This window comes from Anaerostipes butyraticus (genome assembly GCF_016586355.1).
Lineage (GTDB): Bacteria > Bacillota > Clostridia > Lachnospirales > Lachnospiraceae > Anaerostipes > Anaerostipes butyraticus.
The window spans coordinates 1-57,671 of the sequence record NZ_BLYI01000024.1 but is presented as its reverse complement, the minus strand read 5'-3'; the positions used below and the strand labels follow the sequence as shown (position 1 = coordinate 57,671).

52 protein-coding genes (1 of these 52 running past the window's edge) are annotated in these 57,671 nt (G+C 43.8%); 5 read left to right on the top strand and 47 right to left on the bottom strand.

The annotated features are described in order from the left end of the window. The 21 genes from JMF81_RS04755 to JMF81_RS04655 form a co-directional block, all read right to left on the bottom strand. Positions 1–350, bottom strand: partial view of a C39 family peptidase gene (locus JMF81_RS04755; protein WP_201310310.1) — the start only. Its footprint begins 364 nt before the window's first position; only the first 350 of its 714 coding nucleotides appear in the window; its start codon is at positions 348–350; the stop codon falls past the left edge of the window. A gap of 122 nt (positions 351–472) precedes the next feature. Then, positions 473–1,699: a DNA polymerase Y family protein gene (locus tag JMF81_RS04750; protein ID WP_201310309.1), complete on the bottom strand. Its 1,227-nt coding sequence runs from the start codon at positions 1,697–1,699 to the stop codon at positions 473–475. A gap of 25 nt (positions 1,700–1,724) precedes the next feature. Further along, on the bottom strand, positions 1,725–2,612 hold the full coding sequence (locus JMF81_RS04745; protein WP_201310308.1) for a phosphatidylserine decarboxylase: 888 nt from the start codon (positions 2,610–2,612) through the stop codon (positions 1,725–1,727). A gap of 14 nt (positions 2,613–2,626) precedes the next feature. Further along, positions 2,627–3,238 carry a CDP-alcohol phosphatidyltransferase family protein gene (locus tag JMF81_RS04740; protein WP_201310307.1) on the bottom strand — a complete coding sequence of 204 codons (612 nt, stop codon included), beginning with the start codon at positions 3,236–3,238 and terminating at the stop codon, positions 2,627–2,629. A gap of 13 nt (positions 3,239–3,251) precedes the next feature. Beyond that, positions 3,252–4,277 (bottom strand): lysylphosphatidylglycerol synthase transmembrane domain-containing protein, encoded by a 1,026-nt coding sequence (locus tag JMF81_RS04735; protein ID WP_201310306.1) that lies wholly within the window; start codon positions 4,275–4,277, stop codon positions 3,252–3,254. 6 nt (positions 4,278–4,283) lie between these two features. Continuing rightward, positions 4,284–5,009 (bottom strand): phosphatase PAP2 family protein, encoded by a 726-nt coding sequence (locus tag JMF81_RS04730; RefSeq protein WP_201310305.1) that lies wholly within the window; start codon positions 5,007–5,009, stop codon positions 4,284–4,286. Between the two features lie 154 nt (positions 5,010–5,163). Then, positions 5,164–6,615: an IMP dehydrogenase gene (gene guaB, locus JMF81_RS04725; RefSeq protein ID WP_201310304.1), complete on the bottom strand. Its 1,452-nt coding sequence runs from the start codon at positions 6,613–6,615 to the stop codon at positions 5,164–5,166. Between the two features lie 152 nt (positions 6,616–6,767). Then, a complete protein-coding gene (locus JMF81_RS04720; RefSeq protein ID WP_201310303.1) occupies positions 6,768–7,136 on the bottom strand; it encodes a PTS glucitol/sorbitol transporter subunit IIA in 369 nt (122 codons plus the stop codon). Positions 7,137–7,146: 10 nt separating this feature from the next. Next, positions 7,147–8,538, bottom strand: coding sequence for an NADPH-dependent glutamate synthase (gene gltA, locus JMF81_RS04715; protein WP_201310302.1), 1,392 nt, complete (start codon positions 8,536–8,538; stop codon positions 7,147–7,149). Positions 8,539–8,541: 3 nt separating this feature from the next. Then, the gene (locus JMF81_RS04710; RefSeq protein ID WP_201310301.1) at positions 8,542–9,363 is read right to left on the bottom strand and encodes a sulfide/dihydroorotate dehydrogenase-like FAD/NAD-binding protein; all 822 of its coding nucleotides are present in this window, start codon (positions 9,361–9,363) and stop codon (positions 8,542–8,544) included. Between the two features lie 105 nt (positions 9,364–9,468). After that, the gene (locus JMF81_RS04705) at positions 9,469–12,570 is read right to left on the bottom strand and encodes an AAA family ATPase (protein ID WP_201310300.1); all 3,102 of its coding nucleotides are present in this window, start codon (positions 12,568–12,570) and stop codon (positions 9,469–9,471) included. Further along, entirely contained in the window at positions 12,567–13,703 is a 1,137-nt protein-coding gene (locus JMF81_RS04700) for an exonuclease SbcCD subunit D (protein WP_201310299.1), read from the bottom strand. The genes JMF81_RS04705 and JMF81_RS04700 overlap by 4 nt, the downstream gene beginning before the upstream one ends. Positions 13,704–13,804: 101 nt before the next feature. Next, positions 13,805–14,155 (bottom strand): hypothetical protein, encoded by a 351-nt coding sequence (locus tag JMF81_RS04695; protein WP_201310298.1) that lies wholly within the window; start codon positions 14,153–14,155, stop codon positions 13,805–13,807. A gap of 259 nt (positions 14,156–14,414) precedes the next feature. Next, positions 14,415–14,624: a hypothetical protein gene (locus tag JMF81_RS04690; protein ID WP_201310297.1), complete on the bottom strand. Its 210-nt coding sequence runs from the start codon at positions 14,622–14,624 to the stop codon at positions 14,415–14,417. Positions 14,625–14,774: 150 nt separating this feature from the next. After that, positions 14,775–15,929 (bottom strand): iron-containing alcohol dehydrogenase, encoded by a 1,155-nt coding sequence (locus JMF81_RS04685; RefSeq protein ID WP_201310296.1) that lies wholly within the window; start codon positions 15,927–15,929, stop codon positions 14,775–14,777. A 14-nt stretch (positions 15,930–15,943) separates the two neighbouring features. Next, a complete protein-coding gene (locus tag JMF81_RS04680) occupies positions 15,944–17,452 on the bottom strand; it encodes a Na+/H+ antiporter NhaC family protein (protein WP_201310295.1) in 1,509 nt (502 codons plus the stop codon). A gap of 31 nt (positions 17,453–17,483) precedes the next feature. Next, positions 17,484–18,620, bottom strand: coding sequence for an NAD(P)/FAD-dependent oxidoreductase (locus JMF81_RS04675; protein WP_201310294.1), 1,137 nt, complete (start codon positions 18,618–18,620; stop codon positions 17,484–17,486). A gap of 1 nt (position 18,621) precedes the next feature. Further along, positions 18,622–18,948, bottom strand: a complete 327-nt coding sequence (locus JMF81_RS04670; protein ID WP_201310293.1) for a (2Fe-2S)-binding protein — start codon at positions 18,946–18,948, stop codon at positions 18,622–18,624. Positions 18,949–18,960: 12 nt separating this feature from the next. Next, a complete protein-coding gene (locus tag JMF81_RS04665) occupies positions 18,961–20,529 on the bottom strand; it encodes an FAD-dependent oxidoreductase (protein ID WP_201310292.1) in 1,569 nt (522 codons plus the stop codon). Further along, complete coding sequence (locus JMF81_RS04660; RefSeq protein WP_201310291.1) at positions 20,516–20,857, bottom strand: (2Fe-2S)-binding protein; 342 nt, start codon at positions 20,855–20,857, stop codon at positions 20,516–20,518. Before JMF81_RS04660 ends, JMF81_RS04665 begins: the two co-directional genes overlap by 14 nt. 22 nt (positions 20,858–20,879) lie before the next feature. Then, positions 20,880–22,028: a tyramine oxidase subunit B gene (locus JMF81_RS04655; protein WP_201310290.1), complete on the bottom strand. Its 1,149-nt coding sequence runs from the start codon at positions 22,026–22,028 to the stop codon at positions 20,880–20,882. Between the two features lie 194 nt (positions 22,029–22,222). Here JMF81_RS04655 and JMF81_RS04650 point away from each other — a divergent pair, with 194 nt between their 5' ends. Continuing rightward, on the top strand, positions 22,223–23,047 hold the full coding sequence (locus JMF81_RS04650) for a MerR family transcriptional regulator (protein ID WP_201310289.1): 825 nt from the start codon (positions 22,223–22,225) through the stop codon (positions 23,045–23,047). Positions 23,048–23,213: 166 nt separating this feature from the next. Here JMF81_RS04650 and groL read toward each other — a convergent pair whose 3' ends face one another. The 3 genes from groL to JMF81_RS04635 all read right to left on the bottom strand — a co-directional run bounded on the left by groL (position 23,214) and on the right by JMF81_RS04635 (position 26,127). Next, positions 23,214–24,839 (bottom strand): chaperonin GroEL, encoded by a 1,626-nt coding sequence (gene groL, locus JMF81_RS04645; protein WP_201310288.1) that lies wholly within the window; start codon positions 24,837–24,839, stop codon positions 23,214–23,216. A gap of 23 nt (positions 24,840–24,862) precedes the next feature. Continuing rightward, positions 24,863–25,135, bottom strand: a complete 273-nt coding sequence (locus tag JMF81_RS04640; protein WP_201310287.1) for a co-chaperone GroES — start codon at positions 25,133–25,135, stop codon at positions 24,863–24,865. A gap of 293 nt (positions 25,136–25,428) precedes the next feature. Next, the gene (locus JMF81_RS04635) at positions 25,429–26,127 is read right to left on the bottom strand and encodes a hypothetical protein (RefSeq protein WP_201310286.1); all 699 of its coding nucleotides are present in this window, start codon (positions 26,125–26,127) and stop codon (positions 25,429–25,431) included. Positions 26,128–26,415: 288 nt separating this feature from the next. Here JMF81_RS04635 and JMF81_RS04630 point away from each other — a divergent pair, with 288 nt between their 5' ends. The 3 genes from JMF81_RS04630 to JMF81_RS04620 all read left to right on the top strand — a co-directional run bounded on the left by JMF81_RS04630 (position 26,416) and on the right by JMF81_RS04620 (position 28,946). Then, positions 26,416–26,967, top strand: a complete 552-nt coding sequence (locus tag JMF81_RS04630; protein ID WP_243282544.1) for a VanZ family protein — start codon at positions 26,416–26,418, stop codon at positions 26,965–26,967. 167 nt (positions 26,968–27,134) lie between these two features. Beyond that, positions 27,135–27,617, top strand: a complete 483-nt coding sequence (locus JMF81_RS04625) for a pyridoxamine 5'-phosphate oxidase family protein (RefSeq protein WP_201310284.1) — start codon at positions 27,135–27,137, stop codon at positions 27,615–27,617. Between the two features lie 12 nt (positions 27,618–27,629). Further along, positions 27,630–28,946 carry an MATE family efflux transporter gene (locus JMF81_RS04620; protein WP_243282538.1) on the top strand — a complete coding sequence of 439 codons (1,317 nt, stop codon included), beginning with the start codon at positions 27,630–27,632 and terminating at the stop codon, positions 28,944–28,946. 263 nt (positions 28,947–29,209) lie between these two features. Here JMF81_RS04620 and JMF81_RS04615 read toward each other — a convergent pair whose 3' ends face one another. The 23 genes from JMF81_RS04615 to JMF81_RS04505 all read right to left on the bottom strand — a co-directional run bounded on the left by JMF81_RS04615 (position 29,210) and on the right by JMF81_RS04505 (position 56,985). Continuing rightward, complete coding sequence (locus JMF81_RS04615) at positions 29,210–30,868, bottom strand: glutamine--tRNA ligase/YqeY domain fusion protein (RefSeq protein ID WP_201310283.1); 1,659 nt, start codon at positions 30,866–30,868, stop codon at positions 29,210–29,212. Between the two features lie 92 nt (positions 30,869–30,960). Further along, a complete protein-coding gene (gene radA / locus JMF81_RS04610; protein WP_201310282.1) occupies positions 30,961–32,319 on the bottom strand; it encodes a DNA repair protein RadA in 1,359 nt (452 codons plus the stop codon). Positions 32,320–32,366: 47 nt separating this feature from the next. After that, positions 32,367–32,780, bottom strand: coding sequence for an endosialidase (locus JMF81_RS04605; RefSeq protein ID WP_201310281.1), 414 nt, complete (start codon positions 32,778–32,780; stop codon positions 32,367–32,369). Between the two features lie 73 nt (positions 32,781–32,853). Continuing rightward, positions 32,854–35,316, bottom strand: a complete 2,463-nt coding sequence (locus JMF81_RS04600; protein ID WP_201310280.1) for an ATP-dependent Clp protease ATP-binding subunit — start codon at positions 35,314–35,316, stop codon at positions 32,854–32,856. Further along, on the bottom strand, positions 35,313–35,702 hold the full coding sequence (locus JMF81_RS04595; RefSeq protein ID WP_201310279.1) for a GntR family transcriptional regulator: 390 nt from the start codon (positions 35,700–35,702) through the stop codon (positions 35,313–35,315). Before JMF81_RS04595 ends, JMF81_RS04600 begins: the two co-directional genes overlap by 4 nt. A 159-nt stretch (positions 35,703–35,861) precedes the next feature. After that, positions 35,862–37,265: an APC family permease gene (locus JMF81_RS04590; protein ID WP_201310278.1), complete on the bottom strand. Its 1,404-nt coding sequence runs from the start codon at positions 37,263–37,265 to the stop codon at positions 35,862–35,864. A 17-nt stretch (positions 37,266–37,282) separates the two neighbouring features. Next, complete coding sequence (locus tag JMF81_RS04585; protein WP_201310277.1) at positions 37,283–37,627, bottom strand: P-II family nitrogen regulator; 345 nt, start codon at positions 37,625–37,627, stop codon at positions 37,283–37,285. A gap of 22 nt (positions 37,628–37,649) precedes the next feature. After that, positions 37,650–38,780 carry a tyramine oxidase subunit B gene (locus JMF81_RS04580; protein WP_201310276.1) on the bottom strand — a complete coding sequence of 377 codons (1,131 nt, stop codon included), beginning with the start codon at positions 38,778–38,780 and terminating at the stop codon, positions 37,650–37,652. A 146-nt stretch (positions 38,781–38,926) separates the two neighbouring features. Continuing rightward, positions 38,927–39,820: a zinc ribbon domain-containing protein gene (locus JMF81_RS04575; RefSeq protein WP_201310275.1), complete on the bottom strand. Its 894-nt coding sequence runs from the start codon at positions 39,818–39,820 to the stop codon at positions 38,927–38,929. Between the two features lie 24 nt (positions 39,821–39,844). Next, positions 39,845–40,732, bottom strand: coding sequence for a zinc ribbon domain-containing protein (locus JMF81_RS04570; protein WP_201310274.1), 888 nt, complete (start codon positions 40,730–40,732; stop codon positions 39,845–39,847). A 388-nt stretch (positions 40,733–41,120) separates the two neighbouring features. After that, positions 41,121–41,450, bottom strand: a complete 330-nt coding sequence (locus JMF81_RS04565) for a hypothetical protein (RefSeq protein ID WP_201310273.1) — start codon at positions 41,448–41,450, stop codon at positions 41,121–41,123. 41 nt (positions 41,451–41,491) lie between these two features. Beyond that, entirely contained in the window at positions 41,492–43,480 is a 1,989-nt protein-coding gene (locus JMF81_RS04560) for a DUF5050 domain-containing protein (protein WP_201310272.1), read from the bottom strand. A gap of 12 nt (positions 43,481–43,492) precedes the next feature. Further along, positions 43,493–45,103: a DUF5050 domain-containing protein gene (locus tag JMF81_RS04555; protein WP_201310271.1), complete on the bottom strand. Its 1,611-nt coding sequence runs from the start codon at positions 45,101–45,103 to the stop codon at positions 43,493–43,495. 34 nt (positions 45,104–45,137) lie between these two features. Next, positions 45,138–45,974 (bottom strand): DUF4234 domain-containing protein, encoded by an 837-nt coding sequence (locus JMF81_RS04550; protein ID WP_201310270.1) that lies wholly within the window; start codon positions 45,972–45,974, stop codon positions 45,138–45,140. Positions 45,975–45,994: 20 nt separating this feature from the next. Continuing rightward, entirely contained in the window at positions 45,995–48,286 is a 2,292-nt protein-coding gene (locus JMF81_RS04545; protein ID WP_201310269.1) for an ATP-binding cassette domain-containing protein, read from the bottom strand. A gap of 15 nt (positions 48,287–48,301) precedes the next feature. Beyond that, the gene (locus tag JMF81_RS04540; protein WP_201310268.1) at positions 48,302–49,282 is read right to left on the bottom strand and encodes an FHA domain-containing protein; all 981 of its coding nucleotides are present in this window, start codon (positions 49,280–49,282) and stop codon (positions 48,302–48,304) included. After that, entirely contained in the window at positions 49,279–50,022 is a 744-nt protein-coding gene (locus JMF81_RS04535) for an FHA domain-containing protein (RefSeq protein ID WP_201310267.1), read from the bottom strand. The genes JMF81_RS04540 and JMF81_RS04535 overlap by 4 nt, the downstream gene beginning before the upstream one ends. Before the next feature lie 21 nt (positions 50,023–50,043). After that, on the bottom strand, positions 50,044–50,859 hold the full coding sequence (locus JMF81_RS04530) for a PP2C family protein-serine/threonine phosphatase (RefSeq protein ID WP_201310266.1): 816 nt from the start codon (positions 50,857–50,859) through the stop codon (positions 50,044–50,046). Beyond that, entirely contained in the window at positions 50,852–52,078 is a 1,227-nt protein-coding gene (locus tag JMF81_RS04525) for an FHA domain-containing serine/threonine-protein kinase (RefSeq protein ID WP_201310265.1), read from the bottom strand. The genes JMF81_RS04530 and JMF81_RS04525 overlap by 8 nt, the downstream gene beginning before the upstream one ends. Further along, complete coding sequence (locus tag JMF81_RS04520) at positions 52,075–53,802, bottom strand: VWA domain-containing protein (RefSeq protein WP_201310264.1); 1,728 nt, start codon at positions 53,800–53,802, stop codon at positions 52,075–52,077. Before JMF81_RS04520 ends, JMF81_RS04525 begins: the two co-directional genes overlap by 4 nt. Then, complete coding sequence (locus JMF81_RS04515; RefSeq protein WP_201310263.1) at positions 53,793–54,203, bottom strand: hypothetical protein; 411 nt, start codon at positions 54,201–54,203, stop codon at positions 53,793–53,795. The genes JMF81_RS04520 and JMF81_RS04515 overlap by 10 nt, the downstream gene beginning before the upstream one ends. Before the next feature lie 38 nt (positions 54,204–54,241). Next, on the bottom strand, positions 54,242–55,495 hold the full coding sequence (locus JMF81_RS04510; protein ID WP_201310262.1) for a helix-turn-helix domain-containing protein: 1,254 nt from the start codon (positions 55,493–55,495) through the stop codon (positions 54,242–54,244). Beyond that, positions 55,492–56,985: a helix-turn-helix domain-containing protein gene (locus JMF81_RS04505; RefSeq protein WP_201310261.1), complete on the bottom strand. Its 1,494-nt coding sequence runs from the start codon at positions 56,983–56,985 to the stop codon at positions 55,492–55,494. Before JMF81_RS04505 ends, JMF81_RS04510 begins: the two co-directional genes overlap by 4 nt. A 205-nt stretch (positions 56,986–57,190) precedes the next feature. On the opposite strand from JMF81_RS04505, the gene JMF81_RS16755 reads away from it, so the two are divergent. Further along, positions 57,191–57,671 (top strand): IS91 family transposase (locus JMF81_RS16755; RefSeq protein ID WP_201310260.1); only part of this gene is annotated, 481 nt, incomplete at its 3' end.

Sequence of the window (57,671 nt, the reverse complement as noted above, 5' to 3'; positions counted from 1 at the left end):
CAGTCCAGACCATACATATCACAAAGTCCCGGAATTACATTATGAGTACATCCTTGTCCTGTAAAATACCATCCGTTCTCATATGCCTGATCACACATTTTCGGTACATCAGCTTTCTTTCCAGTCAGAGAACTGTAACAGACTGCGACACATGTCGGTCCGCATCCGGCTGCCTGAATCGTGCTGCCCCCTATCTTCTCTCCTGGATAATCTGCCTGATTGTAATATACCACATTCAATTCCTTTGTCTTTGGTGTATTATCTGCTTTCGCTGCTGTCGGCTGTGCTGTCATCAGTATGCTGAAACAAATTGCGGCAAGATATCTGCCGGTTCTTTTTATGATTCTCATAATACCCTCCGGTAAAGTCCGTTTTCGACAATTCTCTTTTAATCGAGATTATACCAAGTTTTATTATGTTAATCAAGTGTTTCATTTGTTAATTTTTTATTAACAAATGATTTCATTCCTATTTATTCCCGGTGACCGCCTGTCATATGATCAATGTCTCCCTTTAAAAAACTGGCTCTCTGAATAGAATCCTTTCCGAATTTTTTACGGATTTTATCAATAGAAGCATCCAGTTTCCTGAGCTTTTCCTTTTTTTCCTGTTCAAAAAGATCCAGCTGCGCAAATTCTTCCCTGGTAATATCAGTTGCCCGGACTCCGATCAGACGGACCGGTCTGTCCGCATAGTTTTCCCGGTAAAGCTCCCTTGCGGTTCTGGAAATCTCGTCAGTAATATCGGTCGGCGTTCTCAGCTTTCGCTGATGCGTACTTCTCCTGAAATCCGTTCCTTTGATCTCTACACAGATACAGGAACATCTTACGTGATTTTTCCGCAGTCTGGAGGCAACCATTTCTGATAAGGAAATCAGCACATGATCTGCTTCTTCCAGAGAATCAATATCTTTCGCCAGCGTAATGCTGTTGCCATATCCTTTATTCAATGATTCTTCGGAATCTACCGGTGACAGATCGATTCCTCTGGCATAATGATACAGAGTCTGTCCATGTTTATTTCCTACATGTGCCTTCAGCATCTTAAGGTCCATCTGTGCCAGCTCCCCAATGGTTCGAATTCCCAGAAGGCTGAGCTTCTTCTGTGTCGCTTTTCCAACGAGAAACAGATCTTTCACCGGAAGCGGCCACATTTTCTCCGGTATTTCTTCCGGAAACAGAGTATGTACTTTATCAGGTTTTTCAAAATCCGATGCCATCTTAGCCAGGAGCTTATTCGGCGCAACTCCAATATTTACCGTAAACCCAAGCCGGTCTCTGATTCTATCCTTCAGCAGGACAGCAGCTTCATAAGGACTGCCATAGGAATGAATGGTTTCTGTCATATCCAGAAACACCTCATCGATGCTGTACTGCTCCAGGACCGGTGAAAACTTCAGAGCTTCCTCTACAAATGCCCTGGAATATTCCTGATACATGGAATACCTGGGACGGCATAAGGTCAGCTCCGGACATTTTGTCAAGGCTTCTCTGATCGTCTCTGCGGTACGGATTCCATACTTCTTCGCCGGAAGAGAAGCTGCCAGAACAATCCCATGCCTTCTGCTCTCATCTCCGCCGATGACTGCCGGTATATTCCGCAGATCCTGCGCATCCGGCGACTGTTTCAGACGGTATACTGCCTCCCAGCTTAAAAAAGCGGAATTTACATCAATATGGAATATGACTCTGTGATCCATAAATTTTCTCCTTTTCCTGATGATATCAGCTCTCTGCCAAAACAGCTCTTCCCAGCATTTCCCCCTGAAGAATCTTTATCTCACGCTGATTTTCTGTTTCTTCTATCAGATCTTCTCTTATGCTGACACGATCCTGCTGGAGCAGCAAAACAATCGTAGAGCCTCCGAATTCAAAATATCCCTTTTCTCCGCCCCGCTTCATGCTTCCTGCTTCCTGATGATTTTTAATCCGCCCGACCATCAGCGCCCCTACTTCCACCTGGACAACATTTCCAAAATGTTTCGTTTTCATCATGGTAAATTCTCTGGCATTTTCTTTATAAATTTTTACATAATCATTGGCAATGGGATTCACCGTATGATAAATACCGGGGATAAAAAAGTTATCGCTTTTTATCCCGTCATCAATATAACAGTAACGATGATAATCATCTACTGTCAGGCGAAGAACCACCGCGTATCCGTTTCGAAAATGTCCTGCGATTTTCTGACTCCTTAAAAGAGACGCCGCTGTGTATTCCGTATCTTTCACGACAAAAGTCCCTTCTTTATCCAGAAGATAAACACTGGCCTTGCAGTCACATGGACTGAACAAAATATTCGGATCTTCCGGAAGCGGCCGCATGCCGGGCCGGATCCTGCGGGTAAAGAACTCATTATAAGACCGATAACATACCGGCTCATACTGACTCATATCAATTTGATTTTCCCGAATGAACCTGCTGATCATACCAACCGAAAAAGGAGAACTCATAAAAGCTCCCCCTAATTTTGAAATCCAGGGTCTCGTAAGGACTTTAAGCCCCAGACGCCCGGCCGCAGTACAATACAGCAGATGCAAAAGACGATCCTGAGCAGCCTCTCCATCCGTTTTCTGCTCTGGTGTCTTTATGACTCTCTGTGTATCTTTCATATCAATCTCCTGCATTATAAACAAAACATTTTAATGGCAACAACTGCTCCAATGACGACAAAACCAAGCATGCATTTTTTCCCTGGTTTAAACACTTTAAAATCAATCACAAACAAAAGAGCTATGATAAAAATCGTCAAAACATAAATATACGGAAACTGTTCCGGATAAAATCTCCGGATCTGATAAACAATCGGAAGAATCAATGCCACCGATGTTACCGGCAGTCCCTGATAATGTTTCCGTCTTGCCGCCGTAGAGGCCTGACGCTGTTCTTCTGTTACATTAAAATATGCCAGTCGTATGACAGCGCCCAGGATATAAAGCATATACGCGATCCTGGCATACCAGTGGTCCATCCCGAGAGAAAATCCGATCACTACCGGAAATGCTCCGAAACATACCAGATCGCACAGAGAATCAATCTCGATTCCAAACTTCTTCGCATCATCACTTCTCTTAACTCTTTTTGCGATGGTTCCGTCATACATGTCTGTCAGTCCTGACAGCATCAGACAAAACATCGCTACCTTAAAGTTTCCATGAAAGGCCGCCGTCATGCCCCATACAGCACTGACAACCCCTAAATACGTTAAAATTACTGATACATTATAAAATCCTATCATACCAAAGTCCTCTTTATTCCTTCCGTTTTATCGTTACTTGAGCTACACAGGTCATAACCGCGCTGATCAGAAGCAGCGCATAATAGCTGATTCCACGGCTTAAAAGCATTGCCGGATACAGCAGTCCGCCGGTAAAAATTTTCCGGAAAATGCTTAGAAACAGACCTTCACTGATTCCCATTCCCCCCGGCAGAGGCAGCATATCAACCGCAATGGAAATCACACACTGAAGAGCTACAACATCCACAATCCCAAGCGCTGAAAGTCCCAGCCCCCGGTAAATCAGATATGTAATGGAAAAATGGATGAGCCTCTGCACCAGAGTTACCCCAAACATGCCGGCGATCAGTTTTTTATGTTCCTGTATCACCGCTGCCGCTTTGTGATACTCCATCATGGAGTCCTCCAGTTTCCGTATCCTCTCTTCCTTTCTCCTCAGAACATGAATTTTTTCCAGCCCTTTTACCAGGCCAATTATCATTCTGCTGGCAAGCGTCTGCTGAAATACCAGCAAAAACATGACGATTACACAGATTACGTTCAGCGCCATTCCAAGATAGAAGAAAAACGCCGCTCCCTGAATATACTCTGAGATCAGAGAATGCCGGAATATAAAAATCAAAGTTCCCAAAAACACAAGAACAAACTTGTAAAGAATCGTTACAATCAATAAAATGACCGCCCCTACTGACACATCCACTTTGTCCCGATTCATGTAATACAGCTGCGCCGGCTGGCCGCCTGATGCAGACGGCGTGATACAGCTGAAAAAGAATCCTACATAAGAATACTTGATACAGTTTCTTTTTGGCACCTGCTGGTACTGGAGAACCCGAAGCATCCGATAGATAATATAAGACTCGCACCACACAAACAGATTAATGAAAATAAACCCTGCAGCGTAGTATACCGGACGTACGGAATGCATCACACGAATCAGCTGAGATATTTCTTTTCCTTTTAGGACAGCATATGCGGTCAGCCCAAATAAAGCCAGAAAAAATACCGCATTGCCGATCATGCTTTTCCTGCTTTTCATAACATCCTAATCCTTTGCTTCTGATAATTTTCCAGTTCCCGTTTTTCTGTGTCCCTTTGCCGAAAACAGATGCTGGATCTTTTCAAAAAATTTCTCTACCATTTGATACCACTCTGTTCTCTGTCCAAGCTGAAAACATATCTCAGCCAGCAGGATACCGCCAAATACATCAATAATGTAATGCTGCTTTGTAACCTGTGTGGAAATACAGACAAGAACCGCAAAGATCAGAGAAAATCTCTGATACCATTTTGGAATCCCTTTCTGATTCCGGATTCCCACATAACAAAACCAGCTTACCAGGCAGTGAATAGACGGAAACAGGTTTGCCGACTGATCCACTGAATAGACCAGTTTCAGAGCCTGATCCCAGAATCCGTTTCCTGTGATTTCCGGGCGGACCAGTGTGGTCGGCAGAAATACAAAGAACAGGCCGCAGATGATCCTGGAGAGGTAATCCCCTGTCAGGAAACGGTACATATGTTCTTTTCCTATCCTTGCGATCATTATGTAATTGGCAACCCAGAAAATGTAACAGATCAGATAGATACTGGTAAATTCCGGTATCAGCGGAACTGCACGGTCGAACGCCGTTGTAAAGTCATGATGGTAGAATCCTCCGCAGAGCGCCATCGTCCCTGCGTAGACTGCCATATTAAGAACAAAAGCAGAAATCAAAGGAAGAACTGCATATTTTGGCACTACCTTTAGAACATAGTCTTTATGATTCATATCAGTCTTACCCTCCCTTAAGCTTTTTTGAGAAAATTTCTCCCTAAATGCGAATAAGAATCATGTCATACTACTGACATGATTCTTATTTATTATAACTTTCCCCTGCTTAAAAGTAAAGTTAGGGCCTTTAGATTTAATATTTTTGTAAGATTTACTCTACACTGTAGTTTGGAGCCTCTTTCGTGATATGGATATCATGAGGATGACTTTCCTTCAGAGAAGCGGCAGAAATCTTAACAAAGCATCCTGTCTCCTGAAGTGTCTTGATATCTTTTGCTCCGCAGTATCCCATTCCGGAACGAAGACCGCCCATCATCTGGAAAATTGTATCTTCTACAGTTCCTCTGTATGCCACACGTCCTTCTACACCTTCTGGAACAAGTTTCTTCGCGTTGGTCTGGAAATAACGATCTTTGCTTCCGTTTTCCATAGCCGCAAGAGATCCCATTCCGCGGTATACCTTATATTTTCTTCCCTGATATAATTCAAATGCTCCAGGGCTTTCGTCACATCCTGCCAGCATACTTCCAAGCATGCAGACATCGGCTCCTGCCGCGATCGCTTTTGTAATCTCTCCGGAATATTTGATTCCGCCGTCTGCGATGATCGGAATACCTGCCTTCTTTGCTTCTTCATAAGCGCTCATGATCGCTGTGATCTGAGGCACACCGATTCCTGCTACGACACGAGTTGTACAGATAGATCCCGGTCCGATACCAATCTTCACACAGTCAGCGCCTGCTTCGATCAGCGCTTTGGTTCCTGCTCCTGTAGCAACGTTTCCTGCGATTACCTGAAGATCCGGGAATTTATCTTTCACCATTCTTACAACTCTGAGAACGTTTGCAGAATGTCCGTGGGCAGAGTCTACAACGATTGCGTCTACATGCGCGTCTACCAGAGCCTGTACACGGTCAAGAACGTCCGCTGTGATTCCAACACCGGCTCCGCATAAAAGTCTTCCCTGCTCATCCTTTGCAGCGTTTGGATATTTGATCTGTTTTTCAATATCCTTGATCGTGATCAGTCCTTTTAAATTGAAATCATCGTCAACGATCGGCAGTTTTTCTTTTCTTGCTTTTCCAAGGATCTGTTTTGCTTCTTCCAGCGTAATTCCTTCTTTTGCTGTTACCAGTCCTTCTGAAGTCATGGATTCCTTGATCTTCTTTGTAAAATCAGTCTCAAATTTCAGGTCGCGGTTTGTAATGATTCCAACCAGTTTCGTTCCTTCTGTGATCGGCACACCGGAAATACGATATTTTGCCATCAGATCATCTGCATCCTGAATCGTATGTTCTGGTGATAAAGAAAATGGATCAGTAATGACTCCGTTCTCGGAACGCTTTACTTTATCGACCTCTTCAGCCTGCTGTTCGATCGTCATGTTTTTATGTATGATTCCGATACCGCCCTGGCGTGCCATGGCGATTGCCATCCTATGCTCTGTTACTGTATCCATGCTGGCACTCATCAGCGGAATATTCAGCTGGATTTTATTTGTCAGACGCGTTTTTGTATCCACATCATTTGCAATAATTTCTGAATATGCAGGTACCAACAATACATCATCAAATGTAATTCCTTCACCAACTAACTTACCCATTTTCTTCCTCACTTTCTTGTATTTTATTCTAAATTTATATTGTTAAACATGCTAACAAAATTTTTCCTCTGTGTCAAGATGCTCTTTTTGTTCCTTTGAAAAAAAGGAATTATTGCAGCTGCAATAACCCCTTTTTTGTTATCTTTCATTTGTCAGCCTTCCACAATGGAAATTTTGCTTCCCTCTACCAGTTTTGGCATTGGCTTTGCTTCTACGCAGATGCTTCCCGGAAGTCCTGCTTCTTTTGCTCCGCTGAATACTACCGTTAAATGTCCCAAAGCTTCCAGATTGGACTGGGCAATATCTCCTACTGCAGTAATTAAAAATTCACTTCCATCGATCACCAGGCGGTCTCCCTGCCTGATTGTTCCATCTACATCTTTTGTATTAATGAAATAGCAGAAATCTTTTAACGTATCCGGTACATTCTCTCCGAACAGCACAAACATTCCTTCTTCAAAAAACGCATCCACCTGTTCTCCCAGATCAATGACCTCTGTTTGAAATATTACCTTGCTCATGGAAATCCTCCTATTCACCTTGTAACTGTTTATCGATAGCGGCTGCAGATTTCTTTCCTGCTCCCATGGCAAGAATAACGGTGGCAGCTCCTGTTACCGTATCTCCGCCGGCATAAACACCGTCTTTGCTTGTCTTCATCGTCTCTTCATCGACAATGATTCCTCCCCATTTCTGAGTTTCCAGTCCCGGTGTTGTCTTACGGATCAGCGGATTCGGGCTCTGTCCGATGGCAATGATAACAGTATCCACATCGAGATCATAATTAGATCCTTCGATCGGATGCGGAGATCTTCTTCCGGATTCATCCGGTTCTCCCAGTTCCTGTTTCACGATTTCCATCTGGCTGACCCATCCGTTTTCATCTGCCTTGATCGCAACCGGATTATTTAAGAATTTAAAAATAATTCCTTCTTCTTTTGCATGATGCAGTTCTTCCAGACGTGCCGGCGCCTCTTCTTCACTTCTTCGATACACAATGTATACTTCTTCTGCTCCAAGACGTTTTGCTGTTCTTGCGGCATCCATCGCAACGTTTCCTGCTCCGACAACAGCAACTTTATTTCCGACTTTAACCGGTGTCGGGCACTCTGGGAATTTGTAGCCTTTCATCAGGTTCACTCTGGTCAGGAACTCATTGGCAGAATATACGCCAAGGTGGTTCTCGCCAGGAATATTCAGAAATCTTGGAAGTCCTGCTCCGCTTCCTACGAAGACAGCTTCATATCCATTTTCCATCAGTTCATCGATGGTCACAGAACGTCCGACGATAACATTTGTCTCAATATCCACACCGAGTTTTTCCACAGTCTCAATCTCTTTTGCCACAAGATCTTTCGGCAGACGGAATTCAGGAATTCCATAGCTTAATACTCCGCCTGGCTTATGAAGAGCTTCAAAGACTGTTACGTCATATCCCTTCTTGATCAGTTCTCCGGCGCATGTGATACCTGCCGGTCCGCATCCTACAACAGCGACCTTTTTCCCGTTCTTCTCAATCTTAACTTCTGCAGGTTTTGCATTGGCCATATGCCAGTCTGCGACAAAACGTTCCATTCTTCCGATTCCCACCGGCTCGCCTTTAATGCCGCGGACACATTTTCCTTCACACTGGTTCTCCTGAGGACAGACACGTCCGCAGATCGCAGGAAGCGCATTCTCACTTGTAATGACTTCATACGCGCCTTCAAAATCTCCTGCCGCCACTTTCTGGATAAATTCCGGAATCGGCACATTGACAGGGCATCCGCTGACACAAGGTTTGTTCTTGCAGTTTAAACAGCGGGTTGCTTCTTCCATTGCCATCTCTTTTGTATATCCAAGGGCAACCTCATCAAAGTTTTTATTTCTGACGTTCGGATCCTGCTCCGGCATTGCCACTTTCTTAAGACTCATATTCGCCATGACTTACATCCCCCTTCCGATCTTGCACTGATGCTCTTCTTCTCTGAACATGCCCTGACGCTGCATGCACTCATCAAAATCAACCTTAAATCCGTCAAAATCAGGTCCGTCAACGCAGGCGAATTTTGTTTCTCCGCCGACTGTGACACGGCATCCGCCGCACATTCCTGTTCCATCGATCATGATCGGGTTCAGAGATACGGTGGTTGGGATATTATATTCTTTTGTGATCTTCACCACATTCTTCATCATGATAAGCGGTCCGATGGCGATCACTTCATCATATTTTGTTCCGGAATTGATTCTTTCTTCCAGAACATTGGTAACAAATCCTTTGGTTCCGAGACTTCCGTCATCGGTAGCGATATAAACATTGTCACAGAATTCTTCGAATAGTTCTTTCAGGATAACGAATTCCGCGCTCTTTCCTCCAATGATCACATCGACAGGAACTCCCATCCTGGATAATTTGCGCAGCTGAGGATACAGAGGAGCCGCTCCGACACCTCCGGCTACTCCGATCACGCGGTCGCATTTATGTAACGGAGAAGGCTGTCCTAACGGTCCAACGAAATCCTGTACATAATCTCCTTCTTCTTTTTTGCTGAGCAATTCTGTACTATATCCGAAGATCTGGTAAATGATCGTGACAGTTTCTTTTTCCCTGTCATAATCAGCGATCGTCAAAGGAACTCTTTCTCCGTCTTCGTCTACTCTTATGATAATAAACTGTCCTGGTTCGCATTTTCTCGCTACGTATGGAGCATGAATCTCCATCATCTCAACTAAGCTGTTCAGCTTGGTCTTTTTTACGATTTTATACACCACTTACACCTCTTTCTAAATTGTATCTTTGTTTATTATACCTTGTCACAACCTATTATGAAAGTACTTTTTTCTTTTTCATGCAAAAAAGGATTCCTGCCGATCTTAATATATTACATTTACCTGGCTTCCATCTTTGCGGCGGGTTACCTGAATTTTCTGATCGATCTGATCTTTCAGTTCATCCACGTGTGAGATGATCCCTACCAGTTTATTTCCTTCCATCGACAAATGCTGCATGATTTCCATTGCTTTGGCAAGAGATTCACTGTCAAGGGTTCCAAACCCTTCATCGATGAAGACCGTATCAATCTGGATACCGCCTTTTTGATTCTGTATCACATCACTAAGACCCAATGCCAGAGATAAGGCTGCCTTAAACGACTCTCCGCCGGACAGTGATTGAATGTTTCTGGTCTTTCCCGTCCACTGATCCATCACTTCCAGATCCAGTCCAGTCTGTACATTTTTATGATCCGCCTCTTCCTTTCTCATCAGCAGATATCTCTGGTCACTCATTCGAAGCATTCTCTGATTTGCCGCGTCAAGGACATAGCGAAAATACACGGATTGAACAAACCGTTCGAAGGTAATTTTTTCTTTTCCTGCGATCTCGCCATTGGCAGTATCGGAAAGTTTTTTCCAGGTGGTATATTTCTTCTCCATCACAGCACTTTCTTTTAGTTTTGCGCAAATTTCATCATAAAATTTCTGATGGACTGAAATCTCCCGGTCCAGAGCTTTTTGTTCCTCTTTTGTCTTCTTTTCTTCTGCCTCCATTTTGATGATCCGCTCATCATACAGAGAAATCTCTTCTTTTCTTTTGCCTGACAGTTCTTTTGCCAGTCTGTTTTTCTGTGCTTCTTTTACCTGAAGACTAACCCTGTAATCTTCCAGCTGCTTTCTGAATCCCTCTGTCTGACCGCGCGTCATGCGCACTTCATCTTCCTCTTTCAGATTCAGATTCTTTTTCTCTTTTTTCAGACGCTCTTCCAATTCCTTATAATCTGTTTTCTGTCTGCTTTGAGTTTCAGCCGCTTCCTCCAGGGCTTTTTCCGCTGCGATCTGAGCGCGGGCCGCTTCTTCTTCTCTTTCCCTGCTCTTTCTGACTGCTTCCTGAATCTGATTTTCTGATCGTCTGAGTCTTTCTGTTTCCTGCTTTGCTTCTTCGTAAGAAGGATATTCCAGCCGGCTGCGGATCTGACTGTATTTTGTCTTCCGGACCTGGAGCCTGATCTCTGTCTCCCCAGCTTCTCTGGTCAGAATTGTATTCTGCTTCTGAATTTCTTCCAGCCGGCGCTGCGCTTTTTCTTTTTCTTCATTCTCTTTATCCCGGCGTTTCGCCGTAAGAGTCAAAGCTGCCACATCTGTCTCATTGGCCAAACATTTTTCTTCCCATTTTTTCAGCATACCTCCGATTTCAGCATACGCTTCCATGGAAAATCCGCTTTCTTTCCTGATTTCCTTTTCTAATTCTTCTTTTCTGATCTTTCTTTCTCTCGTCTTATCAAAAATCTTCTGATACTCTTCCTCTTTTTTCTGGAGTCCTTTTTCCTTTTCGTCCAGCATCTCCTGTGTAATCTGCTCAAAAAGGATTTCTGCCTTTGCCGGATGATGGACAGCGCCGCAGACCGGACACGGCATTCCCTCTTCCAGTTTCTGCGCCAGAATTCCTGCCAGATTTGCGTCATACCTGCTGGAAAGTTCCGCATATTCCTGTTTCAGATCATCCCTCTCTTTTCGGATTTTTTCAAACCGGATCAAAAACTGCTGATATTCTTCTTCCTGTTTGTCCCATTTTTCTGCTTTTTCCTTTATCTTCTTCCATCTGCTGACTTCCTGTTCCAGTCTGATCTGAAGTTCACTCTTCTCTTTCAATTCCTGATGGACCTTTTTGTGCTTTTCCAGGAATTCTTCCGCTTCCTGTCTTCTGCCGGATACCGTTTTCTGTTCTTCCTGAAGTATTTTCTTTTTTTGTTCCGCCTGTTCCTGTTCTTTTCTGATCTCTTCCGTTTCTTTCCTTAAATTTTCCAGTTCTTTGTAATCATTCTGCTGCTGTTTCAGAATCTCAAGCTTTTGGCGGATCAATGCAAGTTCCGGTTCTTGTTCCCGGCAGATTTCTGCTTCTTTTTTCCTTTTTTCCAGCTGAATTTCCGCCTTCTCTTTCTTTTCCGTCAGTTCCCTGATCCGCTCCCTGTTTCTGGAAATCTGCCGGCCCGCTCTGTCTCTCTGCTCTTCAATCGGAACCAGTCTCTGAAGGATTTTCTCTGCTGTCTGAACTTTTTCTTCCAGCTTCTTCATTTCCGGCTCTTGTTTTAAAAGCCTGTTCCATTCTGCTTCTATTTCCTCTTTCTGAAGAAACTTCTGGTGAATGTTTCTGGCCTGCTCCCTGGCTGTCTTTTCTTTTTCCAGTTCAGCGTGGATTTTCTCTTCTGTACTTAAAATCTCCTGAAGAATCTTTTGTTTTCGATCCAGATATTTTTTCAGATTCCGGATAAAATCCTTTTTATGATAGGGTTCTCTTACATATGTTTCACAGGCTTCATATTCTTCTTCCTCAGGTCCGATCGCCGCCTGTTCCTCCAGCATAAAAATCGTCTCTTCAATCTGACGGTATCTTCGTCCGTATTCATGATATTTTTCTTTTAGTTTTTCCTGAACATAAAATAAGTTTTCGGTTCCAAAAATCTTTCGAAAGATTGCTTCTCTTTCCTTGCTTGAAGCATAAAGGAGTCTCAGAAATTCCCCCTGGGCAATCATGGCAATCTGTTTATACTGATTTCTGCTGACCCCCAAAATCTCTTCCGTTTTCTTTGTAACCTCCTTGCTGCCAGAAGCCAGAACTGTTCCTTCCTGATACAAAACTGCATCGGCTGACTGCCGGGTCATTCCGCTTCCTCTTTTGCTTTTTCGCATATAAGAAGGATTTCTTTCAATCTTATAGTTTTTCTCTTTATGCCGGAAAGAAAAAACCACTTTTGTGGCAGTGGATTCCCTGGCAAAATCACTCCGCATCATATCAGTCCGGCGGCTTTCTCCGCTGGCTTCTCCATACAGAGCAAAACAAATCCCATCAAAAATCGTTGTCTTTCCTGCTCCGGTTTCTCCGGAAATCAGAAAAATTCCCTGATCAAATTTTGAAAAATCAATTTCAATCTGACCGGCAAACGGACCAAATGCGGACAGCATAAGTTTCAGCGGTCTCATTGTCTCACCTCCTCGAATATTGTTTTTATCTTTTCTGCTTCTTCCTCTTCCAATTCTATATTATTCTGCATTTTATAAAACTCCGCAAACAGCTGCAGCAGATCCTGATGAAGAATGTCCTGCTCTTCTGCACGGATCTGCTGCTGCCTGGCATAACGGCGGTTTTCCAGACAAATCTTCATCACATTTGGAAAAACAGTTCTTACCTTTCCAATTGCGTCCAGGATCTCTTCTTCATCTGTCAGTGTCACCTGCATATAATCTTCCTGATTTCCCAGCCTGATCTCTCCCTCCATCAGCTGCCGGATCGTTCCTTTGATTTCTCTCATGTCCCGCAGAGGTTTCAGTTTTCGAAATGACATTTCCATCTTTTTATTTTCTTCTATATGGAGCAGGACCACTTCCTTTTCTTTCCGGATTTCCGAGAAAGAATATTTTAAAATAGAACCGCTGTAACGGACCTGAGGCCTTCCCATAGCCTGGGGCTTATGGATATGTCCCAGCGCCACATAATCAAATGGATCAAAGATCCTGTAATCTACATTGTCGATTCCTCCCAGACTGCTGGTCTCTGAATCAGATAATTCCGGATTTTCTTTTCCTGCCGTAACGAACTGGTGCGCCATCAGAAGATTCATTTCTTCCGGATCAATCTTTGTATGCTCGATCAGATAACGCAGACATTCCTGATAAGACTGCGTGTGTATTCCAAGACTCTGATTGACAATGACTGGTTTTACAAACGGAAGCATATAAAAATTCACCGGAAGATTCCCGCATGGTATGGTGATTTTTTCAATTTCTCCGCTAAACTGCGATACAATAAACAGATTGGAGTTCTGAAACAGATGTTTTCCAAATCCAAGCCGGTCTCCGGAATCATGATTCCCACTGATCATAAGCGTTCTGCAGTCTTTTTCAGCCAGTTTCCAGAGAAAATCATCCAGAAGCTCTATGGCATCAACCGGCGGAATTCCTTTGTCATATACATCTCCGCATATCATGACGACTTCCACGGCTTCCTCTTCCACAATATCCAGTATCTGATTTAAAATATAACGCTGATCCTCCAGCATGGAAAACTCATTGACCCTTTTTCCAAGATGCAGATCTGCCAAATGTAAAATCTTCATTGCTTAAACTCCTTTTTCCTGATTATCCGTCCGCCGCATTTTTCCTTTTGGCAGGGAAAAAGAATACCGCCGGCATTCTTCTTCTGCCCGCGGCATATCTGTTAATTTGGCTGACTTCTGAATTTATAATAATCTTCTGCGGTTTTCCCCATATCATCTTTTATCTTCGGATCGGCTCCCGCATCCAGTAAATATTGTATCACTTTCTTTGACGGGGTCCAGGGATCTTCTTCTCTTACATCGTATTCATCTTCTTTATCAAAATATCCGCTTGCCGCCATCAAAGGCGTTGCATGCTGGAAAAGCGCCTCTCTCTGATTGATATCTTCTCCGTGATCCAGTAAAATCTGAATGCACTGGCATTGTTCCCTGATATCTTCTTTATCACTTTCCTCTGTAAACTCGGCCAGCGTCACTAAAAACAGAGTGCCCCCGTCGGTCTCAAGAGACATCTCTGACCGCTTTGCGCCCGCATTCAGCAGAAGCTTAAGGTTTTCCGAATCATAGCAGTCATAAACGATCAGTTCATCGAAAATCGTATATCCATCCCCATTGACCTGATTGATATCGTCCGGATATTCCTCGATCAGTTCTTTCAGCTTCTCATGGTTCTCTCCATATTCACATTCGTATTCAAATTTCCAGCTGACCGGATATTCCTCTTTATACTCCTTTTCTTCCTGATTGATCTGCCTTTCATACTGAAGATCTTCATAAAAACTTCCCTGCTGTCAGCATACCGAAAACAACCGGCACCATAAGGAATAAAACACTGACGCCGATCATGACTTTAAAGATGATATCTTTCCGGAATGCCGCTCCCACCAATCCGGCGGTCAGAAAAAGAAATCCGATCATTCCGCAAAAACCACATAGTACTACAATTCCAAAAATTACAACAATCCCGCCTGCTGCTGACATTAATCCTACCTCCTTGTTTCCCTTGTCCTCATTTTAGCATTATTTTTTTGCCGAGTAAACAGAGAAAGAGAACGGCTTTCCGCCGTTCTCCCTCTGGTTCATCAGGGAAATAAATTCCCTCTTCAAATGTATAAAAATGAATTTTGGAAACTAGGATTTCCGGTACAGCTTTTCAAAAATAGAGACAAAATCATCCTCTGAAAAGACCACCGGATTATCCTGTGTTTCTTCCGCATTGGCCGCTGTTTTTGCCAGTCTGCGGAAATCCTCTGGATTTACCTGTTCCATTTCCGAAAACTTCGGAATGCCCATTTTTTCTGCCAGTTCCTCCATATAATCAATTCCCAGATAAGCGGCCTCCTCCGCCGTTTTCCCCCGGGTCTTCAAACCAAGAGCTCTGGCTGCTTCCGCGTATTTCTCCGGCGCTCCGGGAACACTTCTACGGCTGACTTCCGCCAGAGCCATGGCATTGGCCACACCATGCGGAATATCATAATATCCTCCCAGGGCTTCTGAAATCGAATGGACGGCGGCCACATCAGAGTTGCCAAAAGCTGCTCCCGCCATACAGCTGGCGGCCAGCATCTGTCCGTATGCCTCTTCGCTGTCTTCCTTTACAGCCTTCTCAAGGCTCTCTCCGATCATTCGGATGGCTGCAAGAGCAAGGGCATCTGTCACGGGGTTGGAAGCCCTGCATACGTAGGCCTCCAGAGCATGGGTCAGCGCATCCATCCCTGTGGATGCCAGAAGCTTCTTTGGAAGGTTTTTCAGAACATCCGGATCCAGAATCGCTGTTGTTACACTGACCTGCTCGCCCCAGATACAGTCTTTTTCCAGGGTGCTGGTGTTGTTTACAATGGCCTCATGAGTCACTTCACTTCCTGTCCCGCAGGTCGTTGGAATGCAGACTAACGGTGTGATCTTATGCTTTAAATTTCCTTCTCTCCAGTCTTCGCACGTTCCTCCATTTTCCAGAATCGCTCCCATGGCTTTCGCCGTATCGATCACAGATCCTCCTCCGGCAGCGATCATACAGTCAATTTTCTGTTTTGCGGCAAAGGCCGCCCCTTTTTCTATATCTTTATCTCTGGGATTCGGAACGATGTCTGTCCACATTACATAATCAATCTCTTCCTCCCGTAACTTCCGGAAAACAGGTTCCAGAAGACCGGTATCAATAAGCGGCTGATCCGTCACAAACAGCGGTCTCTTCCCCAGTTTCCTGATCTCTTCTGCCGCCAATGTTATCTTTCCTTTTCCAAAAATGATTTTCGTCGGCATATAAAATTCAAAATCTTTTATCATATTTTGTCATCTCCTTATAATAGAAATCCTGCTGCCAGGTACATGACTCCTGCAATCACCGCAGACAGGATAAAATATGGCTGACATGTGATATACTGTTCATAAATCTTTACACCGCAGGACCGTGCGGATACAACCCCCAGATCAGATACTACACAGGCGTTAGCTCCAAACAGGCTGGCGGAAATCAAAGCTCCCAGGCAAAGCGGCACATTGACTCCCGGTATGTTGGAAAGAACTACCAGCAGAACCGGTATCGCAATCTGAAACAGGGTATAGTTCAGACTGTACAAATATTCTTCGCAGCAGAAGAACACAAAAATCAGAAATGGGAGCAGGCTTGGAATCGGAATCGCCCTGCAGACGCTTTCTACAAAAGTTTCCATTCCCATGGCATACAGTACTTCCTGCATGGCATATCCAAGCATCAGGATCATAACCATATCCATCATGTCGATAAATCCATCAACGGTGCACTGTACATAATCCTTCACCGTCATCAGCCCCTGGAGCACATACAGCACTCCGGTAAAGACTGCCGCAATTCCAAATGCCAGATAACAGTTTAATCCGGTTGCGATCAGCGCCGCTACGATCACTATGATCGGAAGAATCAGATTTAAGGCACTTACATTTTTGGTCCTTGGATTGTTTCCATCAAAATCTTCTTCCTCATCCTGCGTCTGGGCTTCTCCCATCTGGATGCCTTCTTCTTCTATCATCTGATACGCCTTTTTCATCGGTCCGATTTTAGGAAAAATTCCCAAAGCAAACAATAAAGCGATAATGCAGGCAACCATACAGTAAAACATATATGGAATTGTCTGCATGAAAATATGTGTTGCCTCAGCACGGCCTGATACATTGGCCGCATCTGCAATCTGATAAATTACAAAATATCCCCATGCCCCAAAAGGCAGCATCTCTGACACATTAATGCTCAGTGTCCTTACAACATAAGCAAGAGCCAGTTTCGGTTTCTTTACCGCTTCTATCAAAGGTGTAAAAGATGCTCCGGCAGTCAGCGCGGATACATAATCGTCAATGGATGTCGCTCCTGCGTAAATTCCGGATGCCGTCAGAAGAATCTTCTCATTCTTTCCAAACCTGGATACGACAAAATCAGCAAACGCCTTCGTACTTCCGCTGCGTTTCATGGCAATGATAATCCCTCCGCACAGGAAAAAGGACATATACATTTCAATATTTTCTTCATCGGAAAGTACCGTCATCAGGTCGTCAAAAAAACCGCCCACGCATCCCAGCTTATGCCATAAAATATAAGCGGAAAAGGTTCCCAGAATCAGACTGCTCATAACATCTTTCGTTGTCAGGGCATAGACAAAAAGGACTACGATCGGTGCCAGAATCAGAATATGACCTTCGATCATATTCTTTGGCAACACGAAAAATATCACACTCATCAGGAGATAAAAAATCCATAGTTTTACCATCTTCGAGTCAATGCGTTTCGGATTCATGTAATATATGATTCTTTTTACTATGTTACTGCTGTTTCCCATATGCTGCCTCCCTGTGTTGATCCCTGCAGTCTTATCGGTCTGCCTTAAACCGGTCGTACCGCAGCGAATGAATATCTACCACTGTTTCTTCTCCTACCACCATCTGAGATAACATCAGTCCTACAGAAGGAGCCGTTCCAAATCCATGGCCTGTGAACGCACAGGCAAGGATCAGGCCCGGTACTTCTTCCACCGGACTGATGACCGGCACTTCATCAATACACATATCCAGCCATCCGCCCCAGCTTCTTACGATCTTGGCATCTTTCAGGGCCGGAATATACCCTATGATCGCACGGCATCCTGCAGACATGGTCAAAGCGGAAGTCCTTAAATCCGCCGGTTCCATATCCGCCGCTTCTTCCAGACCAGATTCTGAACCGAATACAAAAGATCCATGGACAGTCTGATGTCCGTAAAAATCGGCATCCGCCGTTCCCAGCATCTGTTCAAACATCGGCGGCTGCATTTCTGTTACCAGAGCTTCTTCAAAATACCGCGTCATTGGAATATCAATTCCAACCGTTCTTGCAATCTCCCGGCTTTCATATCCTGCTGCAAGAATGATCGTTTCTCCTTCAAATACAGTTCCATCCACGGTGATTACTTTTCTTGCCCGTCCTTTTACCTTTTTGATGGCTTTTACCGGCGCTTTTTTTACAAAAGAAACACCAAGTTCCACGGCTCTTTTAAAGTAAGCAAGCGTCGTCAGCATCGGATTGGCATGTCCATCGGTCGGACACCAGCTGGCTCCGATGATATCATCGGATAAGTACGGACAAATTTCTTTTACCTCTTTCCCATCGATCATCCGGACATCAACCCCTGCCTTTCTGGCATTTTCAGCCAGTCGGGCTAATTTTTCCATATGCGCCTGTGTTTTTCCGAGCCGCAGGTTTCCTGCCTGTTTATATTCAACATCTACTCCTAATTCTTCAGATAATGTCGGCCACATATTCTGTACTGCATACATTGCATATGGCAGTTCTCGCGGATCCCTTCCAGATTGTCTTACGCCGCCTCCATTCCGGCTGGATCCTCCATGTCCAATGCTTTCTGAGGCTTCCAGCACAATGACATCTTTTACTCCTCTTTTTGCCAGATAATAGGCAGCGGCACATCCGTTGACGCCGCCTCCTATGATAATGACTTCTGCTGTCTTTTTCATATTACCGGTCACCTCCATCTCTTCCCAGCACTTCCATTTCCATTGGACGCATCGGAGCCCTGGACACTGCCGGCTCAAGCTCCGCCGGGGATACTTTCAGTTCTCTTGCCACAATGCTTTTTACCAGTCTGCTGCAGGTCTGTCCCTGGCACAGCCCCATGCCGCACCGCAGGAAACGCCTGATTTCTTCTATCGTAAACATTCCCGCATGAACTGCTTTCCGGATTTCTCCTTTGCTGACTTCCTCACACCGGCATACCAGCATATCATCATCCGGCTGAGGAATAAATTCTCCGATTTCTTTCAATCTGTCATCTACACTGATCATCTCCATCCCCTCCTATCTTCTGTAAAATCTCGCCTTGTCTGCCATATCTTTCGGAACTTTGATCGTTAAAAGATTCGTATGATCAAAAGCTTTCGTGCTGCGCACATCAACGACCTGTGCCTGACATATCTCTTTTCCGCTGCGATCCAGCGCTGTTCCGACATCGCCTTTTTCCGGAAGCGGCAGAAATTCATACGGCATTGTAATACTTGCGTATCCTTCTTCATATGTCTCATCTACCAGGAAAATCGCCTGTCCGGAACATGACGCAACACACATACCGCATCCAATACACTCCTTGTCTGCCACTACGACCGGAAGTGATGTAATATTCTCACCGATGGAAATACATCCTTTCGGACAGGCATCCTGACATGGGTTGCATGGAATATTCTGTGTACACTCCATAACAGGATGAACACCTGCTTTTTTAACAAATCCTGGATATCTGGAAATCTCATCGTCTGCAATATATCCTTTTGTCAGAAGACTTTCAGAAAGCCGGATTCCCTCTTCTGTTGTCTCTAATTTTTTTCCTCTGTTTTTTGGAGCAAACATTCCCTGGCGCAGACCGCCCAATGCTTTTTCCAGCTCATCACATTTCTGCTGTTTTTCATCTTCAGAGAGATACCCTGCATCTGCCGCGATCACTACTCCTGAGATTCTTCCTTCAATCATGGCGGAACTTGCCTCTTCAATTCCTGAAACATCGCCCGCCGCATAGATTCCATCAATGGAAGTCTTGCCAAATTCATCACAGACCGGAACATATCCTCCCGGCAGATCTGCCATCTGGCACCCTGCCTGTTTTAGAAGCTGTGACATCGGGGATAATCCAACTGCCACGCAGATAGTGTCCACATCAAAATGTTTTTCTGTTCCCGGAATAAACTGAAATTTCTCATCCACCTGGGCAATGGTAACTCCGGATACTGCTTCTTCCCCTTCCGCCTCTACGATCGTATGGGACAGATAAAAAGGAACTCCGCATCTTGCAACTTTTGCCGCATGAACGCCATATCCTCCAATTCTCGGAGCCGCGTCTACCAGCGCCGCCACCTCACATCCTGCCTGCAGAAGCTGATAACTGACCACCAGACCTACATTTCCGGTTCCAAGCATCAGCACCCGCTCTCCCGGCATAACATGGTGAAGATTCATCATCGTCTGAGCGGCTCCTGCTCCTATGACTCCCGGCTTGGTCCATCCTTTAAATGTCACCATATTTTCACTGGCTCCGGTAGCGATCAGGATATAATCTCCCTTAAAATGCTTCACGATATCTCCAATCCTTACGGTAATTTCCTTTTCCGGATACAGACCGATTACTGTGGCATTGAGCACTACCTCGACACCATATTCTTCTGCTTCCTTTAACAGATCCTCACCTATTTTAAATCCTCGAATCTTAGCCTTATGTTCTTTGGAACCAAAAAATTTATGAATCTGTTTAAACAGCTGTCCTCCCGGCCTTGCGTTTTCATCAAATACAACCGGCTTCATTCCGCATTTCGCTGCTTCAATGGCCGCGGATAAACCTGCCGGTCCTGCTCCTATTACAATCAAATCATATCGTTTCATCAAATCCCTCCTTTCCATTTTCCTTTGCCTGTACTCCGTACTGGGTCTGCACTGTCATCCCTTCTTTCAAAGGAGTAATACAGGTTCTGACATTTGGTTTTCCATCAACGATCATAACACAGTCCGTACATCTGCCTATGGCGCAGAATATTCCTCTTGGCTCATGTCTTTTTTTCGTATATCTGTGGACCATAACACCTTCCGCTTTCAAAGCCGCGGCAATCGGCTCTCCTTCATATCCTTCCATTGTTTTTCCGTCAAAACGGAACGTTACTTTCTTTTTTTCCGGAGCCTCTCCTAAAATCGGATGTTCCTTAATTCTTCCCATATGAATTCCTCCTCTTCTTCCTCTATAATGCGTACGGTTTTTCCCATAAATTCAGCATGGTGCCGATTCCTTTCTTCAGGGCTGCATGATAGCATTCATAGGCCCATGCCACATCCTGGATTGGCATTCCTTCAATGGAAACCAGGAAAATTTCATCTTTATTTTCTCGTGCCGTGACATTTCCATTGACCACATCCGCCAGATTCTTCACATCGTCTCTCTGAATCAAACCGTCTTTCACCATATAAACAAAATCTTCTCCAATGGTTCCTGCGTTCTTTCTTGTGCCGTCCGGATGAAACTCATCGCCGTCTTCCTGAGCATATTCCTCATACATACCCCAGTTATCTACGACTTTGCTGAATTTTAATTCATCTTCCCATGAGATATTCAATCCATTGGTTGAAATAACAACGGCTCCCGGTTTCAGCCATTCATATTTTAATTCCGGCCAGTACGGGTATGTTACAGACGCCGCCTCACAGACAATATCTGCATCTTTTACCGCTTCCTGAACATTTGCGCAGATTCTGATATCACTAACCTGTGGAAAATGTTCTTCAATAAAAGATTTCATTTTCTGTGCCGTCTTTGATTCCGGTGTGCTTCCCACCATTTTTACCGTATGAATGTCTGGAAATTTCGCCATAAAAGCTCTCATGGAAGAACGGTTAATCACTCCTGGTCCGATGATCCCGATGGTGCCAACCTTATCCTTCGCAAAATATTTTGCCACCAGTCCCGGCATTGCTCCGGTTCTGATGGAGCTTAACAGATTCGCTGACATATAACAAAGAGGTGCGCCGGTTTCCACATCATTTAATGTCGCCATCAAAATGGACCTTGGAAATCCTTTTGCACGGTTTCTTCCATTGGATCCGTACCATTTCTGCCCCGCAACATGAAACCTTCCGCCAAGATATGCCGGCATGGCAATAAAGCGGCGGTCTCTGGAATCTTCCAGCGGGAATCCCTGGATCTTTGATTTCTTGGGAAATTCCAGCATCAGCCCGTGAGCATTGTGATCAGGACCTCCCATCAGATAGTCTCCTTTTCCCATCAACGAAATGACTTCTTCCATTACATCGACACATCTTCCTGCATCCAAGACACCGGCTTCGATCATGTCTTTTTCATTTAAATATAAAAAATCGATTCTTCCATCTGACATCTGCCATTCCTCCTGTTCGTAAAAGAAAAAGGAGCACGGAAGCTGTATTCTCACAACTTCAGTGCTCCTTTGCGCTGTTTTTCTCGATAATCGAATTATATAGTCTAGTATTATACCAGAGTCAATAACTTTTTTCAATTTTTCTGATTTTATGATATGCTGAAGATAATTACATACAAAAGGGAGACTTACCTATGAACAAAAAACAGTATTTTAAAATCGGAGATCTTTCAAGACTTTATCATATTGGAGTTGATTCCATCCGCTATTATGAAAAAATGGGAATCCTGAAGCCCAAACGGGATCCTAAAAATAATTATCGTCTTTATACGCTGGAAGATATCCGTAAACTTGCCATGATCCGGGAGCTTCTTGATCTGAATCTTTCAGTGGAACAAATCAAGGAGTTTGATGATAACCGCACAGTGGAAAATTCTTTATCTTTACTGGAAGAAAAGCTGCAGGAAACCGAAGATCAGATTCAGCATCTTCTCCAGACTAAAAACAGCATCCAGGCCCGGATTACTTCCATTCAGTCTGCGGTGAAAGACCGGAAGTTTATGGGCCAGATTCGTCTGAAGGATCTGCCGGCCCGCCTCTGCATTATGATAAGCGACAAAAACCTGCCGGATCAGTACGTAGACTATGCGGTCGCTGAGTATATGAGGTCTCATCCGGATAAGATACAAACCATCGGCGCCTGTGACTGCTACACTCTGGATATCAAAAACAGCAATCCGGATTCCAGCCAGCTGAGGACAAAAAATGTTTTCTTTTATTCTCCGGAGCCAATTTATGACAGCAATTATACTCTGCCTGCCGGCCAGTACCTGTCCGTTATCTATCCCGGCAATTATGACAACACAAAAAAATGGGTGCAGAAAATGCTGCACTATGCCGGGAAACACCATCTGGATGTAATTTCTGACCCCATTGAATTATGTCATATTAATGAATATGAAACCAGCATCCAGAGTGAACACGTGATCGAAGTCCAGATACCAGTGAAGACTCACTGACGTCACATACCAGAAAAGTTTCTTTGCAGCACAGCGTTATTATTTCACAGGGAAACAATTTCCTGTGAAATAATAAAAACAGGAGCCAGAAACTGACTCCTGTAAAATTATCAAGGTATTAAGTTCTTAGGTAATTGCCTTCGCTCAGGCTTTAATAACGCAGTTATTACATCATTCCCATTCCTGGGTTTGCTCCTGCTGCAGCTGCCGGTGTTTCTTCTTTGATGTCTGCTACAACAGATTCTGTTGTTAATAATGTAGATGCTACAGATGTTGCGTTCTGAAGCGCGCTTCTTGTTACTTTGGCCGGGTCAATGATTCCGGATTCTACCATGTTTACATATTCTCCGTTTAATGCATCAAATCCGACTCCGACTTCCTGTTCTTTTACTTTATTTACGATAACGGAACCTTCTAATCCTGCGTTAACCGCGATCTGGAATAATGGTGCTTCCAGTGCTTTCAGGATAATATTTGCTCCTGTCTTTTCGTCTCCCTCTAAGTCTGCTGTCTTTTCAGCTGCTTTCTTAGATGCATGGATATATGCAGATCCTCCACCGAAGATAATTCCTTCTTCTACTGCTGCCTTTGTAGCTGCAAGAGCATCTTCAAGACGAAGCTTGCTTTCTTTCATTTCTGTCTCTGTTGCTGCGCCTACGCGGATAACTGCAACTCCGCCAGACAGTTTTGCAAGTCTTTCCTGTAATTTTTCTTTGTCAAATTCAGATGTTGTTTCTTCAATCTGAGCCTTGATCTGTCCGATACGAGCCTGGATTGCCTCTTTATCACCTTCACCATCAACGATGACTGTGTTTTCTTTTTCAACTTTAACAGATTTTGCACGTCCTAACTGATCGATTGTAGCGTCTTTTAAGTCCATTCCGACTTCTTCAGAGATTACTGTACCACCTGTTAAGATAGCGATATCTTCCAGCATTGCTTTTCTTCTGTCACCATATCCAGGAGCTTTTACTGCGCATACAGAGAATGTTCCACGTAATTTGTTTACGATCAATGTTGTCAGAGCTTCTCCTTCGATATCTTCAGCGATGATCAGCAGTTTCTTTCCGCTCTGTACGATCTGCTCTAACAATGGAAGGATATCCTGAATGTTGGAAATCTTCTTGTCTGTGATCAGGATATATGGATCTTCCAGTTCTGCTACCATCTTCTCCATATCTGTTGAGAAGTATGCGGATAAATATCCACGGTCAAACTGCATACCTTCTACCAGGTCTAATTCTGTCTTCATTGTCTTAGACTCTTCGATTGTGATAACACCATCATTGGATACTTTTTCCATAGCGTCTGCAACTAATTCTCCAACTTCTTCATCAGATGCGGAAATAGATGCAACTTTTGCAATCTGATCTCTTCCTGTTACTTTACTGCTCATTTCAGCAATTGCATCAACAGCTGCCTCTGTTGCTTTCTTCATTCCTTTACGAAGGATGATTGGGTTAGCTCCTGCTGCAAGGTTTTTCATTCCTTCATTGATCATTGCCTGTGCAAGTACAGTTGCTGTTGTTGTACCATCACCGGCAACATCGTTTGTCTTTGTTGCAACTTCTTTTACGATCTGTGCTCCCATGTTTTCAAAAGGATCTTCCAGTTCGATTTCTTTTGCGATTGTAACACCGTCGTTTGTGATCAATGGTGTTCCGAAAGATTTATCAAGAACAACGTTGCGTCCTTTTGGTCCGATCGTAACTCGAACTGTGTCTGCCAACTGATTTACGCCTGCTTCCAGAGCTTTTCTAGCTTCAATACCATACTTAATTTCTTTTGCCATGATTTCCTATACCTCCAACTCAATTATTCCACTACAGCCAAGATGTCATTCTGTTTTACGATGATATATTCTTCATCTTCTAATTTTACTTCTGTTCCGGCATATTTAGAATAGATAACCTTCTGTCCTACAGAAACTTCCATTTTTACATCCTCAGTTCCAGGACCTACAGCGATGACTTCTGCTTCCTGTGGTTTTTCCTGAGAAGCTGTTGTTAAAACAATTCCAGATTTTGTTGTTGTTTCTGCTTCCAGCTGTTTTAAAACAACTCTGTCTCCTAATGGTGTTAATTTCATAATAATATTACCTCCTAAAAACTTAGAAAATTGTCCTTTTTTATCTTTTATTGTTAGCACTCACTCTAATCGAGTGCTAACTCTATGTTTCTTAGTATATCACTGGAAGAAAAAAATGCAACCCTTTTTTTATAAAAAAATTGTAAACTTTGTCCAGTGACTGGGATTTTTTCTCGATAAGATTCAGAAATAATTCAGCCAGAAACATATAAATTCCGGGAACCGCTGCCGGTCCCCGGAATTCAGGCGCTTCATCCTGTTTTTTCTGCTTTTGATTTTTCCCTCTTTTGCTGCTACAGAGAAATATAGTGATTCATATCTTCGAACCGCTCATATCGAAGATTCTTTTCTCTCAGACAGAATTTCTGCCCCATCTCCCGGTTTAGTCTGACAAATGTGCCTCCCAGCCGCTGCCTCTGTTCAGACGTATAACATCCTGGACGATAATATCCAAGGGTAATATGCAGCGTCAGCGGATAATTCAGCGGTACCACCATCTGCAGCCGCTCGTACAATTCCATCAGTCTGGTACAGGCCGATTCATCTGCAGGCTCCAGTCCCAGCACGACACTCGTGCTTACCATGTTAAACACACCCACTGTGTTTACATGGATGCTTTCAGAACTCTCCATCCTCACAAGATTCAAAATCTTAGCCGCCTCCTGCCGATTCTGCTCCATTTTTTGTTCAAATGCATCTCCGGTCCCATTGCTGCTCAGATCATGCAGCGTCATATGGAAATTATCCGGTTTCAGCGGCTCCGCCAGCATATCACCACAGTTCTCATAAAGAATCTTCTGAAGATCCTCCGCTCGTCTTTTCAGGATATCATCTGCCTGAAATACAACCGTATCCCCTCGAAAAGGGCGCAGATGCCCCTGATCATCGACTTTTTCCCGCAATTCAGGATTTGTCTCAAATCCGCCGGCCAAAGGCAGACTGTCCATCATAAAGCCTCTGGTTCTCTGACGATACCCTATTAAATTTTCCAAAATAACTTCCTCCTTCCGTTCCGTTTTTTTGACTTTGAATACTATTAATTTCAATTATATAAAACCTCATTGCAAAATACAATCTTCTAAATCTTTGTCAAAAATTCTTAAGATTTATGTCATTAAAATCCTCTGTTTCATTTGCTATAATACGAAAAATATCTTCTGTAAACAGCTTTTATTTTCTATGGAAAGGAGTACCATACATTGGAATATCAACTAAGTTTTCTGAAATCTCTCCAGGATCTTCTTATACTCAGACCTCTCTTCTTTTTGGGCCTTTTATGCGTGATCCTGCTCTGTCTTTTCCTTTTCCGCAGACATCACCAGTCCCCAAATATCCGAATCCTCGCCGGTTCTGTCCTTTTATATTACTATATGTGCATTATGTTAAAGCATGTTACAGGCGTCCCAATGCTGAGAGACTGGATCTGGATGACAGATTTGGGAGAAAGCATTTTTCATCCTTCTCTCCAGCTGATTCCTTTCGGAGCGGATCTGGGATTTAGTTTTTTTCTCAATATCTTTTTATTTATCCCTTTTGGATTTCTCTGCCCAATGATCAGCAGATCTTATGCCCGCCTTTCCCGTACCGTTTTGACCGGCATCGGCTTATCTTTGATCATTGAACTGTCACAGCTTTTTACATTATATCGTGCCACTGATATCAATGACATCATCGCCAATGGACTTGGAGCCATTCTTGGATGTCTTTGTTACCGGCTGCTGTCCGGATTCTTCTTCCAAAAAAAATACCTGCTTTCTCAATCCCCGGATCCTTTGATCCATTTTCCGGTCATTCTTTTTTTCCTGGCATTTTTCTTTACCTTTGTCAGTTAATCCTTGACAATTATCTGATTCTTGTGTTAAATATAAGAATAAAATAAAACAACAATATTTGCCGCCGGGTAAGATGCTTTGCATTGATTTCGTATCAATAGGCCTTTGAAGATACGAAGATCAGTGCATTTTTTTTACCCAGGCAGGCAATCAGAAGGAGGAAATTTATGTTTCGTGAAATGCGCAGAAAAAAACAAAAATTATCAATGAAAGAGTGTGAAGACATTTTGACAAAAGGCAGCTGCGGAGTTCTTTCTCTCTGCGGTGACGATGGATATCCTTACGGGGTTCCGATCAGTTATGTATATGACGGCTCCCGTCTGATTTTTCACAGTGCAGCGGCCGGACATAAGATTGATGCCATAATCCGCAGTCCCAAAGCATCTTTCTGCGTGATTGACCAGGATCAGGTCGTCCCGGAAAAATATACAACCTATTTTCGAAGTGTGATTGTTTTTGGAACTGTCAGAATCCTGGAAGATGAACAGGAAAAAAGAGAAGCTGTCGAAATCCTGTCAGTCAAATACGCACCAGAAGACAGTGCTGACAATCGCCAGAATATGATTGAGCGGGAATGGAACTCTCTTTGCATGCTGGAGATGTCTCTGGAACATGTTTCCGGAAAACAGGCCATTGAACTGGTGCCATAGGAGGTTTTATCAGTGGAATCATCCAATTGTCTGAAAGACTTTTTTAAATATGCTTCTTTTAATGTTCTGGGAATGCTGGGATTATCCTGCTACATTCTGGCAGATACCTTTTTTGTATCCAAAGGATTAGGAACCAATGGTCTGACAGCTTTAAACCTGGCAATTCCATTTTACAGCTTTATCCATGGAAGCGGTCTTATGATTGGAATGGGCGGCGGTACCAAATACTCCATTCAAAAGAGTCAGGGCGCCCATCAACAGGCAAATCGTACTTTTACCAATGCAGTTTTTCTGGCCGCCTGTTTTTCTGTGGTGTTTATTCTGATTGGGATTTTTCTTGCAGGCCCCGTTATCGGCCTTTTCACTTCTGATCGGGATGTTTTCGCTATGTCTGAGACTTATCTTCGGGTTATCATGCTGTTTGCGCCTGCCTTCCTGATGAATAATGTTCTCCTGTGTTTCGTACGAAACGATGGCGCTCCCCAGCTTTCCATGGCTGCCATGATCTGCGGAAGCCTGTCAAATATTGTACTGGACTGGTTTTTTATTTTTCCATGTCAGATGGGCATCTTTGGCGCGGTATTCGCCACAGGACTTGCTCCGATTGTCAGTATGCTGATTTTATCTCCACATTTTATCCGGAGGAAAAATCAGTTTCACTTTACAAAGTGCAGACCTGATAGAATCAGGATAATACAAATTTTATCCAGCGGAATCCCTTCTCTGGTCACAGAAGTATCTTCCGGAATCGTTATGATCGTATTTAACTCGATTATCCTGACGCTGGAAGGAAATGTCGGAGTTGCCGCATATGGCGTAATCGCAAATCTTTCCCTGGTCATTATCTCAATCTATACAGGAATAGCCCAGGGAATTCAGCCGATTACCAGCCGAAGCTACGGCACAGGGAATTATCATACGGCAAAACAGATTCTCCGGTATGCCATGACCTCTATGCTGATCATATCGGCTGCAATTTATGTCTTTGTATTTTTAGGAGCAGAGCAGATCACAAGTATTTTTAACAGTGAACACAATGCCCTGCTGCAGGAAATTGCCTCTAACGGACTGCGTCTCTATTTCATTGCATGTCCATTTGCAGGATTTAATGTTATTATCTCCATGTATTTTACATCTACGGAATATCCGCGGCCGGCTCATATCATCTCAATCCTGCGAGGCTTTCTTATCATCATTCCAATGGCGTTTCTTCTGTCAGCTGCGGGAAAAATCCATGGCATATGGTGTTCCTTCCCAGCCACGGAATTTATCGTTGTCATAATAGGAATCCTGTTCTATCAGGCATCAAAAAAACGAAAGAAAGCATAGCTTTTTATGTGCTGGATAACATACAACAAGGTTCTGCACTTTACTTCTATCCGGGTAAAGCGCAGAACCTTCTGCTTCCATCTCCTTTTCTCAAACTTCTGTCCTCCTGTGACAAACTTTTATCCCCTGGAAGGTCCTTTCCTTTGGAATTCTAACTTTCTCCACACAAAAACGAAGCTCCTCCTGCAGCGCCGGATACTTCTGGACCAGGCTGGCAAAGCCAGCGTGGGAAGCGTTCCGGCAGGCAGGAGGAGCAAAGTCCCTTAGTTTGGTTTGTATGAACTTTTCAGGCTTACGATCCTGTTGAATACCATATGTTCTTTTGTTGAATCTTTTGTATCCATGCAGAAATATCCGGTTCTCATAAACTGGAAGCTGTCTCCTGGTTTGTATTCTTCCAGGGTCGGCTCTACATAAGCATTTTTGATCACTGTCAGTGAATTCGGATTCAGGTTAATACTTCCGTCTTCATTGTACACACCTTTTTCCTCATCCACAATATTTTCATAGAGGCGTACCTCTGCCTGTTTTGCAAATGGAGCGGCGATCCAGTGAATGGTTCCTCTTACTTTTCTTCCATCCGGACTGTTTCCTCCACGGGATTCCGGATCGTAAGTACAGTACACAGTTGTCACATTTCCATCCTCATCAGCGTCATATCCGGTACAGGTTACAAAATATGCATTCATAAGACGCACTTCATTTCCAATATACAGACGACGGTATTTCTTTGGACGTTCAATCTTGAAATCTTCTCTTTCAATATAGAGTTCTTTGCAGAAAGGAACTTTCCTCATCCCCATCTCTTCGTTTTCCTGATTATTCGGCACATCCACATACTCTGTCTGATCTTCCGGATAGTTTGTGATCACCAGTTTGATCGGATCTAAAACTGCTGCCATTCTTGGACGTTTCAGCTTAAGATCATCACGGATACAGTACTCAAGCATAGCATAATCCACAGAACTATGGCTCTTTGCCACTCCAACCAGTTCCATAAATTTTCGGATAGATTCCGGTGTATAGCCTCTTCTTCTCAGAGCAGACAAAGATACAAGACGAGGATCATCCCATCCGTCAACGATTCCATCATCGACTAATTTCTTAATGTAACGCTTTCCTGTTACTACATTGGTCAGATATAATTTTGCAAACTCAATCTGTTTTGGAGGATTTTCAAATTCACATTCCCTGACAACCCAGTCATATAAAGGTCTGTGATCCTCAAATTCCAGAGTACAGATAGAATGAGTCACTCCCTCAAACGCATCTTCCAGCGGATGAGCAAAGTCATACATTGGATAAATGCACCATTTATTTCCTGTATTATGATGTTCCATCCTTGCGATGCGATAAAGAATCGGATCCCTCATATTCATATTTCCGGATGTCATATCGATCTTCGCCCGCAGCACTTTGCTTCCATCCGGATATTTTCCTGCTTTCATATCCCGGAACAGCTGAAGATTCTCTTCCGGTGTGCGGTCACGATATGGGCTGTTCTTTCCCGGTTCCGTCAGAGTTCCTCTGTATTCACGAATTTCATCCGGCGTCAGATCACATACATACGCCTTTCCTTTCTTAATCAAAAGTTCAGCGCATTCATACATTTTATCAAAATAATCAGACGCAAAATAGATTGGCCCATCGTATTTGGCTCCCAGCCATTCCACATCTTCTTTGATTGATTCCACATATTCTTCTTTTTCTTTCGTCGGGTTGGTGTCATCAAAACGGAAATGGAATTCTCCTCCGTATTCTTTTGCCAAACCATAATTTAATAAAATAGATTTTGCATGTCCAATATGAAGATAGCCATTCGGCTCCGGAGGGAAACGTGTGACTACTTTTTTACAACGTCCTTCCTCGATATCCTTTTCGATAATCTGTTCAATAAAATTTTTTGAAATGGTTTCTTCCATATCTGTTTCTGTCCTCCATATATTTTATCTGTTTTAAATTCTGCTCCTTTCAACTGGCTTTCTGCTGAAAAGGCGGGTATCCTGTTTTCTTTTTAAATATAATCAAGAGCCTCTCTGATATTTGAAACTCCCATCAGCTGGATCCGAGGCCGGCTCTTCAGTGCTTCCACATTCGCCTGCGGAAGGATACAGCGCTTAAATCCAAGCTTCTGCGCTTCCTTGATCCTGGCCTCTCCTCCTGAGACTGCCCGGACTTCTCCTACCAGCCCTACTTCTCCAAAAATAATCGTATCTTCCGGCAGCGCCGTATTTTTATAACTGGACGCTATGGCCATAATGATTCCCAGATCGATGGCCGGCTCTCCCAGCCGCATGCCTCCGGCCAGATTGACATAAGCATCACATCCGCCCAGCTGATAACCGACTCTTTTTTCCAGAACAGCCATCAAAAGATTCACCCGGTTATAGTCAATCCCAACCGCAGTTCTTCTTGGCATCTGAAAACTTGTAGGAGAAACCAGCGCCTGAATTTCAATCAGAATCGGTCTTGTCCCTTCCATGGAACATACAACCACTGATCCAGACGCGTCCAGCGGTCTTCCGCTGAGCATAGTCTTGGAAGGATTCTCCACTTCCATCAGACCATTCCCGCACATCTCAAATACACCAATCTCATTGGTAGAGCCAAAACGGTTCTTGACTCCTCTCAGAATCCGATAAGCTGCTTCCCGTTCTCCTTCAAAATACAACACTGTATCCACCATATGTTCCAGAGTTCTTGGTCCTGCGACAACGCCCTCCTTCGTTACATGTCCTACAATAAAAATCGCAATATCGTTCTCTTTGGCAATGCGCATCATCCGGGATGTCACCTCGCGGACCTGGGATACACTTCCGGCGGCTGACGTCAGCTCTTCACTGTACATAGTCTGAATGGAATCCAGCACTACAAATTCAGGTTTTGTCTTAAGAATCACATTGGAGATCTCTTCCAGATCTGTCTCGCAAAACAACAGCATCTCCTGCTCGAAAGTTCCGATCCTTTCGGCACGCATCTTGATCTGCTGCATTGATTCTTCTCCTGAAATATATAAAACCTTCCTGCCTGCATTGGCCATATTGCGGCACACCTGCAGAAGCAGTGTAGATTTCCCGATTCCCGGATCACCGCCAACCAGCGACAGAGATCCTGTGACGATTCCTCCTCCCAGAACACGGTCCAGTTCGCGGATACCGGTAGAAATCCGTTCCTCTTCCTGTATGGTAATCTGGGATATATTCATAGGAGAGGCAGAAGTCTTTCCAGCCTTCGCCCCTCCTTTGCGGGTTGCCGGTGCAGCTTTCTCCTCCACAAACGTATTCCATTGTTTGCAGGCCGGGCACTGCCCCATCCATTTGGAGGATTCATGACCACATTCACTGCAAAAATAAACGGTCTTCTGTTTTGCCATAAATTCTCCTTCTTTCTGTTGCTATTCTCCTGTATCTGTCATCCGGATTACTGCTTTTTTACTCTGACAGATGCAGGAATTCCTCCGTTTAATTCAACGCTTAACGTAAGTTTTCCCGCAAGATTTGCCTTCATGCTTCCAATGTTGGTATTGTCAATGTATACTTTATACTCCTGCTGTGGTTCTACTTCCAACGTTACCTGAACATCTCCGTTAGACTCGATATCAAACGCCACTCCGTCTGCTGTTGCCGCAAAATTGTGAACACTGGAACCCGGCACAGATTCAAAGATCAGCTGACCATTCTTATCCAGCTTTGTCATGGTCTTAAAGGTCTTGATCTTGTAGATATCACCTTCGAATTCGATGTCTCCTTTCTTTGCTTTCGTCTCTAACGTGTAATCACCGAAGCAAAGAGTTCCGTTTTCTTCGCTGCGAAATAATTCAGTTACCACTGCCATTGTCTTATCCTCCTATAAATTATGTGGTTAAACTTTTCACCATGTGTACGTTTTATTATATAATATTTCCTAGTTATTTACTAGTTTCCTTTATGGAAAATGTCAATTTTTTATCTTTCTTTCCTACAGTCAGGCAGTCACCGTCATGCAGTTTCCCATCAAGGATCCAGTCTGCCATTACATCTTCGATTTCATTTTGGATCACTCTTCTTAACGGTCTCGCTCCATAATGTTCATCGTATCCCTTTTCTGCCAGCCAGTCATAGGCTCCTGCCGTAACTTTCAGAGAAATATGATGACTTTCTTTCAGCCGTCCCGCAATCTCCTCTATCATTAATTTGGCGATCTGCCGCACTTCTTTCTGCGTCAGGACGGCAAAAACAATGGTCTCATCGATTCGATTCAGGAATTCCGGACGGAAAATCTGTCTTACCTCTTCCATAACTCCTTTTGTCATAAGCTCGTGATCTTTTTCTTTGTCTGCCTCCGCCGCAAATCCAAGACGCTTCGGAGCAATGATACGGCTGGCGCCTGCATTGGACGTCATAATGATCACTGTATTTTTAAAATCAACCAGTCTTCCATTCGAATCCGTGATATGTCCGTCATCCAGCACCTGAAGGAGGATATTAAATACATCCGGGTGCGCTTTTTCAATCTCATCAAACAGAACGACAGAATATGGATGGCGGCGGATCTGTTCACTTAACTGTCCGCCTTCTCCAAATCCTACATATCCAGGAGGTGATCCTATGATCTTTGACACGCTGTGTTTCTCCATATATTCTGACATATCCACCCGGATCAGATCTTCTTCCCTTCCGAACATTGCCTGTGCCAGAGCCTTGGACAATTCTGTTTTACCGACACCGGTCGGACCGAGGAACAAGAAGGAGCCAATCGGACGTTTTGGATTCTTTAAGCCGACTCTGCTTCTCTTCACGGCCTTTGCCACGGCCTCTACTGCTTTATCCTGTCCGATCACCCGCTTGTGCAGTTCTTTCTCCAGATTGCGCAGGCGATCCATATCTCCCTTGGTCAGCTGACTGACCGGAATCTTTGTCCACAAAGAAACCACCTGAGCCGCGTCTTCTTCTGTCAGCTGCGGAATCTCATTCTGCTTCTTCTGGATCCTGTTTTGCTTCCGGGCAAGCGCTTTCTCCAGCTTCTGCTTTTCTTCTTTCTTTTCTCTTGCGCTGTTCATATCACCTTCAGAAATATACTTTTCAATCTCATCTACCAGGTGATCGATCTGTTTCTTTTCTTCCTGGAAGCGATCCGGAACCTTTAAAAGACTCATTCTTTTCTTGGCGCATGCCTCATCCAGCAGATCGATTGCCTTATCCGGAAGAAACCGGTCACTGATATACCGGTCAGACAATGTTACGATGGATTCCAGCACTTCATCCGCAATCAGTACTTTATGATAATCCTCAAAACGATGCTTTAATCCCTTCAGGATGGTTACTGATTCTGAAAGGGTTGGCTCCTCAATCCGCACCGGCTGGAAACGGCGCACCAAAGCAGCGTCTTTTTCAAAATATTTTGTATATTCTTCACTTGTTGTCGCCCCGATCAGCTGAAAATCACCTCTCGCCAGCGCCGGTTTTAAAATATTAGACGCATCCATGGCTCCTTCTGACCCGCCGGCTCCGATCATCGTATGAATCTCATCAATAAATAAAATGACCGCCGGATCTTCCGTTGCCTCTGTCACGATCCTTTTCATTCGTTCTTCAAATTCACCCCGGTACTTGGTTCCCGCAATCACCCTGGTCAGATCCAGAGACAGCAGGCGCTTTCCTTTTAAGACTGCCGGAACAGTTCCATCCACGATCTTCTGTGCCAGTCCTTCTACAATCGCAGTCTTTCCCACTCCCGGATCGCCGACCAGACAGGGATTATTCTTGGTTCTTCTGCAGAGAACCTGCATGAGACGCTCCATCTCTTCCTCCCGGCCGATCATCGGATCCAGTTCTTTTTCTGCCGCCTTTTCGGTAAGATCCGTGCTGTACTGAAGCAGCAGGGAATCTCCGCTTCCTTCCGCTTCCAGCATCTCAGAATGAATGACCTGTGTGTACTCCGCCTTTGCCGTCTTGTAATCCATTCCGGAAGTCACAAGAATATCCGTAAAGATACCATCCACTGCCAGTTTATTTTTCTTCAGAACACCTGCCGCCTCATTGTCCCCGTCACGAATGATCGCCATCAGAATATGTTCCGTTCCGATGGCATCGCTGCCGTATTTTATGGCAAGTTCCCCTGCCAGTTCCAAAATCTCCCGGGATTTCGGCGTATAAGCAAGCCTCTTCCTTCCATCCCTCGGAACTTTCGCTTTCTCCTGAATATTATTCTCCATCATCTCACGGGTCAGGCCATGCATCTTCAGCACTTCTCTGGCCATGGATCCTCTGGTCCCATATAATCCCAGCATCAGAAAAACACTGCTTACATCTCTGAATCCAAGATATCCGGCGATGTCTTTTCCTTCTTCCAGAGCCTTTGCCGCTAATTTTGTAAATGGTAATCGGTTCATAATTCCTCCTGGTTTTTATCTAGTTTCTGATATATGCATTCAACCAAATCACACATCTCTTCTTTTGAAATTCCCTTGCAGATTGCCTGGGCAATCAGAAGCTGCAGCTCCTGCTCCATACTTTCCAGTTCCTTTTGCTTCTCTTCCGTCTCGACGCTGATCACAGCGCCCTTTCTTCTGTCGAGTTTCAGATATCCTTCTTCTCTCAGAATCGAATATGCCTTATTCACTGTATGCATGTTGACGCCCAGAACCTGTGCCAGCTGGCGTACAGATGGCAGAGACTGTCCATCTGTAAATTCTGCGCACGCAATTCCCAGCACGATTTGATTTCGAAGCTGCACATAGATTGCCTCGTCACTATTGAAATCAATCTCCAATATCATATGCAGTCCCTTCTTTCTTTTTGCTTATGTAGTTACTTTCCGCACAGCAAAACAGCCGTACGTCCATATCACAGCTTGAAACATTCCAAACTGTTATATACAGACTATAATAACCGGCACAGGATGTCAAGAATTATATCATGCAAACCAAAAAAGAAACTATTTACACAAGCCGCGCCTGCGTCTTATCAGGTAATACATGCTGTTTTCCATCGCCATTACTTTTTCCAGAGGAACACTTTTGAAAACCGGAATTTTCATTTTATATCTGATCCAGAAGAATGCATATACTGCCAGAACCGCAAACACTGCAGCTGTCAGGATCCAGATTGCATGCCGCTCTGCCGGATCCGTGGAAATATTCAGCACCATATATACTGTTCCGATGATTCCGATGATCTGCAGGATGATTCCTCCCGGGCTTTTGAAAGAACGCGGCGCCTTAGGCAGCCTTCTCCTTAAAATGATCACATCAATATGTGCCAGAATATAGGAAATCATCCAGAAAACAGAGCCTACCAGAATCATAAAACTGATGGCATCCGCCGAACCATTGCTGGCAACCGCAAAGATCATGATCGCAATGCTCACAAACCAGACTCCTATGTACGGAACTCCATTTTTATTTGTCCTGGCAAAACACTGCGGCATCATATTCATCTTTGCCATTCCCTGACAGATGCTTGAGAGTCCCTGAATTCCTGAATTCTGAGAACTGATGACCGCAAGAGCCGCAACAAACGCCATCCAGATCATGCCCGGCTGTCCCAGAAGATTCACCCCGTACAGCAGGTGAGGCGCCGCAGAATCCGCCAGCTCTCCCCAGTCTGTATAATTATGAAATCCCAAAACAAGAATGGACTGTACAATGCAGATGATTACCAGACCCAGCATCATTCCCAGGGGAACATTTCTCTTTGCGTTTTTCACCTCTTTTGAAATCGGTATCGCGTATTCTGCTCCGATAAACAGCCAGAAGGCCACTGCCGTCATGGAAATGACGGATGAAAAATCAGATGCCATAACATAAGGCTGATGTACTTCCTGGCCGGTTCCAAGTCCCAAAGCTCCGATCAGCCCCATCAGCGCCATGGAGCCTACCAGAAGATATGCCACCCAGTCCTGTATTTTCGCAAACATATCCACACCCTTCAGATTTGCGATCATCAGGATGACAGACATAACAATGGTATATACCAGTCTCGGAATCGGAAGATGGAAGGTCTGCTCCATCGCATAAGCGAAAATGGATGCTTCCACTCCGGACGACAATACATTGCACAGCAGATACCCTCCTACCATAGAGATCAGCGTAGGAAATGGTCCCATGCTGGCCAGCGTATACTGGGCAAGACCTCCGGTGGTATTCGGCATCAGGGCGTTAAGCTCTGACAATGACGCTATGGTCGTCATATTTAAAAGGCAGGCCATGACCATCGCAGCAATAAAAATGACGCCGATGGTTCCTGCTCCCTGTCCCAGGGAAACAAGACAGCTGGTTGCTATGACCAGACCAACCGAAACAGAAATTACGCTTTTTAGTCCAAGCTTCTTTTCTTCCATATCGTTCCCTCCCTGCTCTATAAGGCATCCATGCCCTCATCTCCGGTGCGTACCCGAATCACATTATCAATTCCATAAACAAAAATCTTGCCGTCTCCAATATGTCCGGTATATAACTCCTGTTTCACAATCTCTATGATCTCCGGTACTTTGGCCGTTTCTACCACGATATTGATCTGCTGTTTTGGCAGAAGCTCCATCTCTTCGTATTCGTCAATCTCATATTCTCTCGTACCCTTTTCGATTCCGCATCCCAGGACCTGGATCACTGTCATTCCCCGGACTCCTGCTTTAGTCAGCACTCGTTTTAAATTTGGCAGTTTTGACATTCCAGTGATAATTTCAATTTTTGATAAATTCATGATCTTAACCTCCATATCTTTTCTAAACCATTGCAGGCTGTTCCCACAGCGGCAGTTCTGTTCCTATTTTTTTCTCACATGCGTTTTTGTAAATAACACTTCCCCAGGCAATATCCTCTACCGGCATGCCGCCAACAGAGTAAATAATAATCTCATCCTCATTTTCTCTTCCCGGGACATCTCCGGCTATAATATCCGCAAGATCGATAATATCATTTTGTGAAAGTTTTCCTTCATGGATCAGATCCGTAAATTTGGATCCAATGATCTGTACCAGTTCAAAACTTGGATAAGGAAATTCTTCCGCCCACGCTTCATACAGCTGATAATGATCTACAACCTTCCGGCATCGGTGAATCAGAAAATCATCATCAAACCTTGCTGCAGACGGCAGACAGATCAGGGCGCCTTTCTTGATCCACGCCTCGTCTATATACAGAAAATCTTTCTCTTTTACCGGAGCCGTTGCAGTGACACATACAATATCACTGTTTTTTACTGCTTCTTCTGTCGTTTCACAAACAATCGTGTTCTTTATGCCCGGACATTCGTCTTTTACAAACTGAAGAAATGAATCCAGTGACTTTTTTCCTCTTCCTTTTACATATACTGTATCCAATCCAGGGCAGGCACAGACGAATGCTTTCAAAGAAGTCTTGCCCATAACGCCAGGTCCTATAATGCCTACGGATGACGCATTCTTTTTTGCCAGGTGCTTTGCCCCGACGCCAGGGATTGCTCCTGTACGGTAGCTGCTGATAAGGTTAGCCGACATCATCGCCAGCGGCGCTCCCGTATCTTTATCATTCAGCATCATCATCAGGATCGATCTTGGCAGTCCCTTCTTCTTATTCTCCACATTGGATCCATACCATTTCATGCCTGCCATCTGAGTTTTTCCTCCCAGATATGCCGGCATTGCCATAAACCGCCTGTCATCCGCATTCTTCGGCATTCCCGGAAACTTCGGATGATCTGGGAATGACAGCTGGGCTCCGTGTGAATTGTGATTTTGTCCTGCCATGATATAATCACCTTTTTTCAGTGTTACCAGCATATCCTCCATCGTCTCGATGCATTTCTGCATGTCCGTAACTCCTGCCTTGATCATATCCGGCTCACTTAGATACAAAAAGCTAACTTTGCAGTCCATTTTTTCTTCCTCCTGTCTGCCATTGATGTTAAAAAACAGAAAAGGTGCCTGTATAAAATACAGACACCTTTGGCTGATTTATTATTTTAGTGTATTATAGCACATTATTTCGATTTGTGAATACAAAATGTAATCTTTATAATATTTTATAAGCCTCTAAAAATATTATTTCCAACTAATGTTTCTAAATTTCCTTTCATTACCACATATACTATAAGAATCATAACAACCGCCAGAATCAGAAGAATATATGGTATCAGATTTCTCTTTGTACCCGGATATACTGCCATGGCAACTCCAAGATAAATCATACTTAGAATCATTCCCAGCATAATCGCAATCACTGCTATGTTATAAAGTCCGAGAAGAACAGCGATAATCGCAATCAGCCATCCCATAGCGGCTCCCAGACTCCTCAGTCCGACCAGCTGACAGGACTGGAACCAGTTCATTTCCGCATGAGCCATGTATCTCATCAAAACATACACCAGCCCGGACACGATCAGAGATGTAAGAAAGACTACAATCGCTTCTCTTATGAGATATCCTCCCATAAATGGTTTTGTCAGTTCGCTGGTATTGGTAAACATATTTCCAAATGTCTCCATATTTTCTCCCATATTTAACAGACATCCAACAATCAGGAAGGAAAAACTTATAAGATTTCCTGATACATCTGAACTGCTCAAACTGCTCAGAGTTTCTATCATTCCCTGAATTTTGCTAAAGAAAATGAAAACAAATAACCCTGCAAGAACTGCTTCAATCCCCATAAAAATCAGTCCTATTTTGCTGTTTTTATCTTCCGCAGCCACCAGCAGCCCATCCACTGGATTTTTAATGATCATCAAAAGATTCTGGAAGAAGGCCTTTCCTTGTTCTTTATAGTGTTCTGTGCTGGCTGTGTGCGGTTCATGCTCCTGCTGATTTAACGAATCGTTCGGCTTATGATCCTGCTGCCCCATTGGCTGGCCGCTGTCACAATTCGGACATTTGCCGTTGATCAGTGCGCTCCCGCATTTGGTACAAAATTTTGGCATAATATTATCCTCTCTTTCCCTTTTTTATTTTTTAGTTCCCATATCATTACTTAAAAACTGGTCATAGGTCCTTGGCTTATAAGTTCCTCCACTGAAACTGCACATGCGATAAAGACAGTCAATATAATAATTTCTTTTGCCATCCAGTTCTTTATCATCTGTGTCTGGATATCCCACCGTCATATTATAAACGCAGTCATCCTCCACCCGGAGCAGATGATACAATTTCTGATTTTCATCATTATAGCGGCTTCCGGCGAAGATACAGACTCCTTTTTCCGGTTTATCCAGTATTTCCTCTATTCCGGTCATCTGACTTTTCAGTTCTCTGCTTCTTTCTTTTGCGGTCTCCTCTATGGAACTCTGATCCGTTCGCTTTTCCTGCTGAAATTCCAGCCAGGAATATGGATCCGAGCTGCTGCTGAAACGATATCCGTTATCTCCAAATTCCTCAACCCGTTCATATAACAGCAGCGGAAATCCAAACGAATATCCGTCTGCATAAAACGTCTTATAATCATGCAATGATATAATTTTATTATAATCTACTTTTGCATTTGACACAATCTCCGGAAGATCACTGTCTGCTTTTTCCTCAGATGACGCAGCTGAAGTTTCTGTGCTGTCGGCAGAAGTCTCGGTACTGCCGGCAGAAGAACTTTTTTCCTTTGGCAATGCAATATCACTGACATCATTTGCCCCGCTTCCCGTATCATCTAAAACAATCAGCAGAGCAGCAGCAGCGGTAATGGCAAATACAATCCCCACTAAAATATATAATATTATTTTTTTCCTCTCTTTTTTCTTCTTTTCCTGCTCTGTCTCTACCATCTGATTCTGGAAATTATAACCACAATTTCCACAAAATCTCGCATCATCCGGATTCTTTGCTCTGCACTCTGGACATATCATATTTTCCTCTCCCCTTCCTGTGAGAATACGCTATAGAATATTTCATTCAGGCTCAGCCAAGAAAATCAGTATTTTTGCATATTGCTCCGATCATTTATTCCTATGCCAAGAAAAGAACCGGTGTCCGTGGATTTTCATCCATCCGCCACCGGTTCTTTTCCCACTCCGTCTGATATGTTCTGCTGATATCCCCTTTCAATACTCTTCCTCAATATTTCTATACTCTCGATTATCCCTTATCCAATCCATTGAAACTGTAATAAATAAACATGAATTCGCAAAACACACACAGACGACTGCATTAGCCTGCATCAAATTTTCTTTGACATTTTAATTTTACTATTTACTATCATCATTTCAATATTGGACAAAAAAATCGACAATCTTTTTAATTTTGATTCATATCCTGGACATCCTGATAACAGTCATCACATACAAACGTTTCAATGCCCATCAGGTTGGTATAATGATTCAGTTCCTTATCAAAATTCTTTCCGCAGACGCCGCATTCATGTGTATGTTCTTCACAGATATAGCATGGATCGCCTCCTGACGTCTTGAATTCCTTGGTCGGAGTCTCTCCGCACCATGCGCATGGCTCATCTGACGTGTATCCGCCTCCTGTAATCGAACTTACCGCAGAACATCCGGCGCTCATCATAAGAAATACCGCGCATACAATTCCTAATACAGCTTTTTTCATACTTTTTCTGATCATTTTACTAACCTCCTCTTTTTAATAAACGATTTCATCCCGGACTATTTCAGAGAATCCAGCAGAGAACTATCCGTTATATATGCCTGAGGCATTTTACCGTCTCCCGGTTCTTTGTATTTGCTCTCATCTTCTCCAAAATTGGCCTCATAGGTTTTCTGGCTGGACAGATTTCCATTGGAAAGTGTATATTTATACACTGCTTCATTTCCCATATGTACCTGCATGCAGTAAAAGCCGCCGCTGCTGCACACATAAAGACTTGTATGCCCTCCGGCAAATGTATCCAGCAGAACCGCTCTTCCGCCATCATATGTATAAATCTTCCACATATAGTCGGCCTCACAGGTTCCATTTCGTACAATCAGTTCTTCGGTTCCATCCTGATCTGCATCGTATACATGGTATTCCAGATATTTACCGCCCTGATTCTTATATTTTGAATATGTATCATCCAGAACCTTCTGATAAGCAGCCTTCATGCCGCTTCCCGAACTGCTGCTTTCGGTGTCTGCGGCTTCTGTTGTTTCCGTTGTGCTCTCTGCAGCCGTCGCAGCGCCGGCGCTGTCCGTCTTTTTCTCAATCTGGTTGATTTCTTTCATATTGTTTCCGTCCAGATCAGCCAGATATACGCTTTGTGATTCTTCAGACGCATGGTCAATGCAAATCAGCATTTTATCTCCAACTACATCGACGGAATACTGACCATCATTTTCTATGGTAGTCAAGGTATCTTTCTTACTGTCGTCCTCGTTCTGGCAGTATAACTTGACTTCCGTCTGACTGTCGTCATTGGCAGACAAATAGAGACTGGTTCCGCAGACGTTGTTCAGCGCTTCGTCTGCCACGGTCTCAGTTTCTTCTGTATCCAGGTTATAGGCATATGTTTTGGACTCTTCCGCGCCTGCATAATAATAAATATATTTGTCGTTTCCCATAATGGAATGTACGGATGGAATGCCTTTGCTCAGGCTCTTTGTATCTTTGCTCTCCATATCATACTGACAGAGATCTTCCAACATTTCATCGCCGGATTCACTGGCCTGGGAATAATAGATTTTCTTATTCTGGACATAGATGCCCGTGCTGGTTCCTTCGTAACTGGCCGCAGCTGCCGGATCATCATACTGCTGGTCTTCTTCATTCCATGATAAGGTCTCAATTTTAACTTCAGGATCAGTCAGCCCGGCCGTCATATCCGTGCTGGAGCTTTCTCTGGAAGCTACATAAATCGTATCTTCATCCATTTTCATGCTGGCATCAGACAGCGCATCCATTTCATAAAGGACATCTTCCTCGCCAGTATCCAGATTCATCGTACAAAGAGAATAATCATAGACTCCGTCCTGACTGGTATCTTTTGCTTCCAGATAATAAGCCATCCGATTGCTGATCTGGAAATCAGAAATCCTTGCCGCAGAAGGATCGATTTCTTTGACAGATTTATTATCACTTCCATCCGGCTGCACGGTGTAAATGCCGTCCTGTCCCGTATAATAAATCTCGCCGTTGCTCATGGCAGAAAATGTATTTCCGGTGCCTCCCTGCTCTTCTGTCATGATTTCATCAAGCAAATCATTTTTGGTATCTCCCTTGTTATTCTCAGCTGTCTCCTGAGTCTTTTGATATATGTCCGGCGTTTTCGTAGGATCCGGATTGTTATCTTCATTTCTTCCATAAAAATCCGATTCCGCAGATGCCAGCTGATTTGACTCACTTTTTCTTAGGAAGGAAGATCCTATATTTTCACTTCCTATCCTCAGAATCGAAGCGGCATCATCATAATCCCCCTGATCTTCATAAATTTCCGCCATCTTAATATAAGGCTCTGCTTTTTTTGGCTTAATGCCGGAAGCCATGGCATAAGAGATCAGAGCCTCTTCATATTTTCCTTCCTGCTCATAAGCGGCTGCCTGCTGAATCCAGTCGCTGTACTGCTGGCTGCTTCTGTAAACCCGAAAACCGATAAAACCAACAATACAGATCCAGAGTGCCACTGCAATTCCAATGATTGTATACTTTTTGTTCCTCATGCTAAATCCCCTTTACGTCCATGATGTTTGCTGAAAACCGCTGTCATCAGTGATTCCCTGAAGTTTACGTCTCAGTTCGTTTTTAAAGCTGCTCTCACTGCTGTTAATTACTTTCTGATTGTCTGTTTTCTCTTCAAGATTCAATAAGAACAACAGATCTCCGTACGCCATGTTTTCCTGACTGGAATCATATTCTTCAAAATACTCCCGCATCAGCATTCTGTCTTTCAGAAGATCGATTCCTATGGTCTTTCCATGCGCCGTTCCGAGTTCTGTCTTGTCCTCACCATCCTGAGCTGTTTTGTAGAAAGTAAATCCGCTGTCCTCATCCCCCCTGGAATAATAAACATCTCCGTCATAAAGATTTTGAAGCTGACCGTCCGCAATCTTTTTGTTTTCCTTTGTATCCATATTATAACAGTAAATCTCCGGATCTCCGCCTGCTTCCAGAACATAAAAGCACTGCTCTCCTATGATTTCTGCTTTCGCAACCTCTCCGGAGGAGGCGGAAGGAAACTGAAACATATTTTTCGTCTGCTGTGTTTCCAGATCTTCTCTCCACAGACTTGGAGCTCCTCCGCTGTTATCCATCACATAATATATGTAATCCCGGTTTACTGTAACGGACTGGGCATGGTCTGCCTCAAGCCGTTCATTCTTCCCGGTTCCATCCTTATTCATCGTTCCTATGATCACTGTCCCCGCAGAATTTTCATACTGATAATATACTTTATTGTGATAAAACCAGATATTTTCCGTAGTTTCCGGAACATCCAGCAGCTGGTCATAACTTTTGCTGTCTACATCAACCGCGTAGATTTCTGACTGACTGCCTCCTGTTAATACGAAAACGGTGACTCCGTCTGTTATAATCTTTGTAACCTCATCTGACTTTCCATAAGTCGCTGACGCCAGTGGAAGTTCCACGATTTTTTCCTTATAATTTCCATTCTGATCCATCTGACAGATCTGTGTATTTTCAGCGTAAATAATATTGTCGCCGAAAAGGACCGATTTCATATTACCCTGTCCGGAAATACCATAAAGGATCTCATCCGTCAGATCTGTGATCTGTTTTTTTGCCTGGTCTTTGTTCCGTGCAATATCTCTGCCCTGTGTCTCCGTATATTCCGGCACTGCTGCCTGCTCGTCAAAAATCTCTGAGCCGTTCATCTCAGAAAGTTCCTGCTTTTTATCCTGAATCTGATCCGCACTGTTTACCTTCGCTTCCCCAATCTGAAGGATTGCGGCAGCCTTGGCGTCCTCATCCTGCATCATATAAACATTGCACATGCCCACATAGGCTTCTTCATTTTCCGGATCCTGATCACAGGCGGCCGCATAGGCTACCAGCGCTTTGTCATAATCCTTGTCCCTGCTGTATTCTTCGGCAATTTCAATCCGCTGGTCATAGACCCGCGATGAAAGAAACAGATTCCACACAATCAATCCGGCCGCAAATGCAAAAACCGTTGCTATGACACCCAGTACCAGATATTTGGTTTTGTTCTTTTTCTTTGCCTGCTTCTCCGCTTCCAGCCGGCTTTTTACGATCGTTCCGCACCTGGGGCAGAACGCGGCATCGTCCGGCAGCTGCTTCCCGCATACCTCACATTGAATCATGGCTGTCCTCCTCTATCATCTGTCTTTGCGCTCATCACTGCAGTATAAACTGATTTTCCCCGCTGCTCAAACTCAGCAGCGTTCCTCTCTCACAAATCACAGGCTCTCCTTTTGGAAACCGGCTGCCATCTGCGAAATAAACGCCGGTGGATGAATAATCCGTCACTACGTAGTTATCAGAAATCCCCTGAAAGATAATGCCGCAGTGTTTCCGGCTGATTTTTTTATTCAGCAGCACCAAATGGCTCTGGCTTCCGTCCCGGCCCAGAATGATTTCCTCACCGTCTTTGACTGTGATCTCTGTTCCGGCATATTCGCCCTTTTTACAGAAAATCGTACTTTCCATTCCTGTGTCGATCACAGGAGGCATAAGCGTAGACGAACCTTCCTGCATTTCTGTCAGCGCCATTGTATCCTCCTCCGGAGCCTGCGCGGTATCCTGTCCTGCATGTTCCTGATATCCGGCTCCCTGTTTTGCCGCTGCCCGGTTATATGCCCCGCAGATTTTATTTAAATTGGCAAAAAAGAGATGATCCGCGATCAAGACTCCCGCAATCGGGAAAAACGGCCACAGGATGTAGGACCATCCGCCTTCTGATATCATAAGATTATACTTGTACCCGGCACTGCGCATCCGGTTTCCCTGTTTGTATTTCAAGTAAATGATATAAATGCCAATGGTAATAAGGCCCAGCAGACAGACCACAATATAATTCGGTGTTCTGTCGCTGTCTGTTTCCTCTGTATATCCACATGCAGTATTCAGATCTTTGCATACATGCCACCAGAAATAGATCCCATAAATTCCGACAGTCAGAATGGTAAAGATCCAAAATTTAATCACCCCTCTGTTTTCTCTCAAATTTTCCATATATTTTCCTCCCTGCTCCATTACCTCTTATCTTTCGCAACTCTCCTTAAAATCACTCCGCTGGCAATCAGACAGACCAGCAGCATGACCGCAAGCACTGCCCATTTCTGCATAAGATTATTTTCCGCAAACTTATAGAGTGCTTCCGTTTCGTGCTCAATCATTGGAAAGTCTTTCTGCATCTTAAGATCCAGAGAGTTCAGATTGGCTATGGTTCCATAGGCTCCAATGGACCATTTGCTGATAGTAATGTCAGCAATCCGTTTGCCGATCCCCTCCAGCTCAAATATAACGCCGGAAAACAGCAGCTGCAGAATCAGAAGAAACGGCGCGATCACCATGGCCTTGTCGCCGCTTTTTACACTGGCAGATACTAAAAATCCCAGCGCCGCTGCCGTTATGATCGTAATCCATGTTGTCAGGAACATAGCCGGAGCATTTTTGAAAAATCCCAGATCCTGATCTGGTGTTCCGATTGCCGTAAAAAAGATTCCCGAAATCAATGCTGCCTGCAGCAGTGAGATCACAATCTGCACACAGAACTTTGCAATAATGTAAAGTCCCAGATTCAGCCCCGACATATATTCTCTTTTCACAATCTTTCTTTCCCGGCATATTTCCTGGATGGAATTAAACAATCCGATCCAGATTCCGGCGCAGGTCAGAGCAAAGAGAATATTCCTGGTAGATTCATACAGTTTAAACACATCTTCATCTGAAACGATTTTAATCAGCAGTGAGATCAGCGCCGGCTGCAGAAGCAGAAGGATCAGTTTATTTTTCTCATTCCAGAGAGATTCAAATGACCGCCCCAAAAGGCTGGCAAACTGCCGCCCCAGCAGCGCTTTCTCCTTTTTAAATTTATCATTCTCTTCATTTTCTTCCGGATAAGAATCCTGATGAACAAAACTTCCATCGTATTGTTCTTTCCAGAATTCTGCATCTTTTGAGGTTTTTATATAAGCGTCCGTGAAATCGTCTGTATCGAAAAACATCTTCGCCTGATCCGGACTTCCATAAAAGCAGAGCCTTCCGCCGTTTCCCATGAAAATAATCTTGTCGCACAGATGGATGTTCTGGGTCGTATGAGTGACCATAATGACCGTTGTCTTCTGGTTCTTGGCCAGACTGCGCAGAGAGTGCATCAGATTCTGCTCGGTTCCCGGATCCAGTCCTGAAGTCGGTTCATCCAGGAAGAAAATCTTCGGTTCTCCCAGGAGCTCCACCGCTATGCTGGCCCTTTTTTTCTGTCCGCCGGATAATTTCCGCACCAGAGTGTCCTTGTGGTCATCCAATTCGACTACTCTGATCGCTTCCAGAACTTTCTGACGGATTTCCCCGCTGGTCATATCCTTCGGGAATTTTATTTTTGCCGTGTAATACAGCATCTTGTACAGGGTCAGATTTTCATAGATGATGTCCTCCTGCGGCACATATCCCATGACATTTTTCAGCCATTCTTTATTTTTCTTCAGATCAATTCCATTATAATAAACCTTTCCCTGGAAATCATCGTCAAAACCGTTCATGACATTCATCAGAGTTGTCTTTCCCGCTCCGGATCCGCCGATGATCGCGATAAATTCGTTGCTTCCGATCTGGCAGCTGACGTCTCTCAATATCTGCTTTTTCTCTCTTCCGACAAATTTATCAATATGCTGCAGTTCCACCTGGATACCGTCAGCCTCTATTTTATAAAATAATTTCCCATCGGTATAGATCAGAATGTTTTGATAAATCTGGATGACATCCTGCTCTCTCAGAACATGTTTATCATGAATCAGCTTTCCGTTGACAAGCGTTCCGTTTCTGCTGTAATTCAGCAGTTCATAGCCGTCATCTGACGGAACGATGCCGCACTGGTTTCTTGACACATATGGTTCCGGAAAAATAATATCACAGCCGCTTCCCCGTCCGATCTTTATTTCTTTCTTCCCAAGAAAATATTTATCCCAGATTTTTTCCTGCTGTTCATCCTCATAGATGATCAAAACGGAACTTTCCGGATGTTTTCTGCTGAGAATCCGAATCATATCCCCGGAATACAGAGCCACTGCCTGTTTTGTATTTTTCAACAGCGCTCTTCCTTTCCTGCTTTCTACGTAAGTCCCGTTTCTGCTGTTTAAATCCGTGTAGCTGATTCCATCGGCGGTTTTTAAAAAAACGCCATGACTGGATGAAATAATGTTTGACGCCAGACAGATATCATTCTTTTCTCTGGACCTTCCTATGTATATTCTATTTTTCTGGCACTTTTCCAGATCAAAATTCTGGACAGCTCCACTGCCCAAAATAATCGTAAGACGTTTCACTCTTTTGTTCTCTCCCTACTTTAACCGGAAGGCAACTTCCCTGCCTCCAAGATATACCTCGGTGCCCGGTTTGATAATAACTTCTTCTCCCAGCGGCAGTCTGGTTCCGCCTGCAAGAAAACATCCGCTGCTGGAACAGTCGATAAGTCGATACTGACATATTTTCTCATCAAATGATACTTTACAGTGTACCTTGCTGATTTCTTCTTCCTCCAATATGATATGGCAGGACGCCGGATTTCTTCCAATGACGATGACTTCTTCTCCTTCCATTGGAAATTCCATATCCATGACGCTTCCTTTGATTCCAAGAAGCTCTCCCGCCTCGACACTTCCTTCCATCATTGTTTTCCTGCGGACGATTCCAAGCACGATGATGATAACAATGACCGCCTGACATCCGACTGCGGCCCAGAGTCCGTATCCTGCCAGAGGCACTCTGAGCTGTCCGACAATATTCCGGAGAAATGTGCTGAATATTTCAGAGTCTGCTGCTGAGGAAAGGATGCTGCCTCCTATGATGCCGGAACTGCTCAGTTCATCGGCTACTGTATTCTGAACAATGCTGGTGATGACTTCCGGCATTTCATAAAACAAGATCAGGTATAAAATAATATTGACCGCCGGAATGAAAATCAGTTTCTCATATCCGATTTTTTCTGCTGCCGTCAAAACGATTCCAGCGATATTCAAAATAACCGGAACCAGCAGCAGAATCAGAATCAGCCATTTCATCGCAAAGGAAGTCTGGATTACCATTTTTATCTGCTCCCATCCGGCCATTCGGATGATGGTTTCCGGAATCTCTATATTTCCAAGCTGGGGCATGACCGCAGACAATGCTTTTCCTATGCTGCCGCTTCCGCCAGTCATAACCTTCTGAAATTCGCTTCCTGTCAGATCCATATATGGAAGCAGCAGTGTCAGACATCCCAGGGCAAAAACAATGATCAGCATCACTTTCTGTTGTTTTTTGTTCAGATCAAAGTGCTTCATTCTTCTCCCTTCTTCCCAATGTCTTCCCAGCTGAAATCTTCTCCGCAGAGCGGAACAAACATAAGGTCTGTTCTTCCAATGGTCAGCACATCATGATTCTTTAATTTGTCCATGCTGAGTACAACTTCATCGTTAAGATAAAATAATTCTCTGGACTCCCCTGCCTGAGCAATAAATTCTCTCCTGCGTGGTTCATAAATAATGATGGCATGCTTGTCTCTGGACACACTCCGGTCTCCCCGGATGACTACATCCATGTTCGCGCCGCGGCCAACGAAATTCTTTCCGGCATGGAGAGGGAAGGACTGTCCGTACATTTCGCCTTTGATGCACACCAGCCAGCCTACAACAGGACGAGGTTCATGAGGATCTCCAAAAAGTCCCACGGTAACCGGATCATCATCATAATCCGGTTCCGGCTGAATGTTTCTGAACGCTCTTTCCTGAACAGTTCCTCTTGTCTCCGGCTCTGTCATCTGCGTTTCCGTCCGATACGGTTCAGGTTCCGGAATTTCCACTCTGTGAACATCTGCAGAGTCTGCAGGGATAGTCACAGACTCCTCGTCATCTGTCCGGGCGCTTCCCATGTCTTCCGGCGGATTTTCATAGATAGACATGGTCTGCTCGTCTAAAGTCTGTGTCTCGTTATCCATCTCTTCCTCAATGGCTGCGCAGTGAGGGCAGGCAGCAAATTTGTCCTGATCGTAAAAATGTCCGTTTTCACATCTCTTTAATTTCATCTTCTCATCCTCCAAATCTCATCATTCATTATATTTGATCAACACAACGGTTGTGTTATCCTGCTTTGATATGGTTTCTTCCTCTGCCTTTCTGGTCAGGGCCCTGGCTTTTAAATTCCACGGAATATTGTGATTTTCCACAACAGCCCGCATCTGTTCTTCGCTCAGTGTCTTATACAGCCCATCGCTGCACAAAAGAATCACATCCCCATCTTTCAGCTGCATCGGCTGCTTCGTTACATCCAGGATCAGAAGATTTCCCATCCCTACAAAGCTGGTCAGCGCTTCCGCCTTAGGTTCTTCCTTTTTGTATTCCGCTTCTGTGATCATATCCTGACGCAGCATCCGGTCCAGCTGTTCCCGGTAATTATGCAGCCGGTTCAGCGCATGGATCTTCGAATTGCGGATCAGATAAATCCTGCTGTCGCCTACGGACGCGCAGTACATCTGATCTTTGTAAATGATCACTGCTACCAATGTCGTACCCGCGCCCAGTTTTTCATGATGTTCATCCCGGGCGTCAAATACATTCTGGTCGATCTTCACGATTTCCTGCTCCATAAACAGCGGAATATCCTTTACCTCTGCCCGGTAAAAATCTTCGATAAACTGTGTCACCGCCATCTGGCTGGCAACCTCGCCGGCGTTTAATCCACCCATGCCGTCACATACAATTCCCACCGTGAGGTTTTTCTCCGACTGAACAAACGCAGAATCCTGCTGATTTTTCCTGGTCCCCAGAATGCTGTCCAGTGAGGTCCGGATCTTATATTCTTTTACATCTGAATTATAAATCTGTACCGTAGGAATGTCGCCCTGATTCATATACTTACTCATATATTACCCCCACTTTAATGGTGCAGATATTCTTTCCCATCTGAAACATCTGTCCCGGGTAGGCAATCTGCATCTGATTTCTTCCAATTCTGATTCCATTTAAAAAGGTTCCATTTGTAGAGTAATCTACGATACGAAACTGATTCTGCACTCCGTCATAGTAAATCTCACAGTGCAGCTTGCTGATTGCCGGAGCATGATCTGCCACAATGTTGGATTCCCTGGAAGACCTGCCAAGCTTTACTTTATAATTCGGAGGAATTCGCCAGATCTCGCCTTTGTTTTCTCCCTGCATCACTTCCAGATAAGGATATTTGTTCTTGGCAACCGTGATTTCTTTTTCGTAAAAGGCAGAAATCAGTTCCCTGACTGTCCTCAGACGTTTCCCTTCATCCAGTTCCAGCGCCATATCGATCACATTGGAAATCTTCGTATTAACGCCAAGATTCAGATTTTTTAATTTTACATAAGTTTCTCCTGCCATCCGGTCCATCGCGTCAGGAATTCTCCTTCCGGACACAATGTAATAATACGTACTGGCAAGAGCGTAAACATCCGTAAACGCGCCCTGTCTCCCTGTCCTGCTGTACTGTTCCGGCGGCGAAAATCCCGGTTTATATACGATCGGCCCGTCATTGACATGTTCATCTCCCATACTTTTGGCATTTCCAAAATCAATCAGCTTGATTTTCCCGTCTTTTAATAAAATGATATTGCCGGGGCTGATATCCCGATGGAAAATATGAGCCTCTTTGTGAACAATGGAAAGCGCATCCCCGATCTTATAAATAATCCGGTTGGCCTCATCCACCGGAATCCTGCCTCCCATCTGCCGGACTCTGTGGGAAAGATCCTGACCGTCCAGGTATTCCATAACAAAGTAAACTGTTCCGTTTCCAAAAAAGTAATCTGTGATACACACTACTTCCGGTATGTAGTTTAACCTCTGAAGCATTTTCGCCTCTTCCAGAAATCCCATTTTGCCGATGCGAAAGTCTTTTTCGTACCGGCTGTCTGTTGTTCGGATCGCAATGCCGTCCGTATCTCTGACGACCAGTCCCCTTGGCGCATATTCTTTGATCGCGCATTCGATTTTATTCAGAATATCATATGCCTGATATGTAATCCCGAATCCTCCGGCGCCCAGCTTTCTCTCAAGCACATAACGATTCTGGAGTTTTATTCCGTTTGGAAGTGCATTAATTTCACTGGCACTCATACTGTTCTCTCCTTCATTTCACATTTTATTATGGTGCTTCCTGCACAGAGGACATCACCATTTCTGAGAGGTATCTCCCCTTCTATGATTCTGCCATTGCATTGTGTCGGATTGGTTTTTGACAGGTTCCGGATCCATATCTCTTCCCCTTTCTCAAACAGCACAAACTGCTGTCGTGACATGGTCGGATCATCAAAATAGAGATCCGAATTCTGGTTGCGTCCAACCATCAGACTGCTGTCAATTTCTGCCGATATTCTGGCCGCGATCCTGTCATCCGCGTACACTTTGAGCATAATTTCCGGATGATGTCCTGCTTCCAGATGTTCCCTGACCGCAACCTTGTTTCCTCCCGGCTTTGTTGTTTCTTCCTGTACTGCTTCCAGATTCTCCGGTTCCCGCGGTTTTTCTTCTGCCGTCTCCGGTTCTTCTCTTTTCTTCTTTCGAGTCCGGAAGACTGCGAAAACACCGCCTCCAGTCAGAACCGCTGCCAGAAGAAATATCGGTCCGTAATGATGGACAACATAATTTTTCCCTTTCAGTCTGACTGTTAATTCTTCCGGTTCCGTCTTTTCCATGGAATCACTGACAACATCACTGCAGTCTATCGTATACTCTCCCTGATAGATGCTGTCCTTCATCTGCAGTGTGGAATAGTAATCTCCATCTTTTTCCGCATATTTTGCTTTCAGAACTTCTGCCGGATGTTTTCCCTGATATAAAATCCGAAAATGATCCGGCTCATCCGCTCCCGTCATACTCTGATTATAATATATCCGGATCTCTTTGTCTCCGGTCTTTTCCGCTTTTGAAATTTTCGCTTTCTCTCCGGCTTTCTGATACCGGGTCAGATACACTTCTTTCTGTACCTGCTTCTTTTCCTGTTTAAAGTTCACAGACAGAGTTTCTTTCTGAAACGTGATCTTATTGCTGCTTCCTGCAAGCTCCACGATCTGGAATTCATCCAGGTAATCTTTCAGATCCTCCAGCGAAGGAAAATCTCTGTATTCCCCTCCTGTCTCCCTGGCAAATTCTCCCAGCGCTTTTCGATTAGCCCTGTTTTTAGCGTCACCGTTTTCAATTCCCTGTGCATACAAAGAAACTGATTTTTTCTCCAGCACATCCAGCGCTTCCGCTTTGCTTGCCTCTCCTCCGGAAAAATCTTCTCCATCTGTCAGCACAACAAAAATATTTCTCTGCCCGGAATCTGCATCGATATCCTGCGCCGCCTGTTTCAGCGCTTCAAATAACAAGGTTCTGTCATCCTTCCCTTTCAGGCGGTCAATCTTATCTGAAACCTGATCCGATGCCTTCTGATCCTGAAACACAGTTGTCACTTTCTCTCCAAATGTCATCAGCGTCCATCGGTCTCCCTTTCCCATTTTCCTCTGAAAAGATTTTAGTTCCTTTTTCATCTGCTCAAAAGTGCCGGAAGGAACCGATGAGGATATATCCATCAGAAAAACGTACCGGCTCCCCTCCCGGTCTTTATCAAACCGGCTTACTTTTTCAGTCTCAAGAAGTTCCTGTCCCAGATAGGCTTCCACATCATCTTTTGATAACATTTTATTTTCCGTATCATGCACATATAAACGGATTTTCGGCATATTCACTTTTGCCTGTTCAATTACTACTATATCCGCTCCATAAACAGGCACCATGAAAATTCCCACTGCCAGTATCAGGAAACATACCGCCAGCCTGTTTCTCCATCTCATTTCCATACTCGATTCCCTCTGCAAAAAGCTACAAACTCATATTCATTCTCCCCACAGGAAATCTGATCCCCTGTCCGGATCTCCGCTGCATCCATCTGCAGCTCCCCATTTAGGCAAACAATCTCCCCTGCCTCCGGCGCCAGATAAAACCGGTTTCCTTTCGGATCATATATGATACATATTTCCCGGTTAATCTTGTTCTTTCCGGCATAGATCTGAAAATCCTTTCCTTTCTCTCTGCCTTCTGTCGCTACCAGCCATCCTGCGATATAGAATCTTCGCTTTTTTTCTTTCTTTGCCACTGATATGTAAATGCCCTTTTGTTTTCGTGAATTCATACAGTAAGGGCATACAGGAAATTTTTCATCATCATACACGTGGCCTCGTTCACATTCAACCAGCGCCATCCATTTCCTCCTTTTTTATCCCTTTTCTCTATTCTAAATCACAAGTGTTCTGCAAGCAAACTTTTATCCAGATTTTCTAAAAATTGATACATGGATTTTTTTATACTCGTCTCATAAATCTCCAGAACCCCCCAGTTCTGATTTTCTTTTTCAAAAATAAGCAGTATATTTCCGCCGGTTTCCGTCAGCATAAGAAAATTTTCCGGAACAGGAAATAATTCAGAATGAATCTTGCAGCTCTTTCCTTTCTTCTCCAGCAGGGAATCCCTCCATGAGTCCCTTTTCTCTTCTTCAATCTTCCATTTATTAAAAGACGCGTCTTTTGTCTCTTCCTCAGAAATGAAAATTTTTAAATTTTTTGCAGTCTTTCCTTTCCATTTTTCCATAAACAGATATCCGGCATAATCGCAGCTGAGCACTGCGTCAATTTTATGCATGCTGATCCACCGGCCTGCTTCTTCCAGGTTCTGACTGATTCGAAAAATCTTACTTGTCCTTTTTAGAAAATCCTGGAACATTTTGTGAAATACGTTTACTCTCTCCCTGCTGCAGTCATAAATTGCATACTCATAGTCAGACGTTCCCTGAATCACTTCGTCTCCTGCCACGATCACACAGGGAAGAAGATTCAAATTATAAAAATGAGACTGGACATTATCATAGTAATAATAGGCCTTGTACTTACATTCCGATATAAGAAATGGTGAAATGTGGGTAAAATTACTCAGATTATAGGTGTTTCTCTCTCCATTTTCTCTGCTCTCCATGCAAATGATATGCTGGATCTCCACATTCTTATTCTCGCAATAGGAAATCAGCATCTGCTGGATAAACGCATAATCCGGCTGTCCGATCACACATATTTTCCCGGATTCTTTCTGAGCTTCCCGCTTTATGATCTTTCGTATTTCTCCATTGACATTCTTTTTTCCATACAAAAATTTCTTTTTCCCCTGTGTTTCCGGATTTTCCTTTGACTGTCCCCATTCCACCGGAAGATTTCTATGTTTTTTCAGACTGCTGATCAGATGAACAATATAGCTGCGCTCCTCATAAATATCTTTTCCGATCATTGTAATCTGATAAGATTCAATCAGTCCTCTCTTTTCATAAGGCGAAAGTCCCAGGGCATCAGCGATGCGGTATACCATCTCCACGTTTGCCGGATGTCTGGTTCCCTGTACGATCTTATACATATTTGCTCTGGAAATATCGCACATTTGAGACAGACTATATACTTTCTCGTTTTTCTGTTTCATATATTCTTTTAATTTATCTGAAAAAATACTCATCTCTCTTCATCCTCTTTTTTACTGTCAGCGCTTTTATATTCTTTTACTATTTCCTGCAGTCTCCACAGTGTTTCTTCCGTCTCATATACCATGGAAGAATGATCCAGGGCATCTATAAAATGAAAGAATGCATCGGTTACACTTCTCTCATATAATACAAAGAAACACCACTCATGATTATTCTTCCGAAAAAGCAGAGACACCTGAACATTATCAAAACAGCTGATGTACAGATCATCCGGCATCACAAGAGCATCTGGTTTCAGCATATAGTGCATGATCTTTCCTTCTTGAATCTGCTGGATTGCTGTCTCGATAACCTTCAGACGGGATTCCAGAGGAATTTTATTGCAGTATTTATAATATGGATCTGCCAGATAACCGGTTTCCATGTATTCCCGTACCCAGGATTCTTTGAAAAATCCTTTGTATTCCGTAGTTGTCCGAAGCATTTCATTTTCCAGTTCCTTATTTCTTCGAAGAAATGCTCTTGACAGCTTGCCCATTTCTCCTTCCACATTAAAATAATCCATGGATACGTCAAAAGGAGTCGCCACAGATCCCAGCATCGATGAAAAGATCAAATGCTTCTTAACCGGCACCACTCCGCAGATTTTTTCGTCAATTGCTTTGCTGTATGTATTAATGATATCATTAATCCCCGGTTTCATCACAAACATCGGCGTTACTTCTTTCATATAGCCGCGGATAATATTCATAAAAAACTCCCGGGCCTCGCTCCCCCAGTCATGGACGGCACACTGATAATTTTCTGACATCTGAAGGATATGATCTCCGATCATTACCATATACGGGAACACATTCAGATTATGAAAATGGGATTCCTGTTTATCATAATAATAGTAAACCTGATAATCTGAACTGCTCATGATCAAAGGCTGCATTTTGAGCAGACAATCCAGATTGTATTTTTTTGCCTCATAACTCTGTCCGCCCTGCAGACATATAATATGAGAAATTTTCAAATTCAGCGTATCGCTGTAAAGAGACAGAATCTGATATGGGTATTCGTACTCCGGCTGGCAGAGCAGATAGATCTCTGTTTCTTCTTTCTTTTGTTTTTCCAGCAGAATCTGTATGAATTTATCAATATTCTGCCTTCCATATATGACCTCTTTTGACTCTGTGGCTGATTCCCCCTCTAAATCATCTTTCACACCCCGTGACATAGAATCCTGATCCCGTAAAACAAGCCGCTGCAAAAAATCGATGATACATTTCTTTTCATAATAATTAGCTTCTCCATCGAAACCGATGTCATAACTCTCCATCAGCTGTTTCTTATCAAACGGCGACATTCCCAAAGCGTTTGCTATGATCTCCACGATTTCCCTGTTCTCCGGAAAGCATTCACCCTGGCAGATTTTATAGAGTTCCATCACACTGATGTTCGTAGCCTGTGATACGTCAAACACTGTGATATTATTTTTCTTCATATACTGCTTCAATTTTTCTGCTAAACCTGTCATCCTCTCTTTTACATCCCCTTTCTTTTGTATAAATTTTCTTAAATTTTAATAATAATTTCAATATTAGACAAAAGATTAGACAAGTTTTTCTACTACAGTTTACATATGAAATAAAAAATAGGCTTCGCCTATTCAGCTCCCCCTGCCCCTCAATCATGAGGGGTTAGGGGTTTTCTTTTCTTACTCTTTCCTGCATAATAGTCTTATGAATATCTTACAAAAAATCTTTACACACCATTATGAAGAAATCAAATATACCCTCCATCCCAGAAAGACTGAGATGGATAATATCGACAAGATGTTAAACTGCGGCGATCCTTCCTTTGGCGGTGCCATGTACGGCTGTCCCCACTGCGGCAAGTTGAAATTTGTCCCTTTCCGTTGTCGCAGCCGTTTCTGTCCTACCTGCGGAAATAAATACGCCATGGAACGCTCCACCTCTATGCTTTTTAAGCTCATCAATGTCCACCATCGTCATTGCGTCTTTACCATTGATGAAGATCTCCGTGCCTTTTTCCTCCAGGACCGCTCTCTCCTGAACTGTCTCTTCCATTCTGTTTCCAGTGTCATCTCCCGTATGTTTTTCAAGCTCAATCAGACCAAAAATTTCACTCCCGGATATATCATGGTCCTCCACACTTTTGGCCGGGATCTCAAATGGAATCCCCATATCCACTGCCTCCTCT

Bases quoted from the DNA above. Each gene is read 5' to 3' on its own strand.
- JMF81_RS04750 (WP_201310309.1), bottom strand. From the start codon at position 1,699: ATGGATCACAGAGTCATATTCCATATTGATGTAAATTCCGCTTTTTTA.
- JMF81_RS04745 (WP_201310308.1), bottom strand. From the start codon at position 2,612: ATGAAAGATACACAGAGAGTCATAAAGACACCAGAGCAGAAAACGGAT.
- JMF81_RS04740 (WP_201310307.1), bottom strand. From the start codon at position 3,238: ATGATAGGATTTTATAATGTATCAGTAATTTTAACGTATTTAGGGGTT.
- JMF81_RS04735 (WP_201310306.1), bottom strand. From the start codon at position 4,277: ATGAAAAGCAGGAAAAGCATGATCGGCAATGCGGTATTTTTTCTGGCT.
- JMF81_RS04730 (WP_201310305.1), bottom strand. From the start codon at position 5,009: ATGAATCATAAAGACTATGTTCTAAAGGTAGTGCCAAAATATGCAGTT.
- guaB (WP_201310304.1), bottom strand. From the start codon at position 6,615: ATGGGTAAGTTAGTTGGTGAAGGAATTACATTTGATGATGTATTGTTG.
- JMF81_RS04720 (WP_201310303.1), bottom strand. From the start codon at position 7,136: ATGAGCAAGGTAATATTTCAAACAGAGGTCATTGATCTGGGAGAACAG.
- gltA (WP_201310302.1), bottom strand. From the start codon at position 8,538: ATGGCGAATATGAGTCTTAAGAAAGTGGCAATGCCGGAGCAGGATCCG.
- JMF81_RS04705 (WP_201310300.1), bottom strand. From the start codon at position 12,570: ATGAGACCGCTGAAACTTATGCTGTCCGCATTTGGTCCGTTTGCCGGT.
- JMF81_RS04700 (WP_201310299.1), bottom strand. From the start codon at position 13,703: ATGAAGATTTTACATTTGGCAGATCTGCATCTTGGAAAAAGGGTCAAT.
- JMF81_RS04695 (WP_201310298.1), bottom strand. From the start codon at position 14,155: ATGTCTCTTGAGACCGACGGGGGCACTCTGTTTTTAGTGACGCTGGCC.
- JMF81_RS04690 (WP_201310297.1), bottom strand. From the start codon at position 14,624: ATGTCAGCAGCAGGCGGGATTGTTGTAATTTTTGGAATTGTAGTACTA.
- JMF81_RS04685 (WP_201310296.1), bottom strand. From the start codon at position 15,929: ATGATAAAAGATTTTGAATTTTATATGCCGACGAAAATCATTTTTGGA.
- JMF81_RS04680 (WP_201310295.1), bottom strand. From the start codon at position 17,452: ATGGGAAACAGCAGTAACATAGTAAAAAGAATCATATATTACATGAAT.
- JMF81_RS04675 (WP_201310294.1), bottom strand. From the start codon at position 18,620: ATGAAAAAGACAGCAGAAGTCATTATCATAGGAGGCGGCGTCAACGGA.
- JMF81_RS04670 (WP_201310293.1), bottom strand. From the start codon at position 18,948: ATGATCAGTGTAGATGACAGATTGAAAGAAATCGGAGAATTTATTCCT.
- JMF81_RS04665 (WP_201310292.1), bottom strand. From the start codon at position 20,529: ATGAAACGATATGATTTGATTGTAATAGGAGCAGGACCGGCAGGTTTA.
- JMF81_RS04660 (WP_201310291.1), bottom strand. From the start codon at position 20,857: ATGGGAAGAATTAAGGAACATCCGATTTTAGGAGAGGCTCCGGAAAAA.
- JMF81_RS04655 (WP_201310290.1), bottom strand. From the start codon at position 22,028: ATGTCAGATGGAAGAATCGATTTTTTATATTTAAATGAAAAAGACATG.
- JMF81_RS04650 (WP_201310289.1), top strand. From the start codon at position 22,223: ATGAACAAAAAACAGTATTTTAAAATCGGAGATCTTTCAAGACTTTAT.
- groL (WP_201310288.1), bottom strand. From the start codon at position 24,839: ATGGCAAAAGAAATTAAGTATGGTATTGAAGCTAGAAAAGCTCTGGAA.
- JMF81_RS04640 (WP_201310287.1), bottom strand. From the start codon at position 25,135: ATGAAATTAACACCATTAGGAGACAGAGTTGTTTTAAAACAGCTGGAA.
- JMF81_RS04625 (WP_201310284.1), top strand. From the start codon at position 27,135: ATGTTTCGTGAAATGCGCAGAAAAAAACAAAAATTATCAATGAAAGAG.
- JMF81_RS04615 (WP_201310283.1), bottom strand. From the start codon at position 30,868: ATGGAAGAAACCATTTCAAAAAATTTTATTGAACAGATTATCGAAAAG.
- radA (WP_201310282.1), bottom strand. From the start codon at position 32,319: ATGGCAAAACAGAAGACCGTTTATTTTTGCAGTGAATGTGGTCATGAA.
- JMF81_RS04605 (WP_201310281.1), bottom strand. From the start codon at position 32,780: ATGGCAGTGGTAACTGAATTATTTCGCAGCGAAGAAAACGGAACTCTT.
- JMF81_RS04600 (WP_201310280.1), bottom strand. From the start codon at position 35,316: ATGAACCGATTACCATTTACAAAATTAGCGGCAAAGGCTCTGGAAGAA.
- JMF81_RS04595 (WP_201310279.1), bottom strand. From the start codon at position 35,702: ATGATATTGGAGATTGATTTCAATAGTGACGAGGCAATCTATGTGCAG.
- JMF81_RS04590 (WP_201310278.1), bottom strand. From the start codon at position 37,265: ATGGAAGAAAAGAAGCTTGGACTAAAAAGCGTAATTTCTGTTTCGGTT.
- JMF81_RS04585 (WP_201310277.1), bottom strand. From the start codon at position 37,627: ATGAATTTATCAAAAATTGAAATTATCACTGGAATGTCAAAACTGCCA.
- JMF81_RS04580 (WP_201310276.1), bottom strand. From the start codon at position 38,780: ATGGACTGCAAAGTTAGCTTTTTGTATCTAAGTGAGCCGGATATGATC.
- JMF81_RS04575 (WP_201310275.1), bottom strand. From the start codon at position 39,820: ATGCCAAAATTTTGTACCAAATGCGGGAGCGCACTGATCAACGGCAAA.
- JMF81_RS04570 (WP_201310274.1), bottom strand. From the start codon at position 40,732: ATGATATGTCCAGAGTGCAGAGCAAAGAATCCGGATGATGCGAGATTT.
- JMF81_RS04565 (WP_201310273.1), bottom strand. From the start codon at position 41,450: ATGATCAGAAAAAGTATGAAAAAAGCTGTATTAGGAATTGTATGCGCG.
- JMF81_RS04560 (WP_201310272.1), bottom strand. From the start codon at position 43,480: ATGAGGAACAAAAAGTATACAATCATTGGAATTGCAGTGGCACTCTGG.
- JMF81_RS04555 (WP_201310271.1), bottom strand. From the start codon at position 45,103: ATGATTCAATGTGAGGTATGCGGGAAGCAGCTGCCGGACGATGCCGCG.
- JMF81_RS04550 (WP_201310270.1), bottom strand. From the start codon at position 45,974: ATGGAAAATTTGAGAGAAAACAGAGGGGTGATTAAATTTTGGATCTTT.
- JMF81_RS04540 (WP_201310268.1), bottom strand. From the start codon at position 49,282: ATGAAGCACTTTGATCTGAACAAAAAACAACAGAAAGTGATGCTGATC.
- JMF81_RS04535 (WP_201310267.1), bottom strand. From the start codon at position 50,022: ATGAAATTAAAGAGATGTGAAAACGGACATTTTTACGATCAGGACAAA.
- JMF81_RS04530 (WP_201310266.1), bottom strand. From the start codon at position 50,859: ATGAGTAAGTATATGAATCAGGGCGACATTCCTACGGTACAGATTTAT.
- JMF81_RS04525 (WP_201310265.1), bottom strand. From the start codon at position 52,078: ATGAGTGCCAGTGAAATTAATGCACTTCCAAACGGAATAAAACTCCAG.
- JMF81_RS04520 (WP_201310264.1), bottom strand. From the start codon at position 53,802: ATGGAAATGAGATGGAGAAACAGGCTGGCGGTATGTTTCCTGATACTG.
- JMF81_RS04515 (WP_201310263.1), bottom strand. From the start codon at position 54,203: ATGGCGCTGGTTGAATGTGAACGAGGCCACGTGTATGATGATGAAAAA.
- JMF81_RS04510 (WP_201310262.1), bottom strand. From the start codon at position 55,495: ATGAGTATTTTTTCAGATAAATTAAAAGAATATATGAAACAGAAAAAC.
- JMF81_RS04505 (WP_201310261.1), bottom strand. From the start codon at position 56,985: ATGACAGGTTTAGCAGAAAAATTGAAGCAGTATATGAAGAAAAATAAT.